At 73.7% G+C, this 50,127-nt stretch carries 40 protein-coding genes, 1 tRNA gene and 1 pseudogene; 21 read left to right on the top strand and 21 right to left on the bottom strand.

Annotation, left to right across the window (positions count from 1 at the left end; genetic code table 11):
- Positions 1 to 172 precede the first annotated feature (172 nt).
- The 3 genes and pseudogenes from def to fmt all read left to right on the top strand — a co-directional run bounded on the left by def (position 173) and on the right by fmt (position 2,336).
- Positions 173 to 697, top strand: a complete 525-nt coding sequence (gene def / locus ACQ5SO_RS14955; protein WP_430942422.1) for a peptide deformylase — start codon at positions 173 to 175, stop codon at positions 695 to 697.
- A 43-nt stretch (positions 698 to 740) separates the two neighbouring features.
- Positions 741 to 1,190: pseudogene (locus ACQ5SO_RS14960) on the top strand (peptide deformylase); the annotation flags it as partial.
- A gap of 219 nt (positions 1,191 to 1,409) precedes the next feature.
- Entirely contained in the window at positions 1,410 to 2,336 is a 927-nt protein-coding gene (fmt, locus tag ACQ5SO_RS14965; RefSeq protein ID WP_430942464.1) for a methionyl-tRNA formyltransferase, read from the top strand.
- 227 nt (positions 2,337 to 2,563) lie between these two features.
- Here fmt and ACQ5SO_RS14970 read toward each other — a convergent pair whose 3' ends face one another.
- From ACQ5SO_RS14970 to ACQ5SO_RS14980, 3 genes are all read right to left on the bottom strand, one after another.
- Positions 2,564 to 3,733 (bottom strand): DNA alkylation repair protein, encoded by a 1,170-nt coding sequence (locus ACQ5SO_RS14970; RefSeq protein WP_430942423.1) that lies wholly within the window; start codon positions 3,731 to 3,733, stop codon positions 2,564 to 2,566.
- Positions 3,730 to 4,206, bottom strand: a complete 477-nt coding sequence (locus tag ACQ5SO_RS14975; protein ID WP_430942424.1) for a hypothetical protein — start codon at positions 4,204 to 4,206, stop codon at positions 3,730 to 3,732. The genes ACQ5SO_RS14970 and ACQ5SO_RS14975 overlap by 4 nt, the downstream gene beginning before the upstream one ends.
- Before the next feature lie 181 nt (positions 4,207 to 4,387).
- Complete coding sequence (locus tag ACQ5SO_RS14980) at positions 4,388 to 5,284, bottom strand: SDR family NAD(P)-dependent oxidoreductase (RefSeq protein WP_430942425.1); 897 nt, start codon at positions 5,282 to 5,284, stop codon at positions 4,388 to 4,390.
- A 119-nt stretch (positions 5,285 to 5,403) separates the two neighbouring features.
- Between ACQ5SO_RS14980 and ACQ5SO_RS14985 the strand changes: the two genes are divergently transcribed.
- The gene (locus ACQ5SO_RS14985) at positions 5,404 to 6,660 is read left to right on the top strand and encodes a TetR/AcrR family transcriptional regulator (RefSeq protein WP_430942426.1); all 1,257 of its coding nucleotides are present in this window, start codon (positions 5,404 to 5,406) and stop codon (positions 6,658 to 6,660) included.
- Positions 6,661 to 6,680: 20 nt separating this feature from the next.
- Here ACQ5SO_RS14985 and ACQ5SO_RS14990 read toward each other — a convergent pair whose 3' ends face one another.
- The 8 genes from ACQ5SO_RS14990 to glmU all read right to left on the bottom strand — a co-directional run bounded on the left by ACQ5SO_RS14990 (position 6,681) and on the right by glmU (position 17,772).
- Positions 6,681 to 8,225 carry a flavin-containing monooxygenase gene (locus tag ACQ5SO_RS14990; RefSeq protein WP_430942427.1) on the bottom strand — a complete coding sequence of 515 codons (1,545 nt, stop codon included), beginning with the start codon at positions 8,223 to 8,225 and terminating at the stop codon, positions 6,681 to 6,683.
- A 182-nt stretch (positions 8,226 to 8,407) separates the two neighbouring features.
- Positions 8,408 to 9,388, bottom strand: coding sequence for an oligopeptide/dipeptide ABC transporter ATP-binding protein (locus tag ACQ5SO_RS14995; protein ID WP_430942428.1), 981 nt, complete (start codon positions 9,386 to 9,388; stop codon positions 8,408 to 8,410).
- Positions 9,385 to 10,401 (bottom strand): ABC transporter ATP-binding protein, encoded by a 1,017-nt coding sequence (locus ACQ5SO_RS15000; RefSeq protein ID WP_430942429.1) that lies wholly within the window; start codon positions 10,399 to 10,401, stop codon positions 9,385 to 9,387. The genes ACQ5SO_RS14995 and ACQ5SO_RS15000 overlap by 4 nt, the downstream gene beginning before the upstream one ends.
- Complete coding sequence (locus ACQ5SO_RS15005) at positions 10,401 to 11,435, bottom strand: ABC transporter permease (RefSeq protein WP_430942430.1); 1,035 nt, start codon at positions 11,433 to 11,435, stop codon at positions 10,401 to 10,403. The genes ACQ5SO_RS15000 and ACQ5SO_RS15005 overlap by 1 nt, the downstream gene beginning before the upstream one ends.
- Positions 11,428 to 12,381 carry an ABC transporter permease gene (locus ACQ5SO_RS15010; protein WP_430942431.1) on the bottom strand — a complete coding sequence of 318 codons (954 nt, stop codon included), beginning with the start codon at positions 12,379 to 12,381 and terminating at the stop codon, positions 11,428 to 11,430. Before ACQ5SO_RS15010 ends, ACQ5SO_RS15005 begins: the two co-directional genes overlap by 8 nt.
- A 55-nt stretch (positions 12,382 to 12,436) precedes the next feature.
- Positions 12,437 to 13,978 (bottom strand): ABC transporter substrate-binding protein, encoded by a 1,542-nt coding sequence (locus tag ACQ5SO_RS15015; protein ID WP_430942432.1) that lies wholly within the window; start codon positions 13,976 to 13,978, stop codon positions 12,437 to 12,439.
- A gap of 409 nt (positions 13,979 to 14,387) precedes the next feature.
- The gene (gene glmS, locus ACQ5SO_RS15020; RefSeq protein ID WP_430942433.1) at positions 14,388 to 16,211 is read right to left on the bottom strand and encodes a glutamine--fructose-6-phosphate transaminase (isomerizing); all 1,824 of its coding nucleotides are present in this window, start codon (positions 16,209 to 16,211) and stop codon (positions 14,388 to 14,390) included.
- Positions 16,212 to 16,404: 193 nt separating this feature from the next.
- Positions 16,405 to 17,772 (bottom strand): bifunctional UDP-N-acetylglucosamine diphosphorylase/glucosamine-1-phosphate N-acetyltransferase GlmU, encoded by a 1,368-nt coding sequence (gene glmU, locus ACQ5SO_RS15025; RefSeq protein ID WP_430942434.1) that lies wholly within the window; start codon positions 17,770 to 17,772, stop codon positions 16,405 to 16,407.
- 230 nt (positions 17,773 to 18,002) lie between these two features.
- On the opposite strand from glmU, the gene ACQ5SO_RS15030 reads away from it, so the two are divergent.
- Positions 18,003 to 18,692 carry an HAD-IA family hydrolase gene (locus ACQ5SO_RS15030; protein WP_430942435.1) on the top strand — a complete coding sequence of 230 codons (690 nt, stop codon included), beginning with the start codon at positions 18,003 to 18,005 and terminating at the stop codon, positions 18,690 to 18,692.
- Between the two features lie 59 nt (positions 18,693 to 18,751).
- Positions 18,752 to 18,827: transfer RNA gene (locus tag ACQ5SO_RS15035), tRNA-Val, on the top strand.
- 267 nt (positions 18,828 to 19,094) lie between these two features.
- On the opposite strand, the gene ACQ5SO_RS15040 is transcribed toward ACQ5SO_RS15035, so the two are convergent.
- Together ACQ5SO_RS15040 and dnaJ are read right to left on the bottom strand one after the other, a co-directional pair.
- Positions 19,095 to 20,258: a cytochrome P450 gene (locus ACQ5SO_RS15040; protein ID WP_430942436.1), complete on the bottom strand. Its 1,164-nt coding sequence runs from the start codon at positions 20,256 to 20,258 to the stop codon at positions 19,095 to 19,097.
- A gap of 159 nt (positions 20,259 to 20,417) precedes the next feature.
- Complete coding sequence (gene dnaJ, locus ACQ5SO_RS15045) at positions 20,418 to 21,572, bottom strand: molecular chaperone DnaJ (protein ID WP_430942437.1); 1,155 nt, start codon at positions 21,570 to 21,572, stop codon at positions 20,418 to 20,420.
- Between the two features lie 222 nt (positions 21,573 to 21,794).
- Between dnaJ and ACQ5SO_RS15050 the strand changes: the two genes are divergently transcribed.
- Complete coding sequence (locus ACQ5SO_RS15050; RefSeq protein WP_430942438.1) at positions 21,795 to 22,580, top strand: glycosyltransferase family 2 protein; 786 nt, start codon at positions 21,795 to 21,797, stop codon at positions 22,578 to 22,580.
- Between the two features lie 17 nt (positions 22,581 to 22,597).
- On the opposite strand, the gene ACQ5SO_RS15055 is transcribed toward ACQ5SO_RS15050, so the two are convergent.
- Both ACQ5SO_RS15055 and dnaK read right to left on the bottom strand, forming a co-directional pair.
- Positions 22,598 to 23,722: a glycosyltransferase family 4 protein gene (locus tag ACQ5SO_RS15055; protein WP_430942439.1), complete on the bottom strand. Its 1,125-nt coding sequence runs from the start codon at positions 23,720 to 23,722 to the stop codon at positions 22,598 to 22,600.
- Positions 23,723 to 23,964: 242 nt separating this feature from the next.
- On the bottom strand, positions 23,965 to 25,893 hold the full coding sequence (gene dnaK / locus ACQ5SO_RS15060; protein ID WP_430942440.1) for a molecular chaperone DnaK: 1,929 nt from the start codon (positions 25,891 to 25,893) through the stop codon (positions 23,965 to 23,967).
- Positions 25,894 to 26,144: 251 nt separating this feature from the next.
- Here dnaK and ACQ5SO_RS15065 point away from each other — a divergent pair, with 251 nt between their 5' ends.
- The 3 genes from ACQ5SO_RS15065 to ACQ5SO_RS15075 all read left to right on the top strand — a co-directional run bounded on the left by ACQ5SO_RS15065 (position 26,145) and on the right by ACQ5SO_RS15075 (position 28,192).
- The gene (locus tag ACQ5SO_RS15065) at positions 26,145 to 26,540 is read left to right on the top strand and encodes an ankyrin repeat domain-containing protein (RefSeq protein WP_430942441.1); all 396 of its coding nucleotides are present in this window, start codon (positions 26,145 to 26,147) and stop codon (positions 26,538 to 26,540) included.
- A complete protein-coding gene (locus ACQ5SO_RS15070) occupies positions 26,537 to 27,151 on the top strand; it encodes an alpha-ketoglutarate-dependent dioxygenase AlkB family protein (protein ID WP_430942442.1) in 615 nt (204 codons plus the stop codon). The genes ACQ5SO_RS15065 and ACQ5SO_RS15070 overlap by 4 nt, the downstream gene beginning before the upstream one ends.
- A gap of 189 nt (positions 27,152 to 27,340) precedes the next feature.
- Entirely contained in the window at positions 27,341 to 28,192 is an 852-nt protein-coding gene (locus ACQ5SO_RS15075) for a hypothetical protein (protein ID WP_430942443.1), read from the top strand.
- Between the two features lie 269 nt (positions 28,193 to 28,461).
- On the opposite strand, the gene ACQ5SO_RS15080 is transcribed toward ACQ5SO_RS15075, so the two are convergent.
- Positions 28,462 to 29,775, bottom strand: coding sequence for an FAD-dependent monooxygenase (locus ACQ5SO_RS15080; RefSeq protein ID WP_430942444.1), 1,314 nt, complete (start codon positions 29,773 to 29,775; stop codon positions 28,462 to 28,464).
- 352 nt (positions 29,776 to 30,127) lie between these two features.
- Positions 30,128 to 30,925: an enoyl-CoA hydratase/isomerase family protein gene (locus ACQ5SO_RS15085; protein WP_430942445.1), complete on the bottom strand. Its 798-nt coding sequence runs from the start codon at positions 30,923 to 30,925 to the stop codon at positions 30,128 to 30,130.
- A 405-nt stretch (positions 30,926 to 31,330) separates the two neighbouring features.
- On the opposite strand from ACQ5SO_RS15085, the gene ACQ5SO_RS15090 reads away from it, so the two are divergent.
- Both ACQ5SO_RS15090 and ACQ5SO_RS15095 read left to right on the top strand, forming a co-directional pair.
- Positions 31,331 to 32,227, top strand: a complete 897-nt coding sequence (locus ACQ5SO_RS15090) for an MBL fold metallo-hydrolase (protein WP_430942446.1) — start codon at positions 31,331 to 31,333, stop codon at positions 32,225 to 32,227.
- 118 nt (positions 32,228 to 32,345) lie between these two features.
- Positions 32,346 to 33,512 carry a M20 aminoacylase family protein gene (locus ACQ5SO_RS15095; RefSeq protein ID WP_430942447.1) on the top strand — a complete coding sequence of 389 codons (1,167 nt, stop codon included), beginning with the start codon at positions 32,346 to 32,348 and terminating at the stop codon, positions 33,510 to 33,512.
- Between the two features lie 115 nt (positions 33,513 to 33,627).
- Here ACQ5SO_RS15095 and ACQ5SO_RS15100 read toward each other — a convergent pair whose 3' ends face one another.
- On the bottom strand, positions 33,628 to 34,203 hold the full coding sequence (locus tag ACQ5SO_RS15100; protein ID WP_430942448.1) for a tetratricopeptide repeat protein: 576 nt from the start codon (positions 34,201 to 34,203) through the stop codon (positions 33,628 to 33,630).
- Between the two features lie 172 nt (positions 34,204 to 34,375).
- On the opposite strand from ACQ5SO_RS15100, the gene ACQ5SO_RS15105 reads away from it, so the two are divergent.
- The 5 genes from ACQ5SO_RS15105 (at position 34,376) to ACQ5SO_RS15125 (ending at position 39,973) form a co-directional block, all read left to right on the top strand.
- Positions 34,376 to 35,548, top strand: coding sequence for a M20 aminoacylase family protein (locus ACQ5SO_RS15105; RefSeq protein ID WP_430942449.1), 1,173 nt, complete (start codon positions 34,376 to 34,378; stop codon positions 35,546 to 35,548).
- Between the two features lie 210 nt (positions 35,549 to 35,758).
- Positions 35,759 to 37,210: a hypothetical protein gene (locus ACQ5SO_RS15110; protein ID WP_430942450.1), complete on the top strand. Its 1,452-nt coding sequence runs from the start codon at positions 35,759 to 35,761 to the stop codon at positions 37,208 to 37,210.
- Between the two features lie 323 nt (positions 37,211 to 37,533).
- Entirely contained in the window at positions 37,534 to 38,646 is a 1,113-nt protein-coding gene (locus tag ACQ5SO_RS15115) for a Ppx/GppA family phosphatase (protein ID WP_430942451.1), read from the top strand.
- Positions 38,643 to 39,434 (top strand): RlmE family RNA methyltransferase, encoded by a 792-nt coding sequence (locus tag ACQ5SO_RS15120; RefSeq protein WP_430942452.1) that lies wholly within the window; start codon positions 38,643 to 38,645, stop codon positions 39,432 to 39,434. The genes ACQ5SO_RS15115 and ACQ5SO_RS15120 overlap by 4 nt, the downstream gene beginning before the upstream one ends.
- Positions 39,435 to 39,643: 209 nt before the next feature.
- The gene (locus tag ACQ5SO_RS15125) at positions 39,644 to 39,973 is read left to right on the top strand and encodes a hypothetical protein (RefSeq protein WP_430942453.1); all 330 of its coding nucleotides are present in this window, start codon (positions 39,644 to 39,646) and stop codon (positions 39,971 to 39,973) included.
- A 222-nt stretch (positions 39,974 to 40,195) separates the two neighbouring features.
- On the opposite strand, the gene ACQ5SO_RS15130 is transcribed toward ACQ5SO_RS15125, so the two are convergent.
- On the bottom strand, positions 40,196 to 42,151 hold the full coding sequence (locus tag ACQ5SO_RS15130) for a BTAD domain-containing putative transcriptional regulator (RefSeq protein ID WP_430942454.1): 1,956 nt from the start codon (positions 42,149 to 42,151) through the stop codon (positions 40,196 to 40,198).
- A 242-nt stretch (positions 42,152 to 42,393) separates the two neighbouring features.
- Here ACQ5SO_RS15130 and ACQ5SO_RS15135 point away from each other — a divergent pair, with 242 nt between their 5' ends.
- Entirely contained in the window at positions 42,394 to 44,469 is a 2,076-nt protein-coding gene (locus tag ACQ5SO_RS15135; protein ID WP_430942455.1) for a M3 family metallopeptidase, read from the top strand.
- Between the two features lie 251 nt (positions 44,470 to 44,720).
- Here ACQ5SO_RS15135 and ACQ5SO_RS15140 read toward each other — a convergent pair whose 3' ends face one another.
- Both ACQ5SO_RS15140 and bmt read right to left on the bottom strand, forming a co-directional pair.
- Positions 44,721 to 45,404: a VPLPA-CTERM sorting domain-containing protein gene (locus ACQ5SO_RS15140; protein ID WP_430942456.1), complete on the bottom strand. Its 684-nt coding sequence runs from the start codon at positions 45,402 to 45,404 to the stop codon at positions 44,721 to 44,723.
- A gap of 261 nt (positions 45,405 to 45,665) precedes the next feature.
- Positions 45,666 to 46,691, bottom strand: a complete 1,026-nt coding sequence (gene bmt / locus ACQ5SO_RS15145; protein WP_430942457.1) for a betaine--homocysteine S-methyltransferase — start codon at positions 46,689 to 46,691, stop codon at positions 45,666 to 45,668.
- Positions 46,692 to 46,977: 286 nt separating this feature from the next.
- Here bmt and ACQ5SO_RS15150 point away from each other — a divergent pair, with 286 nt between their 5' ends.
- The 3 genes from ACQ5SO_RS15150 to ACQ5SO_RS15160 form a co-directional block, all read left to right on the top strand.
- Positions 46,978 to 48,153, top strand: coding sequence for an acetate/propionate family kinase (locus tag ACQ5SO_RS15150; RefSeq protein ID WP_430942458.1), 1,176 nt, complete (start codon positions 46,978 to 46,980; stop codon positions 48,151 to 48,153).
- Between the two features lie 235 nt (positions 48,154 to 48,388).
- A complete protein-coding gene (locus ACQ5SO_RS15155) occupies positions 48,389 to 49,576 on the top strand; it encodes a hypothetical protein (protein ID WP_430942459.1) in 1,188 nt (395 codons plus the stop codon).
- A 238-nt stretch (positions 49,577 to 49,814) separates the two neighbouring features.
- Positions 49,815 to 50,127: hypothetical protein (locus tag ACQ5SO_RS15160; RefSeq protein ID WP_430942460.1), on the top strand; the 313-nt coding region annotated here is incomplete at its 3' end.

Below are 50,127 nucleotides of genomic sequence, written 5' to 3' on the forward strand. Positions count from 1 at the left end.
CTGTCCCTGGCTCCAGTCCTCCTTTTTTCCCTCTTTGTGGTTTGGTTTTGGGGGCGGGGGCGGGGGGGGGGGGGGGGGGGGGGGGGGAGGGGGAAGGAAAACCCCCCCCCCCCCCCCCCCGCGGCCCCGCGCCTTCTTGACCCTCCCCGGCGCATCGCTTAGCTGACCCGCCATGACCCTGCGCCCGATCCTGATCCATCCCGATCCCCGCCTGAAGAAGGTCTGCGACCCGGTCGCGGCCGTGGACGACGATCTGCGCGCGCTGATCGACGACATGCTCGAGACGATGTACGACGCGCCCGGCGTCGGCCTCGCCGCCAGCCAGATCGGCGTGATGCAGCGCCTCTTCGTGATGGATTGCTCGGAGAAGGACGAGGCGCCGGAGCCGATGGCCCTGGTGAACCCCGAGATCGTCTGGACCTCCGAGGAGACCCGGGTGCACGAGGAAGGGTGCCTGTCGATCCCCGACATCTATGCCGACGTCACCCGCCCCGACCGGGTGCGGGTGCGCTGGCTCGACCGCGACGGGACGGAATGCGAGGGCGAGTTCGACGGGCTGCGCGCCACCTGCGCCCAGCACGAGATCGACCACCTCAACGGCAAGCTCTTCATCGACTATCTCGGCTCGATGAAGCGGCAGATGATCACCCAGAAGATGAAGAAGCTGAAGCGCGAGCGGGCCAAGCAGGGCGCCTGAGGCGCCGCCGCCGCAGCCGCGCCCGGGGGGAGGCCCGAGCCCCGTGTCGAACCCTCGCGACGACGATCCCTTCGCGCCCTTCCTGCGCTGGCCCGATCCGCGGCTGGCCACCTCCGGGTCCTTCGTGATCCGGGCGGACGCCGAGACGCGCGCGCAGCTGGCGCGGCTGGACGTCCTGCGCGCCGCCGCGGGGCTCGACGCGCTGGCCGGGCCGCAGGTGGGCCTGATGCGCCGCCTCGCGGTGATGAGCCTCGACGGGACGCCCGAGCCGATGCTGAACCCGCGCCTCGCCTGGGCCTCGCGCGACCGGATGGCGGCGACGGCGGCGTCCCCGAATTTCCCCGGCGTCTCCGGGGTGATCGAGCGGGCGGCGGTGGTGACCCTGTCCTGGACCGCGCCGGGGGGCGAGCTGCGCGAGAAGGTGCTGACCGGCGCCCGCGCCGCCGCCGCGCAAGGGATGATCGACGCGGTCGAGGGGCGGCCGCTGATCGACCTTCTGCCCGCGGCCGAGCGGCGCGCGGCGCTCGCCGCCCTCGCCCGCCGCGCCGCGCCGCGGGGGGCGGAGCGGGCGGCGCCCGCGCCAGGCGCGCCCCGGCCCGAAGCTGCCATGCCCGAAGCGCCCCGGCCCGAAGCGCCCCGGCCCGAAGCGCCGACGCCCGGGGCCCCTGCGCCCGCGCCCGCCGCACAGGAAGAACAAGGAGGCCCCGCCGCCATGCGCATCGTCTTCATGGGAACCCCGGATTTCTCCGTCTCCGCGCTCGACGCGCTGGTCGAGGCCGGGCACGAGATCGCCGCCGTCTATTCCCAGCCCCCGCGCCCGGCGGGCCGCGGCAAGAAACCCCGCCCGAGCCCCGTGCAGGCCCGCGCCGAGGCGCTGGGGCTGGAGGTCCGCCATCCCGTCTCGCTCAAGGGCGAGGAGGCGCAGGCCGCGTTCGCCGCGCTGGGCGCCGACCTCGCCGTCGTCGTGGCCTATGGGCTGATCCTGCCGCAGGCGGTGCTCGACGCGCCGCGGCTGGGCTGCGTGAACATCCATGCCTCGCTGCTGCCGCGCTGGCGCGGGGCGGCGCCGATCCAGCGCGCGATCATGGAAGGCGATGCCGAGACCGGCGTGTGCATCATGCGCATGGAGGCGGGGCTCGACACCGGCCCCGTCCTGCTGCGCGAGGCGACGCCGATCGGGGCCGAGGACACCGCCGCGACGCTGCATGACCGCCTCTCGGCCATGGGCGCGCGGATGGTGGTCGAGGCCGCGGCGGCGCTGGCGGACGGGACCGCGGTGGAAGAGGTCCAGCCCGAGGCGGGCGTCACCTACGCCGCCAAGATCGACAAGGCCGAGGCGAAGATCGACTGGACCCGCACGGCGGCGGAGGTCGACCGGCTGGTGCGCGGCCTCTCGCCCTTCCCGGGCGCCTGGTTCGAGCATGACGGCGCCCGGATCAAGGCGCTGCTGACCGAGGTGGTCGGCGGGGAGGGCGCGGGGACCGGCGCCCCGGGCGAGACCCTGGACGACGCGTTGACCGTGGCCTGCGGGACGGGCGCGGTGCGCATCCTGCGGCTGCAGCGGGCGGGCAAGGGCGCGATGGACGCCGCCGACGCGCTGCGCGGCCTGCCGATCCCCAGGGGCGCGACGCTGGGCTGAGGGCGCCTGGCGGCGCAGCCGCCTCGGGACGCGAACGGGGGCCTGTCCCCCTGAGCGGACCGAAGCCCACCCCACGCGGCATGCGGGCCACGTGCGGCCGGGCGCGGAGAGGGGCTGGCGCCCCCCGCGCGCCCGCCCGGCCGCGCCGCCTCATCCGTTTCGCTTCTGGTTGGGGTCCGCCCCGGCGCGGCGCCTGCAGGGGCCGCCGCCGCGCGCGGGCGCAAGGGTCAGTCCAGCTTGCGCAGCGCCTCTTTCACCGCGAAGGGCTTCATCGCATCGCCATGCGCGTCGATGAAGGCGCGCACCCGCTCCGGGTCATGGGCCGAGAGCGTGCGCAGCCACCAGCCGACCGCCTTCTGGATGAACCATTCCGGGTCCGGGGCCATCGACGCGGCCCAGCCGAGGGCGAGATCGCGCGCCGCAGCCTCGCCCGCGCCCGGATGGCGGGTCTTGGCGAAGGGCAGGGTGAAGACCAGCGCCGCGCGCCGGGACCAGAGGTGATCCGAGCCGACCAGCGGCGCCAGCGCCTCGATCCGCGACGGGTCGGCGGCGAGGCGGCGCTGCGCGGCCCCCGCCACGGCGTCGGCGATGGCCCAGCCGTCGAACTCCGGAACCCAGCCGAGGATCAGCGCCCAGGCGTCGCCGTCATCGCGGATCCGGGCCTGGGTGAGCAGCTTGGCCGCGGCGATGCGCGCCTCGAACACGCCCGTGTCCCACAGGTCGGCGGCGAGGGCGAGCCGGTCCGGCAGCGCGGGACGCCCGGCCGCCTCGGCCTCCGCCTCGATCCGCGCGCGCCAGTCGCGGGCCAGCTCGTCCAGATCGGGATTGGCGACCCCGAGGCAGAGCCGCCCGGTCTTGTGATAGCGCGCCATCTCGGCGCCCTTGCCGGGCAGGGCGCGGGCGCGGATCTGCTCCAGCGCCGCCTCTCCCGCCCTGGTGGCGGCGGGGCGGGGCGGGATCGGCACGGGCAGGAAATCGCCCTGGGGCTGGGCCTGCGGCGCGGCGTCGGTCCCGGCGGCCCGTTCGGCCCCCTGGGCCGCGGCGGCGTCGCGGCGCTGGGCGCGGGCCCTGGCGCGCAGGCGGCCGGGCTTGGCCCAGCCGGGCTTGCGCGCGGGCTTGCGGGGGGCCTCGGCCGCGTCGGGGGCCGTCCCGGGGGAGTCGATCCGGGGGGCGTCGTCATCCGCGAAGGCCGGGTCGATCGGCGCGCCGGCGGGGGCGGCGTCGTCCCAGCCCTTGCCGCGGGCGCCGCGGCGTCCCTTGCCGCGCCCCTTGACCGGATCATTGAAGGGCCCCTTGCCGAGCCCCTTTCCGGGCGCGCGCGCCGGGGCGCCGTCCGCGTTCCCGCCGGCGCCGCCCTTGCGGCCCGCGCGGGGCCTCTCGTCCTTCCCGCGGCTCACGCTTTGGGCGTCAGGATGATCTGGGTGGTGTGGTGGCCCTGCTTGCGCACGCCGTGCAGGCGGCCGTCCTCGATCCAGTATTCCACCTTGGCCGAGCCCTTGCGCACCCGCAGCCGCCCGTCCTCGCCGATCACGCCGCGGCGGGTGAAGGCGGTGGCGTCGGTGGAAAAGCCGGGGCCATGCGCGTCGAACAGGATCGCGTCGCCCGTCGGCTCGACCTTCAGAACGTAGAGGTCATGGCACACCGCGCCGCCCCATGCGCCGCCGCCCCAGGCCCCGAGGAACGCGCTCATGCGCTCCGGCAGGCTCTTGGCCGGCTTGGCGATCCGCAGCTTCTTGTAGGGATCGACGGTGTAGCAGTCGGGCTGGATCAGGCTCGCCTGAACCGGCGCCTTTCTGGCGGAAGGGCCGCAGCTGGCCAGCAGGGCGACGGCCGCAAGGGCCGCGCAGCTGCGCAGGATCGGTCCGGTCATGGGCGTCGTCTCCGAAACTGGGCGCGCGGGGGGCGCGGGACGCCGCGGCCGGGGTCGCCGGGCCGCGGATCCGTACACTGGTTTAATGCGTCGCAACCCGCCGTCCTGTCAACGGTGGAGGCGCGCGGGGGGCGCCCGCGCGCGGCTCTATTGCATTGCGGCGAAAGCGGTTTCGGGGGGCTCAGTCCGCTTCCTGCGCCTGCGCCTGCGCCCCTGCCTCCGCCCCTGCCTCCGCCTCCGCGCCGCGCGCCGCCGCCGCGATGGCCGCCTGCATCTCCTCGGCGCTCGCGCGCGGGCCGTGGGGATGCGACGCGCTCAGCCCCCCGTCCACGGCGATGGCCTGGCCGTTGATGTAGGAGCTCAGCGGCGAGGACAGGAACAGCGCCGTCGCCGCGATCTCCTCGGGCGCGCCGCCCCGGCGCAGGGGGTTGAGCGACCCCAGCCGCCCCTCGGCCCCCACCGCCCGCGCGTAGTCATAGATCGGGCGCGTCATCCCCGTCTCGATCAGCCCCGGGCAGATCGCGTTCACCCGCACGCCGGTCCCCGCCAGCTCCTGCGCGGCGGTCTGGGCCAGGTTGATCACCCCGGCCTTGGAGGCCGAGTAGCAGGCCGGACCCGCATTGGCCCGCAGCCCCGCGACCGAGGCGGTCAGCACGATCGCCCCGCCGCCCCGCGCCTCGATCCGCGGCGCCCCGTGCCGGATGGCCAGGAACGGGCCCACCAGGTTCACCCGCAGCACCTCGGCCCAGGTCTGCGCGGTCTGGTCGAACAGCCCGCGCACCCCGCCGGTGATCCCCGCATTGGCGAAGATGACGTCGAGCCCGCCATGATCCGCGCAGGCCGCGTCGACGGCCCCGATCACGTCGCCCTCGGCCCCCGCATCCATGCGCATCGCCCGCGCCGCGCCGCCCGCCGCGCGGATCTGCGCCGCGACCTCCTCGACCCCCTCGGCCAGGTCGCAGGCCAGCACCTGCGCCCCCGCCGCCGCATAGGCCAGCGCCGCCGCGCGCCCGATCCCCGAGGCCGCGCCGGTCACGATCACCGATTTGCCCGCGAGGGCCCAGTCCGCCGAGTTCATGATGGTTTCCTTTTTTCATGCCGGGCTGTTGCGGGGCTTCCGCAACGATTTGTTGAAAAACAACGACTTCTTCGCAGCCCGCGATTGACGGCGCCGCGCCCCGGGTCTAAGTCCTGATCATGTCCAGGGTTTCCGATCCTCCCGCCACGGCCGCGGAGTCCGGCCGTTTCCAGCGCAAGCGGGCCGAGATCGTGCGCGCCGCCTCGGGGCTGATCGCCGACCGCGGGCTGCAGGGCCTGACCCTGGCCGCCGCGGCCGAGGCGGCGGGGCTCAAGACCACCTCCGTCACCTATTACTTCCGCCGCAAGGACCTGCTGGCCGAGGCCGCGCTCGACGCCGCGCTCGACCGCCAGCATCTCGTGATCGAGGCGGCGGGCGCCGAGGCGACCCCGCGCGCGCGGCTCGGGGCGATGGTGTCGGGCGTGCTCGCCGCCCATGCCGAGGCGCGCCGGGGCGGCGAGGGGCTGGCCCCGATCCTGTCGGACATCCGCTCGATGGAGGAAGACGCGGCCGCGCGGCTGAGCGCGCGCTATCGCGGGCTGGTCAACCGGGTCGCGGATTTCTTCGGCCCGCGCCGGGCGCCGGCCGAGCGGGCTGTGGACCTGGCGCGCGCGCAGGCGTTGATGGAGTGCATGCACTGGCTGCGCGCCTGGCTGCCGCGCTATGCGCTGTCGGATTTCCCGCGGGTCGAGGCGCGGCTGCTGGCGCTGTTCGAGACCGGCTTCGCCCCGGCGGGTGCGGCCTGGGACCCGGCGCCGCTGGACGTGGGCCCCGAGGGGGCGGGCGCGGGGGCCGAGATCGACCGCGACGCCTACCTGCGCGCCGCCGCGCAGCTTCTGAACGAGCGCGGCTATCGCGGCGCCTCGGTGGAGCGGATCGCGGCGCGGCTCAACGTCTCCAAGGGCAGCTTCTACCACCATCTCGACGCCAAGGACGATCTGGTGATGGACTGCTTCGCGCAGAGCTATGAGCGGCTGAGCCGCGCGCAGCGCCTCGCCATCGACGCGCCGGCGCCGGATTTCCAGGCGCGGCTGGCCTCCTGCATCAACGCGCTCTTGCAGGTGCAGTTCTCGGGGGCGCACCCGCTGCTGCGCACCACCGCGATGCAGGCGCTGCCCTCCGAGCTGCGCCCGAAGGTGGTGGCCCGCTCGGACCGCGCGGCGCTGCGCTTCGCGGGGATGATGATCGACGGCATCGCCGAGGGCTCGGTGCGGCCGGTGGACCCGCTGATCGCCTCGCAATGCGTGATGGCGCTGCTGAACGGGGCGGTGGATTTCCGCGTCTGGGCCGACCATCGCGAGAGCCCGGCCGAGGCCGCGCGCCTGTTCGCGGCGCCGCTGCGCACCGGGTTCTTCACCGACCCGCCGGGGGGCTGAGGCCGCCCGCCTCGCCGCCTTCATTGCGCGGCGACCCCCGCCGCGTCCGGCGCGCCCCCGCGCCGCTGCGCGTCCGGCAGCGTCACCGGGTCCGGCCCCCGAGAGAAATCCAGCGTGCCGTCATCGGGCCGCCCCCGGCCGATGGCCTTGCGGTCGTGGAAATAGTCCTGCTCGTGCACCCAGGGGGCGGCGGCGCCCATCTTCGGCATCCGGTCCATCGCCCGCAGGAAGTAACCGGCGAGGAACTTGGGCTTCAGGTCCTTGCCGGCGATGTCCTCGGCCGTCGCGCGCGGCGTGACCTGGGCGTAGCCCTGCGCGTCCATGAACCCCAGCAGGCGGCAGGCGAAGGCGGCCACCAGGTCCAGCTTCAGCGTCCAGGAGGCGTTGGTGTAGCCGGTGAAATACACGAAATTCGGCAGGTTCGCGTACATGAAGCCCTTGTAGATCAGCGTCTCGCCCATCTCGACCGGCTGGCCGTCCACCACGATCTCCATGCCGCCCACGGGCAAGAGCTCCAGCCCCGTGGCGGTGACGATGATGTCGGCCTGGATCTCCGCGCCGTCGGCCATGCGCAGGCCGGTTTCGGTGAAGCGTTCGATCTCGCCGGTCACGATCGAGCATTTCCCGGCCTTCAGGCTCTCGAAGAAATCCCCGTCGGGGACGGCGCAGATGCGCTGCTGGCCGGGCCAGTAGGAGGGGGTGAAATGCCTGCGCCAGTCCACCGCGTCGCCCAGCGCCGCGCCCACCCGCTCCACCATCACCCGCTTGGCGCGGGGCACGTCCTTCATCACCCAGCGGCGGCGCAGCAGCCCCTGCAGGATCACCTTCCAGCGGGTCAGGTGATAGGCCCAGGTCGCGGGCAGGACCCGGCGCAGGGCGTTGCCGACCGCGTCCTCGGACGGGCGGTTCACCACGTAGGTCGGCGAGCGCTGGACCTGCACGACATGCGCCGCCGTCTCGGCCAGCGCGGGCGTCAGCGTCACCGCCGTGGCGCCCGAGCCGATCAGCGCCACGCGCTTGCCGGTCACGTCCAGCCCCTCGGGCCAGAACTGCGGATGCACCTTGATCCCGGCATAGTCGTCATAGCCGGGCCAGTCGGGCAGGTGGCCGCGCTCGTGGTCGTAATACCCGGCGGCGGAGAACAGGAACCGGCAGGTCAGCGCCTCCGCCCCCTCCGGCCCGCGGATCGACAGGGTCCAGCGCAGCGCCTCGGACGACCATTCGGCCCGCAGCACCTTGCGCCCATAGCGGATGCGCGGGCCGAGGCCGCCTTCGCGGGCCGTCTCCTCGATATAGGACAGGATCGCGGGGCCGTCGGCGATGGCCTTGGCGTCGGTCCAGGGTTTGAAGGCGTAGCCCATGGTGTGCATGTCGCTGTCCGAGCGGATGCCGGGATAGCGGAACTGGGTCCAGGTGCCGCCCATGCGCGGCTTCGCCTCGAGGATCACGAAGGACTTGCCGGGATGGGCGGCCTGCAGGTGGCGCGCGGCGCCGATGCCCGACAGGCCCGCGCCGATGATCGCGACGTCATGGTCGGGGGGCGGAAGCTGTTCGGTCATGTGCATACCCAATGTTCGAATCGCTGACCCCAGCCTAGCGGAACCCGTGGGTATCTCAAATTTTGAATCCAATAATTCGGGATTCTCCGCCTGCCCGGGCCGGGGTGGCGCGCGGCGCTGAGCAAACCTAATGTTCTGAAATCAGCGCGCCGCCCGCCCCGGGTCACGGCCGGGGCGGGCGGCGCGCGTCACCCGTCCAGCGGGTGATGACAGGCCAGGGCGCGCCCCGGCCCGACCGCGCGCAGCGGGGGAACCTGCCGCGCGCAGACCTCGCTCGCCCGCGGGCAGCGGGTGCGGAACCGGCAGCCCGAGGGCGGATCCAGCGCCGAGGGCCGCTCCGCCGGCCGCGCCGCGCGCGCCGGCGCCGGCGCGTCGGGGTCCGGCGGCGGCGCGGCCGAGAGCAGCAGCTGGGTGTAGGGATGCAGCGGCGCGCGCCAGATCTCCCCGGCCCCCGCCACCTCGCAGAGCATGCCGAGATGCATCACCGCCACCCGGTCCGAGACATGCTTCACCACCGCGAGGTCATGGCTGATGAACAACATGCTCAGCCCGAATTCCTGCTTCAGCCCTTCGAGCAGGTTGAGGATCTGCGCCTGCACCGAGACGTCGAGCGCCGAGACCGCCTCGTCGCAGACCAGCAGCTCGGGCCCGGTCATCAGCGCCCGGGCGATGGAGATGCGCTGGCACTGCCCGCCCGAAAATTCATACGGGCGGCGGGGCAGGGCGTCGGCGGGGTCGAGGCCGACCTTCTCCAGCATCGCCGCCGCCCGGGCGATGCGCGCGGCCTTGTCCCCCGCCCGCGCGATCTCCAGCGGCGCGCACAGGATCTCCTGCACGCTGCGGCGCGGGTTCAGCGACGCGATCGGGTCCTGGAAGATCATCTGGAACCGGGCGCGGGCGGCGCGCAGCCCGGCGCGGTCGAGCGCGCCCAGCGCCGCGCCCCCCAGCACCACCCGCCCGCGCGTCGGCGGCGGCAGCTGCATCACCGCCCGCGCGGCCGAGGACTTGCCGCAGCCGCTCTCGCCCACCAGGCCCAGCGTCTCGCCCCGGCGCAGATCGAGGCTCAGGTCGGTGACCGCGTGGACGAGGCGGCGTCCGGGCAGGCGATGCTCGACGCTGACCGCTTCGAGCGACAGCAGGATCCCGGGATCGGGGTGGTCGAGGCTCATGCAATGTCCTCCGGCAGGGGCGTGCGGCAGGCGCAGGCCCGGCCGGCCCCGAGGGGCGCGAGCGGCGGAACCCCCTCGGCGCAGGCGGGCGCGGCATGGGCGCAGCGGGGCGCGAAGGCGCAGCCCGGCGGCGGGGCGACGAGGCTCGGCGGGCGGCCCGGGATGGCGTCGAGCCGCCGGTGGGGCGGATCGTCCAGCCGCGGGATCGAGGCGAGCAGCGCCGCCGAATAGGGATGGCGCGGGGCGCGGAACAGGGGGGGCGCCGCCGCCCGCTCGACGATCCGCCCTGCATACATCACCGCCACCTCGTCGGCGCAGCGGGCCACCACGCCCATGTCATGGGTGATGAGGATCATCGCCATGTTCCGCTCCCGCTGCAGGCGGGCGAGCAGGTCGAGGATCTCGGCCTGCACGGTGACGTCGAGCGCGGTGGTCGGCTCATCCGCGATCAGCAGCTTCGGTTCCGCGGCCAGCGCGATGGCGATGGCCGCGCGCTGGCGCATCCCGCCCGAAAGCTGGTGCGGGTGCTGGCGCGCGCGCAGGGCCGGTTGCGGCAGGCCGACCTGGTCCAGCAGCTCCTCGGTCCGCGCCTGCGCCGCCCGCCCGCGCAGCCCGAGATGCCGCGACAGCACCTCGCGCACCTGGGCGCCCACGGTCATGACGGGGTTCAGCGCGGTCATCGGGTCCTGGAACACCATCGACGCGCCGGGCCCGCGCCAGCGGCGCAGGGCGCGCTCGGGCAGGGCGGTCACCTCCGTCCCGTCGAAACCGACGCGCGAGGCGGCGGAGATCAGCGCCGTCGGCGGCAGCAGGCGCATCAGCGCCCGGGCCAGCACGGATTTGCCCGAGCCGCTCTCGCCCACCAGCCCCAGCGTGCGGCCGCGCGCCAGCGACAGGTCCACCCCCTGCACCGCGCGGATCATCCCGTGGGGCGCTGCGAAGGACACCCGCATGTCGCGGACCTCGAGCAGCGCCTCCTGCGCCGCGGGGCGGTCGGTCATCGCGCCGTCCATCAGATCGCTCCCGCCCGGTCGCCCGCCAGCCGCCGCCGCACCGCGTCGCCGACGAGGTTGAAGCTCAGCACCGTCAGGAACATCGCCGCGGTGGGGATCAGCGCGATATGGGGCGCGCTTTCCAGCAGCTCCCGCCCCTCGGCGATCATCCCGCCCCAGCTCGGCGTCGGCGCGCGCACCGAGAGGCCGAGGAAGGACAGCGCCCCCTCGATCACGATGGCGATGGGGATGTCCACCAGCACGAAGGCGGTCATCGGCCAGGTGATGTTGGGCAGGATCTCCCGCGTCATGATCCGCAGGTCCGAGGCGCCCATGGCCCGCGCCGCGGTCACGAACTCCGCCCCCGCCCAGCGGATCGTCGCCGCCCGCGCGATCCGCGCGGCGGTGGGGATGAAGAGCAGCCCCAGCGACAGGCACACCATCCACAAGGACCCGCCGAACAGGGCCGAGAACAGCAGCAGGATCACCAGTCCCGGGATCGCCAGCCAGGCGTCGACCGCGACGCCCACCACCTCGTCGATCCAGCCGCGGAAATACCCCGCCGCGATGCCGAGGATCAGCCCCAGCCCCACCCCGATGGCCGGGGCGGCGAGGCCGACGGTCAGCGACACCCGCGCCCCCCACACGAGGCGCGAGAGCAGGTCGCGCCCGAGATGATCGGTCCCGAGCACGTGGCCCTCGGTCCCCGGCGCCGCCGCGATGGCCATCCAGTCGATCTGGTCGGCGGGCGCAAGGCCCAGCCAGGGCGCCGCCAGCGCCAGCCCGGCGACCAGCGCCAGCCAGCAGAGCGGCGCCCAGAAGGCGGGGCCGAGCCGCGCCGCGCGGAGCTGCGCGGCCACGGCGGCGGCCTCGGCGCGGGCGTCGATGGCTGCCGCCTCGGCCGCGGAAACGGCGGCGAAATCGGCGGGGTCGGCGGCGGGCGTGGCCGGGGCGGCGGGGTCACGGCCCGCCCCCCGGCCCGCGGCGCCCGCCGCTCCCCCCCTCCCGGCTGCGCCGGGTCCAGCGCCCGGACCGGATGCGCTCAGTTCAGCCATGGGCGGCCTCCGTCCGGGTGCGCGGGTCGAGCCAGGCGTAGGCGAGGTCCACGAGGAAATTCGCCGCCACGAAAACCACTGCGAACAGCGTCACGCAGCCCTGGATCATCACGAAATCACGGGTGTTCACGGCATGGATCAGCAGCCGCCCGATGCCGGGAATGCCGAAGATCTGCTCGATGATGATGGCGCCGCCCATCAGCCGCGCCGCCTGCAGGCCCAGCACCGTGATCATCGAGAAGCTCGAGGGCCGCAGCGCGTGGACCAGCAGGATGCGCGCGTCGCTCATCCCCTTGGCGCGGGCGAGGGCGATATAGGTCTCCTGCAACACGCCGATCATCTCGGCCCGCAGGGTGCGCATCAGCACCGTCCACTCCACCAGCGCCAGCGACAGCGCCGGAAGGATCATCGCCCGCAGGTTCGCCCAAGGGTCCTCGGCGAAGGGCGTGTAGCCGGTGGCCGGCAGCCAGCCGAGCGTCAGCGAGAACAGGAAGATCAGCAGGATCCCGGTCATGAAGGAGGGCATCGAGACCGAGGCGAAGGCGGCCCCGCCGATCGCCCGATCCCAGCGCCCGCCGGGGCGGCGCGCGCTGGCCAGCGCCGCCGGAACCGCCATCCCCAGCGCCATCAGCTGCGCCAGGAGCATGAGTTCGAGCGACGCGGGCAGGCGGCCCATCACCGCCTCGAACACGTCCTCGCCATTCAAGGGCGAGACCCCCCAGTCCCCCCGCAGCGCGTCCCAGGCCCAGGCGGCGTAGCGCACGGGCACGGGACGGTCGAGGCCGAGATCCTCGCGGATCGCCTGCACCTCGGCCTCGGAGCTGTTGAGCCCCGCCATCTGGTACGCGACGTCGCCGGGCAGCACGCTCGCCAGCACGAATGTGGCGAAGGTGACGGCCAGCAGCACCACGGCCAGGCGACGGGCGCGCAGGATCAGGCGGCGCATGGGGCGGCTCCGATGGTCGCTCGGGCGGCTGCTCGGGCGGCTGCGGCGGGCAGGGTCATTCCGCCAGCCAGGCGCGGGTCACGTCCACCACGCCCCGGCGCGGCGCGGGGATGCCCCGGACCGGCTTGCGCGAGAAGGCGTAGTAGCTCCCGCCCCCGCGGAACAGCATCTGCCCGTCGGCATTGATCTTCGCCGAGATCTCGCATTGCAGGTCCAGCCGCGCCTCCCGCGTCGGGGCCGTGCGCATCTTCAGCGCCAGCGCGTCGAGCTCAGGGTCGTTGAAGCCGGTCAGGTTGTAGGGCGACTTGGAATGCACCCCGGCGAAGAGCTGCGGGCCCATGTCGAGCCCGTCCGCCAGCCGCCAGCCCGAGATGTCGTAGTCGCGCTTGAACACCCGCGCGACCAGCGTCGACTGGTCCACGGGCTGAAGCTCCAGCGTCATGCCCACCTGCTTGAGCATCTGCTGCATCAGCTCGCCCAGCTCCCGCCCGCGCGGCGTCGCGGTGTGGATCATGCTCAGCGAGACGGGCTTGCCATACTCGGCCAGCAGCGCCTTGGCCTTGCCCGGGTCATAGGCGCGGTAATCGGCGTCGCCGCAGTCCTTCAGCCCCACCAGCGGGTGCCTGACCACCGGCCGCGTGTCCCGCCACGAGATTTTCACCAGCGCGTCCTGGTTCCAGGCATGGGCGATGGCGGCGCGCACGCGCGGGTCCGACAGGTGCGGGTTGCGCGCGTTCAAGAGCAGCGTCTCGCCCCCGGCGCCGAGCGCGTGGTGGGTGTTCAGCGCCGGGTCCTTGGCGGCGTCGAGGATGGTGGCCCCGCGGTCGGTCCAGATCAGGTCCACCTCGCCCGATTTCAGCGAGGCGTAGCGCGTCTGCGTGTCGGGCAGGATGCGGAAGGTGATGCCGTCGAGATGGATCGCGTCCTTGTCCCAGTAGTCCTCGAACCGCTCCACCACGATCCGGTCGCCGCTGTCCCAGCGCACGAACCTGAACGGCCCGGTGCCGACGGGATGGCGGTTCTGGGTGCCGGCCTCGACCGCCTCCTGCGCCGGGATCGGCCCGGACATCGAGGTGGTGGCGAGATACGGGAGCAGCGCCGCCCAGGGATGCTTGAGGTGGAAGCGCACGGTCAGCGCGTCCACCGCCTCCACCCGCTCGATCGAGGTCAGGAAGAAGCGCGAGCGCGACTGCATCGCCGGGTCGAGGATGCGGTTGTAGTGATGCGCGACGTCCGAGGCGTCGAAGCTCGAGCCGTCGTGGTATTTCACGCCCTCCCGCAGGGTGAAGGTCCAGGTCCTGCCGTCCTCGGAGGCCTCCCAGGCGGTGGCGAGGAGGGGGCGGAACTCGCCCGCCTCGTAGTCATAGCGCAGCAGCGGCTCCTCGATGGCGCGGGCGACGATCTCCCCGGTCGGGCCGAACACGCCGCCGGCGACGGTGTCGAAGCCGCGCACGTCGGTCTCCACCGCCACGGTCAGCGCGCCGCCCTTGCGGGGGCTCTCGGCCCAGGCGGGGGCGGCGGCGAGCAGCGCGGCGAGGGCGGCGGCGCCGAGCGCGGCGCGCGGGCGGCGGCGGGGCAGGCGGGCGTCGGTGTGCATGGCGGATCCTCCCGAAGATGTCGCGGCCCGATCTTGCGCCGGGCTCGCGGGCATCATCGCTGCAAGCTTGCATCCTGTGAATACCCGTTTTTCGAAATTTGCATGGCGGAAGTGATTTTCGCAGTGCATTCGCGGCATGGGTTCCCTCATCCCGCTGGCGGAGCGGGGGAAATGCGGTCACTTTTTCCCGCGTTCAGGCTGGTTTAAGGTGGGTTTTGCTGCGATGCGGCAGCGTCGGGAGGGCGCGCAGGCGCGCGACGTGCGGCGGTCTCCTATGGGTTCCAAATGGGAATGCCATACCCGAGATTCGGAAAAGTGCGGCGCGGAGGCGGCGCAACGCGAACGCCCCGCGCCATGGGGCGCGGGGCGTCGGTCTGCTCCGGGCTGGGACGGAAGACGGGGCGGCGGGTTATTCCACCGTCACCGATTTCGCCAGGTTGCGCGGCTGGTCCACGTCCTTCCCGAGCTCCGCCGCCGCGTAATAGGCCAGCAGCTGCGCAGGCACGGCATAGACCACCGGCGCGATCAGCGGATCGCATTCGGGCATCTCGACCGAGGCGGCGATCCCGTCGCCGCCCTCGGCCACCCCCGCGGCATCGGCGATCAGCACCACCTTGCCGCCGCGGGCCATCACCTCCTGCATGTTCGACACGGTCTTCTCGAACAGCGCGTCGCGCGGGGCCATGACGACCACGGGCACGGCGGGGTCGACCAGCGCGATGGGCCCGTGCTTCATCTCTCCGGCGGCGTAACCCTCGGCGTGGATATAGCTGATTTCCTTGAGCTTCAGCGCCCCCTCCAGCGCCATCGGGAACATCGCCCCGCGGCCCAGGTACAGCACGTCGCGGGCGCGGGCGATCTCCCGCGCCGCCTTCTCCATCGCCGGGGCGGCGGCGAGGGCGGCGGAGATCAGCCGCGGCGCCTCGCACAAATGGCCGACGAGCCGCGCCTCTTCCGCCGCGTCGATCACCCCGCGCTTGCGGCCCGCGAGGATGGCGAGCGACGCGAGCGTCAGCAGCTGGCAGGTGAAGGCCTTGGTCGAGGCGACGCCGATCTCCGGCCCCGCCAGGATCGGCAGCACCACGCCGGATTCGCGGGCGATGGAGCTTTCGGGCACGTTGACCACGCCGATCACGTGGCGCACGTGCTGGGCGGCGAAGCGCAGGGCGGCGAGGGTGTCCGCCGTCTCGCCCGACTGGCTGACGAACAGCGCCGCGTCGCGGTCCGAGAGCGGCGGCTCGCGGTAGCGGAACTCGGAGGCCACGTCGATCTCGACCGGGATGCGGGCGAATTTCTCGAACCACCACTTGGCCACGGCGCAGGCGTAATAGGCGGTGCCGCAGGCGACCATGACGATGCGGTCGATCTCGTTGAAATCGATCTCCTCCGCCTCGTTCTCCACCCGCTGGCGGTCGGCCGAGAGGTGGTGCCCGAGCGTGTATCCCGACACGGTCGGCTGCTCGTAGATCTCCTTGGCCATGAAGTGCTTGTGCTCGCCCTTCTCGACCAGCGCGGCGGAGACGTCGACGCGCTTGACGGGGCGGTTCGCGATCACCCCGTCCTCGTTCCAGATGGTGACCCCTTCGCGGGTCAGCACCGCGCGGTCGCCTTCCTCGAGGTAGCTGATGCGGGCGGTGAGCGGCGCCAGCGCGAGGGCGTCGGAGCCGACGAACATCTCCCCCTCGCCATAGCCGATGGCGAGCGGCGAGCCGCGGCGGGCGGCGACCATCAGGTCCGGCTCTCCGTCGAACAGGAAGCACAGCGCGAAGGCGCCGCGCAGCCGGTCGATGGCGGCGAAGGCGGCGTCCTTGGGCGCAAGGCCCTTGTCGAGGAAATCGGCCGTCAGGTGGACGATGGTCTCGGTGTCGGTCTGGGTGGCGAAGCGGTGGCCGCGGGATTCGAGCTCGGCGCGCAGCTCGCGGAAATTCTCGATGATGCCGTTATGCACGACCGCGACGCGGGCGGCGGCATGGGGATGCGCGTTCGCCTCGGTCGGGGCGCCATGCGTGGCCCAGCGGGTGTGGCCGATGCCCGAGGCGCCGTCGATGGGGTTGGCGTCGAGGACGGCGGCGAGGGCGTCGAGCTTGCCCACCGCGCGGCGCCGGTCGAGGCGCCCGTCATGGATCGTGGCGACGCCGGCGCTGTCATAGCCGCGGTATTCCAGCCGGCGCAGCGCGTCCACGAGGAGCGGGGCCGCCGGGCGGGTTCCAAGGATGCCGATGATGCCGCACATGGCGTTCTCTCCTGCAGGCTCGGACGCGCGCGGGGGCGGGTCCGGGATCGGTGCGCCGCGCCCGGCAAAGGGCGGCGGCGGGGGCGGTCTGCGTGCCGGGCGGGCGGCCCGTCGGGGCATCGAGCCCCTCGGCCCGCGCGCGGCCGGGGCCGCGCGGCGCGGCCCCCCGGCGGCGCGCCCCGGTGGGTGCGCCTCAGTGGGTGCGCTGGGCTTTCTTGCGCGCCAGCATCTGCCGCAGGCGCGTGGCGCGGCCGGGCAGGGCGGTCTGGCGGGCGCGGGACAGGGCCAGCGCCTCCGCCTCCACGTCCGCGGTGATGGTCGACCCGGCGGCCACGGTGGCGTCGTCGCCGATCTTCACCGGGGCGACCAGCGCCGAATTCGAGCCGATGAAGGCCCGCGCCCCGATCTCGGTCCGGTGCTTGAGGTAGCCGTCATAATTGCAGGTGATGGTCCCGGCGCCGATGTTCGACCCCGCGCCCACATCCGCATCCCCGAGATAGCTCAGGTGGTTGGCCTTGGCCCCGTCGCCGAGGGTGGTGTTCTTGATCTCGACGAAGTTGCCGACATGGGCCTCGGCGCCGATCTCGGCCCCCGGGCGCAGGCGGGCATAGGGGCCGACGACGGCGCCGCGGGACACGTGGCAGCCCTCGAGGTGGCAGAAGGCGCGCACGGTCGCCTCGGTCTCCACCGTCACGCCGGGACCGAAGACCACGTTCTGCTCGACCAGCGCGTCGCGGCCGATCCAGGTGTCATGGCTGAAGAACACCGTGTCGGGGGCGAGCAGCGTCACCCCGTTCTCCAGCGCCTCCGCCCTGCGGCGGGCCTGGAAGGCGGCCTCGGCGGCGGCGAGATCGGCGCGCGAGTTCACGCCCAGCGTCTCCGCCTCGGGGCAGGTGACGACGGCGCAGGGCAGGCCGTCTTCACGGGCCAGTCCGACGATGTCCGTGAGGTAATACTCGCCATTGGCGTTGTCGTTGCCGACCCGGTCGATCAGCGGCATCAGGCGCGCGGCATCGACCATCATCACGCCGGAATTGCACAGGGTGACGGCGCGCTCGGCGTCGCTGGCGTCCTTCGCCTCGACGATGCGCGCCAGGGCGCCGTCTTCGCCCAGGATCAGCCGCCCGTAGCCGCCGGGAATCGCGGCCTCGAAGCCCAGCACCACCACCGCGGCGCCCTCCGCGCGCGCGGCCTGCATCGCCGCCAGCGTCTCGGGGCGGATCAGCGGCGTATCGGCATAGAGGATCACCGCGTCGCCCTCGGCCCCCGCCAGCGCCTCGCGCGCGGCGGCGACGGCATGGGCGGTGCCGAGGCGCTCGGTCTGCTCGGCGATCGCTGCATCCTCGCGGGCCTCGCGCGCGGCGGCGGCGACCTGCGCGGCGCCGTGGCCGACCACCACGCAGAGCCGGTCGGGCGAGAGGCTCTCGGCCGTCTCCATCACGTGGGCCAGCATCGGGGCGCCGCCGACCTGGTGCAGCGCCTTGGGCAGATCGGACTTCATGCGCGATCCGACGCCCGCCGCAAGGATCACGGCGGCGGCGGGGCGGGTGGGGTTCGTCATCGTGGCGCCCTTGTTCTGGGTCCCGGGAGGCTTCGCCCGGCTGCTCGGCGGTATGGGGCGGGGGGCTGTGTCGCCCGGTTCTCCTCGACCCTCGGTCAACGCTCGGTTAACACCCTCGTGTATAGCGCCGGCATGCGGCGGCTGAAAGGCGCGCCGCGATCAGATTTCATGTCGGAACGTGACAGCACGGACAGACGGCACGGACAGACGGCACGGGCAGGAGGAACGGCATGGGCGAGCTGCGGCGCGGGGCGATCTTCGATCTCGACGGCACGCTGGTGGACAGCAGCGCGGACCTGATCGCGGCGGCCAACGCGGCGCTGGCCCGCGGCGGCTTCGCGGGGCGGCTGGACCCGGGCCCGGACGCCGGCGTCTCGGGCCGCGGCGGGCGGGCGATGCTGCGGCTGGGCCTGGCGCGGTCGGGCCTGGCCGGGGCGGAGGCGCTGGAGGTGGTGGAGGCGCTCTACCCCCCCTTCCTGCTCGACTATGACGGGATGCTGGCCGACCGGACCCGGCTGTTCCCGGGCGTCGAGGCGTGCTTCGACACGCTCGAGGCCTCCGGCTGGGCGCTGGCGATCTGCACCAACAAGCCCGAGGGGCTGGCGCGCAAGCTGCTCTCCGCCCTCGGGGTGCTGGACCGCTTCGCGGCGGTTCTGGGCGCCGACACGCTGCCGGTGCGCAAGCCCGACCCCGAGCATCTGCACGAGACGATCCGGCGCGCGGGGGCGGCCCCCGGCGCCTCGGTGCTGGTCGGGGACACGGTCACGGACCGCGAGACGGCGCGCAGGGCGGGGGCGCCCTCGGTGCTGATGGATTTCGGGCTGTCCGCAGACGATCCGCACGCGCTGAAACCGGCGGCGGTGGTCACGGATTTCGGCGCCCTCGCGGGGGTGCTGGAGGGGCTGGTTCCGCGGAAATGAGGCGGGGTGAAAAAAGCCTCTTGACCCCCCTCGCGCAGCCCCATAAAAGCCCCCTCACCGGGCGGTTAGCTCAGTTGGTAGAGCACAGTGTTCACATCGCTGGGGTCACTGGTTCGAATCCAGTACCGCCCACCACCATCGCCAAGCGGCTGATATTCGAAAGTAATTTCGAACCGCCGCTGGACCGGGCCGCAAGGCCGATGGTCCCCGGGTTGAAGGCCGCACCGCAGGGCGCGGCCTTTTTCCGTTGCGCGCACACGCCCGCCGCAAGCGCCCCGCCGCGGCTGCGCCATGCCCTTCGCGGGCGCTCCGCTTCCCGGCGCGGCGGCGGGCGGTCGAGCGGGGGCTTCACGCCCCCCGAGACCGCCCGCATCGCCCCTCACGCGCCCTCGTAGAGCGCCCTCAGGCGTCCCAGGCCACCGGCATCTCCAGCGGCCCGCGGAACGCCCAGCCGCCGAGCCGCACGGGCCCGTCCAGCCGCAGCCCCTTCAGCCGCTCGAAGATCATCGGCAGCGCCACCTCGGCGATCAGCGTGCGCGAGATCCACGCCCCGGCGCAGAAATGCGGCCCCGCGCCGAAGCCGATGGACGCCGCGTTGTCGCGGCTGATGTCAAACACCTCCGGCCGCTCGAACACGTCCTCGTCCCGGTTGGCCGAGCCGAACATCAGGAACACCCGCTGCTCCGGCGTCAGGGTGATTCCGTGCAGGTCGAATTCCTTCGCGATCCGCCGCGGGGACATGCCGATCGGCGGCTCCCAGCGCACGTATTCCTCGAAGGCGTTCAGCCAGGTCGCCTCCCCGGCCTCGATCTTCGCCAGCTGCTCGGGATGCGTCAGCAGCGCCCAGATCGTGCCCGCGATCACGTCCCGCGGCTCGTTCTGCCCGCCCGAGATCGCCAGCTTCACGTTGGCCTTGATCTGCTCCTCCGGCAGCCCCGCCTCCATCTGCACCGAGATCAGCGAGGCGTCGGGCGCGCCGCGCAATTGCGCCATCCGCTCCTCCACAGCCTTGTCCAGCATCGCGGTGGCGCGGTGACAGCGGGCCTCGACGCCCGCGTCCCCGGCATAATTGGCGCAGCCGTCGATCATCGCCTGGCTGCCTTCGTCCATCTCCTGCCAGGAGATCTGCGTCAGGCCCGTCACCGCCTTCAGCGCCTCGCCCGAGATCCGCTTGGCGATCCCCTGCGCCATGTCCCCGCGGCCCAGCGGCGCCACGTCGTCCAGCGCCGCCGCGGTCTGCGCCTCGAACTGCGCGCGCCAGGTGTCGCGCACCGTGCGCGGCGAGATGGTGGGGAAGATGGCCTTGCGCTCGGCCATGTGCTCCGCGCCGTCCTTGCGCATCAGGTTGCGGCCCATGAGCTTCGTCATCAGCCCGTCGGGCTGGTCCGAGGAGAACACCTCGATGATCTTCTCGCACCGGAACACGTCCGCGCGGCGGGTCAGCAGGATGGCGTCGAGCTCGGGGACATAGGCCACCGGCGCCTCGGCGCGCATCTTCGCAAGATCGGGATAGGGGTCCTCCCAGAACCGTTTCGGGTCGATGGAATAGGTCGGGGCTGCAGTCATCTCATCCTCCCAGATGTCGGGAGGAATGGAGCCACGCGCGTGATGACTTGTCAACACGCATGGGGCGGGGCCGCGCCCGGAACCGCGGCGCCCCGGAACGCAGAACGGCCGCGGCGGGGTCTCCGCCGCGGCCGTCCGCGAAGCGTCGGGGCAGGGCCCTCAGCTGGTCATGTCGTCCCAGAAGCTCTTGACCTTGCTGAAGAAATCCTGGTGACGCGGAGAGTTGTCGCGCGCCTCCGCCTCGAATTCCTTCAACAGCTCCTTCTGCCGCGCGGTCAGGTTCACCGGGGTCTCGACCGCCAGTTCCAGGTAGAGGTCGCCATGGCGCGAGCCCTGGAGCGACGGCATCCCCTTCTCGCGCAGGCGCAGCTGCTTGCCGGCCTGGGCGCCCGCGGGCACCTTCACGCGGGACCGGCCGCCGTCGATCAGCGGCGTCTCGATTTCCCCGCCGAGCGCGGCGGTGGTCATCGGCACCGGGATGCGGCAGTGCAGGTCCGGCCCGTCGCGTTCGAAGATCGGGTGCTCGGCCACCTCGATGAAGATGTAGAGGTCCCCGGGCGCGCCGCCCTGCAGCCCCGCCTCGCCCTCGCCCGCCAGCCGGATCCGGGTGCCGGTGTCGACGCCCGCCGGGATGTTGACCGAGAGGGTCCGGTCCTTCTGCACCCGGCCCGCGCCCGCGCAGGCGCCGCAGGGGTTCTTGATGACCTGGCCGCGGCCGTGACAGGTCGGGCAGGTGCGCTCCACCGTCAGGAAGGCCTGCTGCGCGCGCACTTTCCCGAGGCCCGCGCAGGTGGGGCAGGTGGCGGGCTCGGCGCCGCCCTCGGCGCCGGTGCCGTTGCACACCTCGCAGCGCGCCGAGGTCGGCACGTTGAGCTGCGCGGTCTTGCCCGCATACGCCTCCTCCAGCGTCACGCGCAGGTTGTAGCGCAGGTCCGACCCGCGCCGCCCGCGCCCGCCGCGCTGGCCGCGGCCGCCGCCGCGCCCGCCCATGAAATCGCCGAACAGGTCGTCGAACACGTCCGAGAAGGCCGAGGCGAAATCCGCCCCCTGCGCGCCCTGGCCGGGCCGCGGGCCGCCGCCCATCCCGTTCTCGAACGCGGCATGGCCGAACTGGTCATAGGCCGCCTTCTTCTGCGGGTCCTTGAGCACGTCATACGCCTCGTTCACCGCCTTGAACTTGTCGGCGGCGGTCGGGTCGTCGGGATGCCGGTCGGGGTGAAGCTCCTTGGCCTTCTTGCGGTACGCCTTCTTCAGCGCGTCCGCATCCGCGCCGCGCTCGACCCCGAGAAGCTCGTAGTAGTCCTGTTTGTCCATCTTCTGCCTCTGTCAGTCCGTCGCCCGAGACCGGGCGGAAGCGCCGACGGCGCCGCGTGCGCGGCGCAATGCGTCTGGCGGAATCGCGTGGATGCGGCGACAACCGGGGCGCCTGCGGGGCCCCGCCCCTTCCGCGCCGCCCTCGGGGAAGGACCCCCGGGGACGGAAAAACCTTTCATTCGTCCGCCCGCGCCGCCGGGCGGCGCAGGAGGAGCCCAGCCGATGACCGACGCCGCGCGCCTGCCGATCTCGGCCTATATCCGCACCCTGAACGAGGAACGGATGATCGCCGAGGTCGTCCGCGCCGCATCCGCGGTGGCGGACGAGGTGATCGTGGTCGACAGCGGCTCGACCGACGCCACCCGCGACCTGGCCCGGGCCGAGGGCGCGACCGTGATCGACCAGCCCTGGCTCGGCAACGGCTTCCAGAAGCGCGCCGGCGAGGAGGCCGCGCGCAACGACTGGCTGCTGGACCTCGACGCGGACGAGATCGTCAGCGAAGAGCTCGCCGCCTCGATCCGCGCCCTGTTCGCGAACGGCGCCCCCGAGGGGCCGGTTTACGCGCTCGATCTGTGTCTGCAACCCCCCGGGCGCAAGCTCTGGCGCGACTTCTTCAACGTGCCGCGCGCCAAGCTCTATGACCGCCGCCGGCTGCGGATGCCCGAGCACAAGGCCTGGGACCAGCTCCAGGGCCTGAAACCCTCGGCGCTGACGCTGCTGGACGGGCCGCTGATCCATCACGGCTTCGCCGATTTCAAGCAGGTCGTGACCAAGATGAACTCGGTCAGCTCGGTCCGCGCGCGCGAGGCGAAGATGAAGCCGCTCTGGCAGCTGCGGCTGCGGCTGGTCTTCGGCTTCCCGGCCTATTTCTTCAAGCAGTACATCGGCAAGAAGGGCTGGAAGGGCGGCATGTACGGCTTCGCGCTCTGCGCGATCCTGTCGCTCGCGCGCTGGCTGCGCGACGCCAAGATGTACGAGGCGCAGACCGACCCGCGCAACAGGGGCTGAGGAGCGGGCGGGGGCGGTCATGCCGCGTCCTCCGCCGCACCGCGCGCCCGGGCCAGCAGCGCGTCGATCCGCGCGGGCCAGAGCTGCGCGCGCGCATGCTCCCGCGCCGCATCGCCAAGACGCGCGCGCAGGGCCGGGTCGGTGCACAGCTTGGCCAGCGCCCCCGACACCGCCTCCTGCGAGGTGCCGTCGACCACCAGCCCCGTGCGCCCGTCGAGCACCGCCTCCGGCGCGCCGCCCTCGGCCCCGCAGATCGCGGGCGCGCCCTCGAGCCCGGCCTCGAGATACGAGATCCCGAAGCCCTCGCGCTGGCGCCCGTCGCGGCGGCCGGGCTGCATGAACACCTCGGCGGCGCGCAGCAGCGCCGTCTTGCGGGCGCCGTCGACGCGCCCCAGGAACCGCACCCGCGCCCCGAGGTCGGCGGCCTTGGCCTGCCCCTCCAGCCGCTCGCGGTCCGGGCCGTCCCCGGCGATGACCAGCGTGCCCTCGGGGCCCGCCGCCAGCGCGGCGATGGACATGTCGAGACCCTTGAGCGGGATCAGCCGGCACAGCGCCAGCAGCCGCGGGGCGGGGCCGGTCCACTGCGCCCCGGCCCAGGCCATGTCCTCGGCCGTCGGCTCGGGCAGGGGCCAGACGGGGGGCGGGGCGATGATCACCTCGGGCGCGTCGCCGCCCGTCGGCAGGCAGGGCGCCAGCCGCGCGGCGGTGTCCGAGGAGACGGCGAAGATCACGTCCGCGCGGCGCAGCGCCTCGCGCACCCGCGCGATCTTGCGGCCCGTCTCGGGGTATTCGTTGCCATGGGCGAAGATCGCCCGGCGCGCGCCCGGCGGGCGGCGCAGCGGCAGGTGCTCGATGCTTTTCCAGCTGTCGGCGAAGAGAAGGCCGTCCGCCTCGGGGCCCGCGCCCGGGGCGGCCTCGATCCGCGCGGCGCGGCGGGCCTTGAGGCGGCGGCGCAGCGGGCGCAGGCCGCGGAAGCGCTGCACCTCGAACGGGGCCGCGGCGTCGAAGGCGGCGTCGCCCTTGCGGGCGTCGGCGAGCACGCGCACGGGGATCCCCGCGGCCGCGGCATGGGCCGCGAGGCCGTGCATCAGGTCCTCGATGCCGCCGGAGGCGGGCGGGAAGGCCTGGGCGGAGATCAGCATGGCGGGCGGCGCTCCGGTGGTCAGGGGCGCGCGGCGCGGCGGTCCGGCAGGGGCCGGGCGCAGGGCGGCGGCGCGGGGGGAAAGACGGGCGGAAAGGCGGGCGGTCGGGAAGGCGGGCGGGGCAAGGCGGCGGGCGGGCGGCGGTCCCGGACAGGGCCGGGGCCGCCATGAACGCGCGAAGGGCCCGGCCGCGCAGGCCGGGCCCTCCGGTGTTCGCCAAAGGCCCGAAGGGCCGGTCCCGATCAGGACTTCTTGTCGTCGTCCTTGACCTCGGTGAAGTCCGCGTCGACCACGTCGTCATCGGACTTCTGCGCCCCTTCGGCGGCCGCCTCGGCGCCGGCCTGCTCGGCCTGCGCTTCCTCGGCCTGGGCCTTGTAGATCGCCTCGCCCAGCTTCATCGCGGCCTCGGTCAGCGTCTGCGACTTGGCCTTGATCGCCTCGGCGTCGTCGCCCTCGAGCTCCGACTTCAGGGCCTCCATGGCGGTCTCGATCTCGGTCTTCACCTCGTCCGACACCTTGTCGCCATGGTCCTTCAGCGACTTCTCGGTGGAGTGGACCAGGCTTTCGGCCTGGTTCTTGGCCTCCACCGCCTCGCGGCGCTTCTTGTCCGCGTCGGCGTTCGCCTCGGCTTCCTTCACCATCTTCTCGATGTCGTCATCCGACAGGCCGCCCGAGGCCTGGATGGTGATCTTCTGCTCCTTGCCGGTGCCCTTGTCCTTGGCGCCGACCGACACGATGCCGTTGGCGTCGATGTCGAAGGACACTTCGATCTGCGGCATCCCGCGCGGCGCCGGGGGGATTTCCTCGAGGTTGAACTGGCCGAGCATCTTGTTGTCGGCCGCCATCTCGCGCTCACCCTGGAACACGCGGATCGTCACCGCGGTCTGGTTGTCCTCGGCGGTCGAGAACACCTGGGACTTCTTGGTCGGGATCGTGGTGTTGCGGTCGATCAGCCGGGTGAACACGCCGCCCAGCGTCTCGATGCCGAGGCTCAGCGGGGTCACGTCGAGCAGCACCACGTCCTTCACGTCGCCCTGCAGCACGCCGCCCTGGATCGCGGCGCCCATGGCCACGACCTCGTCGGGGTTCACGCCCTTGTGCGGGGCCTTGCCGAAGAACTCGGTCACGGCCTCCATCACCTTGGGCATGCGGGTCATGCCGCCGACCAGGACCACCTCGTCGATCTCGCCCTTCGAGATGCCGGCGTCCTTCAGGGCCGCCTTGCACGGCTCGATCGAACGCGCGATCAGGTCCTCGACCAGGCTCTCCAGCTTGGAGCGGGTGAGCTTGACCACCAGGTGCAGCGGGGTGCCGGACTTGGGGTCCATCGAGATGAAGGGCTGGTTGATCTCGGTCTGGGACGAGCTCGACAGCTCGATCTTCGCCTTCTCGGCCGCTTCCTTCAGGCGCTGCAGCGCGAGCTTGTCCTTGGTCAGGTCCACGCCGTTCTGCTTGCGGAACTCCTCGGCGAGGAACTCCACGATGCGCATGTCGAAATCTTCGCCGCCGAGGAAGGTGTCGCCGTTGGTCGACTTCACCTCGAACAGGCCGTCGTCGATCTCGAGGATCGAGATGTCGAAGGTGCCGCCGCCGAGGTCATAGACCGCGATGGTCTTCGACTCGGCCTTGTCGAGCCCGTAGGCCAGCGCCGCCGCGGTCGGCTCGTTGATGATGCGCAGCACCTCGAGCCCGGCGATCTTGCCGGCGTCCTTGGTGGCCTGGCGCTGGGCGTCGTTGAAATACGCGGGGACGGTGATGACCGCCTTGTCCACGGTCTCCCCGAGATAGGACTCCGCGGTCTCCTTCATCTTCTGCAGGATGAAGGCGGAGACCTGCGACGGGGAATACTTCTCGCCGCGCGCCTCGACCCAGGCGTCGCCGTTCGACCCCTCGACGATGTTGAAGGGCACCATGCCCTTGTCCTTCTCGACGGTCGGGTCGGAATAGCGGCGCCCGATCAGGCGCTTGACGGCGAACAGGGTGTTCTCCGGGTTGGTCACGGCCTGCCGCTTGGCGGGCTGGCCCACGAGGCGCTCGTCCTCGGTGAAGGCGACCATGGAGGGGGTGGTGCGGGCGCCCTCGGCGTTCTCGACCACCTTGGCGGACGAGCCGTCCATGATGGCGATGCACGAGTTGGTGGTGCCGAGGTCGATACCGATGACTTTCGACATGAGTGTCGTTCCTTTCGTACGGCGATGTCCGGGTCCGGGTCCGATGCGACGGCCCCCGTGGCCCCATCCCTTGCGAGGGGGCCCGGTCCGTCCTCCGATCGTCCTGCGATCCGGCATCTGAAACAGGGGCCTCGCGGCTCGTCAGGCGATATAAGGGCGGGGAAGGGGCGCTGCAACCTCACGAAACGGTGAAATCTGGAGGGGCGATGTCGCGGGCGGAAAAAGGGGCCGATCCGGGTGTGGATCGGGGTGTGGATCCGGGGGCGCCGGCGGCGCTGCTGGCGTCGATGAAATGGTGCGGGCCGTTGCTGGACGCGGCCCCGGCCGATGCGCGGGCGACGGCGGGGCCGTTCGGCGAGACGCCGCTGCATGTCTGCGCGATCCGCGGGGATCTCGACGGCGCGCGGCTGCTGCTCGACGCCGGGGCCAAGCTGGACGCGCCGGGCGAGGACGGCTTCCCCCCGTTGCAGGAGGCGGCGGCGCAGGGCCATGCCGCGCTGGTGCGGCTGCCGCTGGAGCGGGGCGCCGACCCGGACGCGCCCAATGACTGGCCCAATGACTGGCCCAATGACCGGAACGACACGGCGGCGGAGCTGGCCTCCGATCCCGCGACCCGCGCCGTGCTGAAGGACTGGAGCCGCGGATGAGCTTCGGCACGCCCCTCGACCTCAACGGCGTGAAGATCTGGAAGGGCGCGCTGGACCCGGCGGCGCAGGCGGCGCTGGTGGAGGAGCTGCGCGCCTGCCTCGCCCAGGCGCCCCTCGTGGCGCCCGTCACCCCCGGCGGGCGGAAGATGTCGGTGCGGATGTCGGCGGCGGGCCGCCTCGGCTGGGTCACCGACCGGCGCGGGTATCGGTATGAGCCGCGCCACCCCTCGGGCGCCCCGTGGCCCGCCATCCCCGGGGGCGCGCTTTCGGTCTGGGAGGCGGTGTCGGCCTGGCCCGCGCCGCCCGATTGCTGCCTGATCAACTGGTATGGCGAGGGGGCCCGCATGGGCATGCACCAGGACAGGGACGAGGGGGAGTTCGCGGCCCCCGTCGTCTCCATCTCGCTCGGCGATCCGGCGGTGTTCCGGGTGGGGGGCGTGGAGAAACCCGCGCCCTCGAAGTCGCTGAGGCTCGAGAGCGGCGACGTGGCGCTGATCGGCGGGGACGCGCGGCTCGCCTGGCACGGGGTCGACCGGGTGATCTTCGGCGGCTCCGCGCTGCTGCCGAAGGGCGGGCGGATCAACCTGACGATGCGCGTGGTGCGGGACTGACGCATCGCGGGGCGCGGGACCGGCGCCCCGCCGGGCGCGCACGTAAAGGGGTATATGGAGCTCCGAATAATCGGGGCGATCGCCCGGGCTGCGGGCCGATACCCTGGATTGTTGCGGGTGAAACTTTTCAATTTTAGAGAGAATCACGTTAAGTTTACCATCACTGACGCGGGATTTCAGGAGGCGACGATGAGACTGACGCTGGCGCTTTGCGCCGTCTTCGCGCTGTCCGCCCAGACGGCGGCGGCCATCACCTTCGGCACCACCACGGGCGACTATTCCTCGGGCGGGCGCATCACCCTGACCAATGACGGGGCCGAAACCGCCACCGACCTGCACTTCCGCGTGCAGGTCGATGACCGCGGCAACCCGCTGAACGGCATCGACGTGGGCAACGGCGCCTTCGGCAGCACGACGATCACCCGCCAGGACGACCGCACCGTGGACGTCACCCTCGACGCCGGCGCGCTGGCCCCGGGCGAGAGCATCGACATCGACATCCGCTACTGGATCGGGAAGGAGAACGAGGTCTGGTTCCAGTTCCCGGAGTGGAGCTATCCCGACGGGCCCGGCGGCGATCCGACGCCGCGCCGCCCGGCCGGGCCGGGGACCGGCTGGACCTGGGGGCTGCCCTATCTCTGCGCGCTGGAAACCTGGTGCCATGACCTCGAGATCTGGAATGTCGACCTCGCGCCCCAGCTGATCGAGAACCTGCAGATCCTCGCCACCGACACGCCCTTCGCCGATTTCGACTCGGTCGACTGGGCCGGGGCGCAGTTCGGGCTGACCGGCCCGATCGAGATCCTGCCGGGCGAGGCCTGGACCTTCACCCTGGAGACGGACGACCCGCTTTACGGCGGCGCGATCTACACCGGCTACGACGTGACCGGCTCGGCCGCCGCGCCGGGCGGCGGGACCGTGACCACCGCCTCGGTGGTGCTGGGCGAGCACCCGATCCCCGAGCCGGTGCCGCTGCCCGCCGCGGGGGCGCTGATGCTCGGCGCCCTGGGCGGGCTCGCGGCCCTGCGCCGCAGGGGCTGAGAGCCGGCCCGGCTGGCGCGCGAAAAGGCGCGCGAAGATCGGCCCGGACGTGGCGGCGCGGACATGTCGGCCCGCAGGCGCCGGCCCGGGCGCGCCGCAACGCGCAAAGATCTGGCCGCAAGGGACGGGTCCGCGGGGGCGGGCCCGGGACATGGGGGTGACCGGCGGGCCGCGGAGGGGAAGCCTCCGCGGCCCGTTCCCGTTCCCGTTCCGTGGGGCGGGGGGCGTGGCGTTCCGAGGGGACGCGGCGCCGCGGGGCGCCCGCGCCCTCAGACCGGCGCCCGTCCCGGGTCGTGGTCGTAGATCCAGTCGTTGATGTTCGACGCCGAGCCGGGCGAGAGCCGCGTGAACGCCTCCAGCGCCGCCGCCTTCACGAACCCGTCGAGCGCCGAGCGCGCGTGGAACCGCGCCCCGGTCCGCGCCGCCGCCTGCTGCAGGTGTGTGCAGCGCGTGAAGCGCAGCTTGCGATACGCCTGCAACCCGTAGGGCACGCCGTAGACCGGGATCACCCGCGCCAGCGTCACCGCGTCCTCGAACGCCATCGCCGCGCCCTGCGCGAGGAACGGCGTCGTCGGGTGCGCCGCGTCGCCCAGCAGCGCCACCGGCCCGTCCGACCAGCGGTGCAGCGGCGCGTGGCCGAACAGGCCCCATTCCATCGGCGCCTCGCAGGCCCCGAGGATCGCCCGCACCGTCTCGTGCCAGCCCGAGAACTCGCGCCGCAGCGCCTCGGGATCGGCGGGCTGGCTCCAGGTCTCGTCCGCCTTGCGGGTCCGCTCGGCCACCGCGACGAAGTTCACCAGCTCGCCGCCGCGCACGAAGTAATTCACGAAATGCCGCCGCGGGCCCATCCACACGCTCGCCACCGGGCGCACGAGGCCCTTGGGCAGCGCCTCGGCCGGGACCGTGCCGCGGAACGCGACATTGCCCGAGAAATGCACCCCCAGCGTCGCCGGGATCATCTGCTGGCGCAGGGCCGAGCGCACGCCGTCGGCGACGATCACCAGGTCGGCCGCGCCGGTCTTCGCGGGCGGCGCCAGCGTGCCCGTGGGCGCCGCGCCGGGGTTGAGCGAGGGCGGGCGCGGGCGGCTGCGCCGCTCCACCGCCGGCTCCACCGGGGCGGAGAGCGGCGCCGAGGCCGCGCGCCACGAGAGCCGCGCGGCCACCCCGCCGTCGAGGATTTCATAGGCGGACACGTCGCGCCCCAGGTGCACCTGCACCCCGGCGGCCTTCGCCGCCTCCAGCAGCGCGCCGTGGATGTCGGCGCGGTGGACCTGGAGATAGGGCGCCCCCCAGCGCGCCTCCGCCTCGGCCCCCAGCGCCAGCCGGTGCACGAGCCGCCCCGAGCGGTGGCGGCGCAGCTCCACCGCCTCGGGGTGGAACGGGCGCGCGGCGGCAAGGTCGAGCCCCATCCATTGCAGCGCCTTGACCGCGTTGGGGGACATCTGGATCCCGGCGCCGACCTCGGACAGGACCTCGGCCTTCTCGAACACCTCGACCTCGGCGCCGCCGCGCGCGAAGGACAGCGCGGCGGCGAGACCGCCGAGCCCGGCGCCGACGACCTGGACGCGGAACGGGCGGCTCATGCCCGGCCCTCCGCCGGGGCCGCGCGGGACGCCGTGCAGGGAGCCGCGGGGGAAGCCGCGGGGAAAGCCTGGGGCCCCGTGCGGACGGGGCCGGGCAGGCCCGGGCGCAGGCGCGCGAACGGCGACGGCGCGCGTACGGACGGCGCGCGCACGGGCAGGGGGCGCGCGGAGGACGTGCGCGCGGACAACGTGCGTGCAGGCAAGGGGCGTGCAGGCCGGGGGCGCGCGGCCGGGCCCTGCACGCGCGCCTGCGCGCTGCTCCGCCCGCGGGCGGCTCTGGCGATGCGGTCGTCCATGTCTCTCCGGATCCCGGTCTCGGTCCTGGGGGTGGGTCCTGCTCGGCGCCCGGATATCAGGCCCCGGTGAACACGGGCTTGCGCTTGGCGAAGAAGGCGGCGATGGCGTTCTTCGCGTCCTCGCTGCCCACGCAGTCGCCCTGCAGCGACGCCTCGCGCGCGAAGCTCTCGTCGAAGCTCTCGGTCGCGGCGGCGCGCAGCACGGTCTTGGCGTGGCGCATGGTGCGCGGCGCTCCCTGCGCCAGCCGCCCGGCCCAGTTCAGCGCCGCCTGCCGCGCGGTCCCGTCGGGGACCACGGTGTTGACCAGCCCCGCCGCCGCGCAGGCCTCGGCGGGCAGCTTCTCGGCCCCCACGATGGCGGCGTAGGCGCGCTTGTAGCCCAGCGCCCGGACCAGCTGCCAATGCGCGCCCCCGTCGGGGATCAGGCCGATGGCGGCGAAGGCCTCGTACATGTACGCGCTCTCCTCCATCACCGCGAGGTCGCACTGCATGGCGTAAGAGGCGCCGATGCCCGCGCAGGCCCCGTGGATCGCGGCGATCCAGGGCTTGGCCGAAGCGGAGATGGCGTCGAGCGTGGGCTTGTAGCCCTCCATCAGCACCTTCTCGACATCCGCGGCGATGGCGGCGTCGGCGAGATCCGCGCCCGAGCAGAAGCCCTTGCCCTCGCCCGCCAGCACGATCACCCGCACCGCGTCGTCGGCCTCGGCGGCGGCCGAGGCGGCGGCGAGGTCGCGCAGCAGCGCGCTGTTCATGGCGTTGAGGTTGTCGGGGCGGTTCAGCGCGATCACCGCGACGCCGTCCTCCACGGAATAGGCGATGGTGTCGAAGGTCGGCGCGGTTGCGGCGTCGGTCATGAAATCAGCCCCCTGTAACTGCGGCGGCTCCGCTTCTGCGGCGGGTCCGCGGCGCATGGCGTCAGGCGCCGCCGGCCTTGCGCGGCGGCGCGCGATGTCTGCGACGGTTAGAAACCGCGCGGCCGTTGGCGTCAACCTGCGCGGACCGCGCGGGGGGCGGGCTTGCGCCGCGGGCCGCCGGCGCCCGCGCCGCGCCGCGCGGGGCCGCGCCGGGGCCGCGCCGGGGCCTTGCCGCGCCCGGGGGTCGGGCGAACCCCCTCGGGACGCTGCGTTCCGACGCGCGGGCCGGGCTTCCGGCAAGCGGCTCCCGCCGTTGTGAACCCGGCCCCGCCGCGGCCCGCGTAGTCTTTGCGCACGGGGACGGCCCCTCGTCCCCGCGAGCCATGTGCCCGGAGGCGCCGCCAGATGACCGACGTGCCGTTCGCCGACCTCTCCCGCGATTCGACGGCCCCGGCGCCGGTCTCCCGCGCCGCCGCCCCCCGCCTCGCCGCATTCCTCTCGGCCGCCTGCGCGCTCCTCGCCGCCGCGCCCGCCGCCGCCTCGGTCTGCCAGTCGGTGGCGCAGGACATCCCCGGCGCCGCCTTCCTGCGCCTCGCCGCCGCCACCCCCGCGCCGCCGCCGTTCATCCGCGCCAATGCGCCGGATCTCTCGGGCGAGGTCACCATCCGCTTCATCGGCCACGCCACCTATCTTCTGACCACGGGCGAGGGCGTCACCATCGCCACCGATTACAACGGCTGGTCCGGCCCGGTCGACGTGCCCGACATCGTCACCATGAACCACGCGCACGAGACCCACTGGACCGCGCGCCCGGACCCGCGCATCCCCCACGTGTTCCGCGGCTGGAACCCCGGGGGCGGCAAGGCCGAGCATTACCGCGAGGTCGGCGACGTGCTGGTGCGCAACGTGCCCACCGACATCCGCGGCTGGGGCGGCGGGGTCGAGCATGACGGCAACTCGGTCTTCATCTTCGAGATCGGGGACCTCTGCGTCGGCCACCTGGGCCACCTGCACCACGAACTGACCCCCTCGCACCACGCCGCCATCGGGCGGCTCGACATCGTCATGGCCGCGGTCGACGGGGGCGCCACCGTGGCGCTGCCCACCATGCTCAAGATGCTGCGCCGGTTCCGCGCCTCGGTGGTGCTGCCGATGCATTACTGGGGGATCGGCTCGCTCGACCGGTTCCTCGCCGGGATCTCCTCCGACTTCCGCGTCATCCGCTCCGAGGTGCAGGAGGTGACCTTCACCCCGCGCACCCTGCCGCGCACCCCCTCGGTCTACGTTCTCCCCGAGGGCTGACGCGGCGGGCGGGCCGGGGCAGGGCGCCGTTCCGCGGGGCGAGACGCCGGTCCGCGGGCCTTGCCGCGGCGCGGGCGGCGCCGCTAGCGTGGCGCTGCCGCAACCGAGGAGCGCCCCCATGACCGACATGACCCTGATCGACGCCATCGCCGCCCGCGCCGGGGAGCTGACGGAATGGCGGCGCGATTTCCACGCCCATCCCGAGCTCGGCTTCGAGGAGCACCGCACCTCGGGCATCGTCGCCGGGCTGCTGGAGGGCTGGGGGATCGAGACCCATCGCGGCATCGGCGGCACCGGCGTGGTCGGCGTGATCGAGGGACGCGGTCCCGGCCGTTCGGTGGGGCTTCGCGCCGACATGGACGCCCTGCCGATCGAGGAGCGGACCAACAAGCCCTGGAGCTCGAAGACCCCCGGCGTGATGCATGCCTGCGGCCATGACGGGCACACGACCATGCTCCTCGGCGCCGCGCGCTGGCTGGCCGAGACCCGCGATTTCCCCGGCCGCGTCGTGGTGATCTTCCAGCCCGCGGAGGAAGGCCTCGGCGGCGCCCGCGCGATGATCGCCGACGGGCTGTTCGAGCGTTTCCCGGTGGACGAGATCTACGGGCTGCACAACTCCCCCTACACCGATCCGGGCGTGGTCTCGGTCAAGCCCGGCGTGGCGATGGCGGGGGCGGATTTCTTCGACATCACGCTGCGCGGGACCGGATCGCACGCCGCCTCGCCCCAGCACGCCGCCGACCCGGTGGTGGCCATGGCGCAGCTCGTCCAGGCCCTGCAGACGGTGATGAGCCGCAACGCGCCGCCCTCCGAGGCCGCGGTGCTGTCGGTCACCAAGGTCCGCGCCGGCGACGCCTACAACGTGATCCCCGGCGAGGCGGTCATCTCCGGCACCATGCGCTTCTTCGACGACGGCTGGCGCGACCGGATGCGCGCGCGGCTCGAGACGATCTCGAAGGGCGTCGCCGCGGCCAACGACATGGAGGTGGAGGTGGTGATCAAGCCGGTCTTCACCCCGCTCGAGAACGACGAGGCGCTGTCGCTGGGCTTCGCCGAGCTCGCCCGCGGCGTGGTGGGCGACGACCTGGTGCGGGTGACGACGGACAAGGTCACCGGCTCCGAGGATTTCGCCGACATGCTGCGCGCCGTCCCGGGGGCCTATTTCACCGTCGGGCACAAGGGCGACGTGCCGCTGCACAATCCGGGCTTCGATCTCGACGACGACATGCTGCCGCTGGGCGCCAGCCTGCTGGCCAAGGTCGCGGTGGCGCGGCTGGAGGGCTGAGCGGGCAGGGCGCGCGCAGACGCCGGGGCGGCGCGCGCCGCGCCACCGGCGCGGCCGGGCGGGCGAGCGGGGGCGTCACGCCCCCCGAGCCCGGCCGTCTCCCCTCGCGCCGCCCTCAGAACAGCGGCGCGTATTTCCAGTCGTCGGCGTCCGGGGTCACTTCCCCGAGGTCATACCCGGCCCCCTGCAGCCGTTTCGCGATCTCCAGCCCGTCGCGCGCCGCCTGGTCTATGAAACTGCGCCCCAGCGCCTCGTCCTTGCGCGTCCCGTGCCCGCGCATCAGGTTGAGCCCGTGGTTGAACCGCCCCACCGGGTCGCCCGCCTCGGCCGCCCTGCGGTCCCATTCGGCCGAGGCGTCGGGGTCATAGGCGCCGCCCTGGCCGTTGTTCTCCATCTGGCTCATCCAGGTCATCGCCTTGGTGTAGCCCGCCTCGGCGCAGAGCCGCGCGAATTTCCGCGCCAGCGCCGGGGCGTCGTATTTCACCGAATTGAACCCCAGCGAGCAGGTGACGGAATCCACCGCGCCCATCTCCATCTTCCGGCGCAGCATCGCGCGGCCCGTGTCCTCGGGGTTCAGCACGCCGCCCGCATCCTCCTCGGCCGCCGGGCGCGGATCGGCCTGCGCCGAATGGGGCGCGGCGAGGGGCGCCGCCGCCAGCGCCGCGGCGGCTGCAAGGGCGATCAGTCTCATGGCCAGGTCCTTCGCCGCCTTGTTCCGGGGCGCGCAGCATAACACGGCCCGCGTCCCGCCCCGCCCGCGCCTTTGGCGCCGCCCCTGCCGCAACGCCCCCCTTGACCCCGCCGCGGCGCGGGGCAATCTGTCAGGCGGCCTTACATCCTTCCCCCCGCCCGCAGGAGACCCCATGCCCGTCCTCAACTCCCTCGCCCAGATCCACGAAGAGCTGGTCGCCACCCGCCGCGACCTGCACATGCACCCGGAACTGGATTTCGACGTCCACCGCACCGCCTCCATCGCCGCGCGCCAGCTGCGCGAGATGGGCTGCGACGAGGTGGTCGAGGGCGTGGGCCGCACCGGCGTGGTCGCCGTCATCAAGGGCCGCTCCACCGCATCGGGCAAGGTGATCGGCCTGCGCGCCGACATGGACGCCCTGCCGATCGAGGAAGCCACCGGCGCCCCCCATGCCTCGACCATCCCCGGCAAGATGCATGCCTGCGGCCATGACGGGCACACCACCATGCTGCTCGGCGCCGCCCGGGTGCTGGCCGAGACCCGGCGTTTCGACGGCACCGTCGTGGTGCTGTTCCAGCCGGCCGAGGAAGGCGGCGGCGGCGGGCGCGAGATGGTCCATGACGGGGTGATGGACCGCTTCGGCATCCAGAAGGTTTACGGCCTTCACAACATGCCCGGCCTGCCGGAGGGCCATTTCGCCGTGCGCCCCGGCCCGATCATGGCCGCCGCCGACCATTTCGACATCGTGATCGAGGGCAAGGGCGGCCACGCGGCCCAGCCCCATGGCTGCGTCGACCCGACCCCCGCCGCCGCCCAGGCGCTGATGGCCGCGCAGACCCTCATCTCCCGCGCCACCGACCCGATCGACAGCGCCGTGCTCACCATCGGCTCGATCCACACCGATATCGACACCTACAACATCATCCCCAACAAGGTGACGCTGAAGGGCACCGCGCGGACCCTCTCGCCCGCCGTGCAGGACATGATCGAGGAGCGCCTGCCGCGGGTCATGTCCCGCACCGCCGAGGCCTTCGGCTGCCGCGCCAGCGTCACCTATCACCGCAACTACCCCGTCACGATCAACGACGAGGCGGAGACCACGCTGGCGGTCGAGGTCGCCCGCGACGTGGTGGGCGCGGACAAGGTGAACCCCAACGCGGCGCCGCTGATGGGGGCCGAGGACTTCTCCTTCATGCTCAACGCCCGGCCCGGGGCCTATGTCTTCCTCGGGGCCGGGGAAGGGCCGGGGCTGCACCACCCCGAATACGACTTCAACGACGCCATCATCCCCAAGGGCGCGTCCTTCTTCGTGCGGATGGCCGAGATCTCGATGCCGCTGGACTGAGCGGCGGGCCGCGGGAGGGCGCGGCCCGGACGCAGTGGAAGCCGCCGGGCGCCCCGCGCCCGGCGGCTCTTGCGTTGCGCGTCTTTCCGCGCAGGCCGGGACCCCCGGCGCGAAATGCTGCGAAAGCCGCCCATTCGGCGCCGCTTCGTCAACCTTTCGGAAAGCACGGCGCGGGCAGTCTGCGGCGCACACCTGCTGAAAGGACGCGCCATGACCTCCTCGTCGCTCTCCGCCGCCGCCTCCGCGCCGCTCTCCCTTCTGCGCCGGGACCCGGGGGCGGCGCGGCGGCAGGTGCATCTCGGCCTCCAGCAGATCACGGACCAGGGCGCGCGGCGGCTCGAACGGGTCGAAGCCCGCGTCCAGCGCGTGACCGAGGCCGGGCTCGCCGCCATCGGCGCCCGGACCGAACACATGCTCCGCGCGCTGGAACGGCTGAGCGTGGGCCAGATCGGCATCGGCGTGCTGAAACCGGACGAGGATGCGCCGCGCCATGCCTTCCGGCTCGACTATGCCGCGGAGGCGCGGGTGGGGGCGCATGTCGCGCGCGAACGGATCGCCGTCACCAGCTTCGCCGGTGAAGACGGGCGCCGCCGGGTCAGCTACGGGATCGCGCGCTCGGCCGAGAACGAGGAGACGGGGCTGAGCTGGACCTATCGCTACGGGGCGCAGGAGACCGCGCAGGCGACCCATTTCATCCTTGATGAAGAGCTGCGGGGAACCGCGGGCGCGGACAGGGTCGGCGCGGCCGAGGTCGCGGCCCTGACCGGCGGACAGTTCGGCCGCGCGGGGGCCTGGCCGAGCATGGACCTCGGCGCGGGGGCGGACGTCCTGACCGTCTCGGGCGCGTTGTCCGACACCGCCTTCATGCAGGTCGATCTCGGCGCAGGGGACGACGTGATGACCGGCGCGCTGCGCTACGCCCAGAACGTGCGGGGCGGCGGCGGCGACGACGCGATCTCGCTGAGCGTGGAGCTGGAGGCCGCGGTGCGCGGCGGCGACGGGAACGACGCCATCAGCGTGACGGCGCAGAACCTCGCCGAGGTGTATGGCGATGCGGGGGATGACGCGATCTCCCTTACGGCGGTCGAGGCGCGGGCCTCGGGCGGGACCGGCGACGACGCGCTGGCGGTGATCGCGGCGCAGGCCGAGGTGGATGGCGGCGACGGGAACGACGTGCTGACGGTCGCGGCCGGGCGCGCCGACCTGCGCGGCGGCGCGGGGGATGACGTGCTGAACGTGGCGGCCGAGCGCGCGACGGCGGTCCGCGGCGGCGCCGGGCGGGACGTTCTGAACGTGACCGCGGCGACCGGCGGGGTGATCGACGGCGGCGCGGGCGACGACGTGATCTCGGTGCAGGGCGGGGTGTTCGAAGCGGTGACCGGCGGCGCGGGCGACGACCTGGTGGTGGTGGCCGAGGCGGAGGCGAAGGTGGTCTTCGGCGCCGGCGACGGCGCGGACGTGCTGCGGGTCGAGGAAGGCGCGCGCGTGATCCTGATGGCCGAAGACCCGGTCTCGATCGAGGAGAGCGACGATGGCGCGCGGCTGGTGACCCTCGGGTCCGGCGACACGCTGCGGATCGAGGGCGCGGGCGAGGTGATCTTCGGGGTGGCGCAGGACGCGCGGCCGCTGGTTGCTGCGGCCGGGTTCGACCTGCGGGCCTGAGCCGGGCGGCGGGCGCGGCGAGGGCTGCGGCTCGGGTTCTCAAGGCGGCGCAGCCAGGCACGCCGCCCGGCCTGCCGCGTCCGTCCTGGCCCTCGCCCTGCCGCCTCAATACGCCTCGACCCCCTGCGCGTCGAACTTTCCCCTCCCCCCCGCGTCCCGGCGGCGGCCTCCGCCCCCCTCCGTAGCGGAACCCCCGCGAAACACCGGCGAAACCGGCGCGGCGCTTGCCCCTCTCCTCTCCCTCGGATACCTCTGGATGATGCCCGGCATGCGGCCGGGCGTCACGGGACGCGCCCCACTGGACGCACTTGGGAGCCCAAGCGTTGAACGCCTTGTCCGGAGAGCCAGCAGACCCTGCGCGCCAGCCGCGCAAACCGGCCGCGACGCGCGGCCGGCGCTATGCTGCGCTCGACCTCGGCACCAACAACTGCCGCCTGCTGGTCGCCGAACCCGATGGCGGGCATTTCACCGTGCTCGACGCCTTCTCGCGCAATGTGCGCCTCGGGGAAGGGGTGGAGCGCACCGGCGCCCTCTCGCCCGTCGCCATGGACCGCACCATCGAGGCGCTGCGCATCTGCGCCGCCAAGATCCGCCGCCACGGCCCGGTCAGATCCCGCGTCATCGCCACCGAGGCCTGCCGCCGCGCCGCCAATGGCCGGGCCTTCCTGCGCCGGGTGCGGCGCGAAACCGGCCTCGAGATGGAATGCATCACCCCCGAGCAGGAGGCGCGCCTGGCGCTTGCGGGCTGCGCGCCGCTGCTCGATCCCGCGGCCGAGACGCTGATGGTGTTCGACATCGGCGGCGGCTCGACGGAACTCATCTGCATGGACCTCGCGGGGCTCGACCCGGAAGAACGCCAGTCGATGATCATGGCGCTGGCCCCGGGCCGCGCGGGCCGCGCGCGCTCCGAGCTGCGCCGCCGGGCGCGGGCGCGGATCGTGGACTGGATCTCGGCCCCCCTCGGGGTCGCCACCCTCAACGACGCCTTCGCCGACGTGGTCGACGACCGCAAGCGTTACGCGCTGATGTCCTGGCTGTTCGAGGAGCACATCCAGGGCTTCCTGCCTTACGAGGACGAGAGCTGGCAGAAGCGCCTGCCGGGCCTGCAGATCATCGGCGCCTCGGGCACGGTCACGACCCTCGGGGCGCTGCATCTCGGCCTCCAGCGCTATGACCGCTCCAAGGTCGACGGCATCTGGCTGGAGCGGCAGGCGGTGGACTCCATGGTCAGCGAGCTTATAGACCTCGGCCCCGTCGGGCGCCGGGGCCATCCGGGCGTGGGCGCCGACCGCGCGCAGCTGGTGATCGCCGGCTCGGCCATCCTGCAGACCATCCTGCGCCTCTGGCCGGTGGACCGTCTGCGGGTCGCCGACCGCGGCCTGCGCGAGGGGCTTCTCTACTCCCTGATGTGGGGCGAAAGGACGGATCGCGGATGACCGCATCGAAATCGGGCGGCGGCGCCGGCAAGGGCGCCGGCAAGGGCGCCGGGACCAAGAACACCTCGGGGCGCGGGCAGCGCGACCTGAAGACCCGGGTGAAGACCGCCAAGGGACGCAAGATCTCCTCGACCCTCTGGCTGGAACGGCAGCTGAACGACCCCTATGTGCAGGCGGCCAGGCGCGACGGCTATCGCGGTCGGGCGGCCTACAAGCTTCTGCAGATCGACGACAAGTACCGGCTGCTGAAACCCGGGATGCGGGTCGTCGACCTCGGCTGCGCGCCGGGCGGCTGGATGCAGGTCGCCGTGCCGCGGGTCAACGCGCTGGGCGAAGGGCGCGGGCCGCAGGGGTCCGTGCTCGGCGTCGATCTGCAGGAGGTCGAGCAGCTGGCGGGCGCCGCCGCGATCCAGCTCGATTTCCTCGATGAAGGCGCGGACGAGGTGGTGAAGAAGGCGCTGGGCGGCCCGGCGGACATCGTGCTGTCGGACATGGCCGCGGCCTCCTCGGGGCACCGGGCGACGGACCACCTGCGGATCATCGCGCTGTGCGAGGCGGCCGCCTGGTTCGCGCGCGACGTGCTGACCCCGGGCGGGTCCTTCGCCGCCAAGGTGCTGCAGGGCGGGGCGGAAGGCGAGCTTCTGGCCATGCTCAAGAAGGACTTCGCCAAGGTGATGCACTTCAAGCCCGACGCCAGCCGCAAGGACAGCGCCGAGATGTACCTCGTCGCCACCGGCTTCCGGGGCGGGCGCGATGAAGACGCGGCGGAGGAGGACGGCGAGGACTGAGCGCCCGCCCCCGCCCGGCCCGGGTCTTCGCCCGGGTATTTTGCGCCGCATCAGAAAAATCATGCAATGCAGCATTGCGATCACGCGCCGGTCACGTCATGACTGACACAGTGATTGCACGCGAGGGACGAGTCGTTTCGCCGATCCGTCCGCGCCCCCGCGTCCTTGGATCACGTGTTGGCTTCCGACCCGGAAGCAGGAGCCATTTTATGTTGAAACCTGCCGTATTCGCCGCATCGGCCGCGCTGGCGGTCATTCTCGCCGCCGGGGCCCAGGCCGCGCCGCTCTCCGCCGGGCTCGCGGTCTTCGACGCCGCGCCGCGGGGGACGCTGATCGACGCGCAGGCGGTCGCCGCCGCCTATGCGCAGGATCTTGACCGCGCCGCCTTCAAGGCGCTGTCCGAACCGACGGGCGAGGCCGCGCCGGTCGCGCCCCGCGCGGCGATGATCGCCCCGGGCGTCGTCGCCCCGGCGCTGGCCTGCGCGCTGGGCGTGATGGGGGTGGTGCAGCTGCGCCGCCGCCGGACGCACCCGGCCTGAGGACGGCCCGGCCGCGCCGCCGGGAACGTAGTCGCCGCTGCCGGGCAGTCGTCGCCGCCGCCATCCGGGCCGCGAAGGCCCGCGCCTGCTAAAAGGGCGCCGCCGGGAAACCGGCGGCGCCCTTTTCGGTTCCCGCCGCGCCCGCGGAGCGTGCCCCTGGGGCGCGCCCCCGGGGCGGGGCGTCCGCGGACCTCGCCGCCCGCCGGGCGGGCGGGCCGGGTCTCAGCCCCGCGGCAGCTCGGCGATCAGCGCGTCGGTCAGGGCGCGGTCGGCGAAGGGGTGCAGCGCCTCGAGCGCGGCGGCCGAGAACGGGCGCGGCGCCGAGGCGGCCCGCGACGCGGCCCGGTCCGCCCCCGCGCCGTCCCCGCCCGCGCGCAGCGCCGCCGCCAGCAGCGCCTGCGCCGGAACCCAGCCCGGGCGCGCGGCCTCGGCCTCGGCCGCCGCCGCCGCGGCCCCGGCATGGTCCCCGCCCGCGAAGCGCGCCGCGGCGCGGGCGTGCAGCCAGTCGGCGGTGCAGGGATCGGACGGCCCGCTCTCCAGCGCCCGCGCGGCCCAGAGCTCGGCCTCGGCCCGGTCCCCGGCCAGCGCCAGCCCGCGCGCCACCTCGCCCATCGCCGGGGCGAAGCCGGGCGCCAGGCGCAGCGCGTGCAGGTGCTGCGACTGCGCCGCCAGCGGATCCTCGGCCAGCGAGGTCGCCAGCCCCAGCGCGTAATGCGGCCAGGCGGCGTCGGGGCGGCGCTTGACCGCCCGCAGCGCCAGCTCGCGCGCGCGGAACATCGACTCGCGCGGGGCGTCGGACAGGCCCAGCCGGATCTCGGCCATGTGCGCGACCGAGGCGAGGCACAGCGCCTCGGTGAAGTCCGGCTCGGCCCGCACCAGCGATTCCAGCAGCGCGTGCGCCTCAGTCAGCGCCGCCGGGTCGCTTTCGCGCATCAGCCGGTTGGCGCGCATCAGCGCCGACCAGCCGTCGGCGCCCGCCGCGTTGCCTTCAAGCTCGGCCTCCGCCTCGGCCGCGTCCATGAACGCGGCCCCGAGCGCGGCGGCCGCGCGCCGGGCCAGCGCCACGGCGGGGGCGAGCTCGTCATCCTGCGCGGCCTCGATCGTCTCGGCCCGGCGCACCGCCCCGTCGGGACGCCCGAGCACCGAAAGGTCGGCGCGCAGCCGGTCCCCGGCGCGGCTCAGCGCCACGTCCGCGACGCAGGTGGCGCGGTCCAGCAGCCCGCCGGTGTCCTCGCCTGCCGCGCGCAGCGCGTCGGGCAGCGCGACGCCCAGCCAGCAGCCCGGCCCGAGCTGGTTCATGATCGACGCGGCGACCTGGGCGGCCAGGGCCGACATCTCCGGGTCGCCCTTGTCCGCCGCGCGCACCGACAGGGCGGCGAGCGCCCGGCGCGGGCCGGCATGGACCGGGGTCGGGCGGCCGGGCAGGGGGGCGGTGGGGCGCACGGGGGTCTTGGCCCCGGACTGCGCCGCCGCGCGCCGCCCGCGCGCGTCCGGGATCAGGGCGGCGAGCTGCGGGCCCGGGTCCTCGTCCAGCTCCTCCATGAACAGCTTGCGGCAGCGCTCCAGCTGCTGGCGCGCGGCGCCGATGCGCCCCGCCGCGGCATGGATGCGGATCAGCGAGGCGTGGACATCCTCCTGGAACGGGTCGATCCCCAGCAGCGTGCGCGCGGCGGTGGCCGCGCGGTCGAGCCGCCCGGCCGCCTCGTCCAGCAGCATCAGGCGCAGCAGCGCCTCGACGGTCACCTCTTCAAGCCGCGAATTGGTCTCGGCCTGCCAGTCCTGGAACGGCGTCTCGGCCACCGCGAGGGGGGCGAGGAACGGCCCGCCATAAAGCGTCGGCACGGCGGCCAGCCCGGCGCTGTCGCGCGATTCCGCCGCCTCTTCCAGCGCGGCCGCGTCGATGAACACCCGCCCGGGGCGCAGCGCCACCTGCCCCGAGGGGGTGTCGAGCGCGGCCTCGAAGACCGGGCCCATCGCCTTCTTCATCCGCCGCAATTCCTGGCGCAGCGACGCGCGGCCCTGCTCGGCGTCCGAGCGCGGCCAGAGGAGTTCCACCAGCGCGTCGCGCGACGCCGCCTGGCCCGGCTGCAACGCGACGAAGGCCAGCATGGCGACGGATTTCGCGCCAAGCGTGGAAATGGAAATGCCGTCGGGGCCGCGCACAAGCGCGGCGCCCATCGCCGTTATGGTCATCGTCGGGGCTGAATGCGCCCCCGATGCGACGTCCGCTTCAATATTCATCTCTAACCAAACCCGCGGGTCGGCGTGGGGCGTTCTCCCTCCCGGCACGCCCGCCCTGCGGTCCCCTGTTGCAGCCAGTGCATTGCCGCGTCAGCATCAAGGCCATATGTCCCGGGTCAAGACAATCCCCCGCGCGCCCCTGACCGGCGCGCTTACTTTCGCAAAAGGTCCCCCCTCGGATGATCGACACTGACGACGCCGCGATTTCCGCCGATGTCTTCGCGCAGGACTGGACCGCGCTGCCCTTTGGTCTTCCGCCGTGGGACGCGGTTCGGGCCGCCGATTTCCGCGCCGCCTTCGCCGCCGCGATCGAGGACCACGCCGCCGAGGTGGAGCGCATCGCCTCGGACGCCGCCGCGCCCGATTTCGCCAACGTGATCGGCGCGCTGGAACGCTCGGGGCGGCGGCTGGGGCGGCTGGCCTCGGCGTTCTGGACCCTGGCGGGGACCTGCTCGGATGAAGACATCCGCGCGGTGGAGCGGGAGATCGCGCCGAAGCTGGCCCGCCATTCCGCGTCCGTCTGGATGGATTCGCGCCTCGCCGGCCGCGCCGCGAAGATCGACGAGGGCGGGCTGGACGAGGAAGAGGCGCGCGTCCTGAAGCTCTATCGCGACGGGTTCCTGCGCTCTGGCGCCATGCTCTCGGGCGCCCCGCGCGCGCGGATGGCCGAGATCGCGGCGGAGCTTGCGGAACTCGGCGCCGCCTTCGGGCAGAACGTGCTGGCCGACGAGGCCGCCTGGGGGCTGGAGATCACCGACGAGGCCGAGCTCGAGGGTTGTCCCGGCTTCCTGCGCCAGGCCGCGGCGCGGGCGGCGAAGGACCGGGGCAAGGCGGGCTGGGTCATCACCCTCTCGCGCTCGCTGGTCGATCCGTTCCTGACTTTCAGCGCCAGGCGCGATCTGCGCGAGAAGGCCTGGCGCGCCTGGACCGCCCGCGGGACCGGCGCGCCGGTCTTCACCGAGGCGACCGACAACCGCCCGCTGATCGCCCGGATCCTGAAGCTGCGGAGCGAGAAGGCGCGGCTGCTGGGCTTCAGGACCTTCGCGGACTTCAAGCTCAAGCCGCAGATGGCCGGGTCGCCCGAAAACGTGCGCGACCTGCTGGACCGCGTGCGCGGCCCGGCGCTGGCCCGCGCGGCGGAGGAAGAGGCCGAGCTGCGCGCGCTGGCCGCGGAACTCGACGGGCTGGACGACTTCCAGCCCTGGGACTGGCGCTATTACGCCGAGATCCTGCGCAAGCGCCGCCATGACCTCGACGAGGCGGAGATCAAGCCGTACCTGCCGCTGGGCCGGATCCGCGAGGCCGCCTTCGACACCGCGACGCGGCTGTTCGGCCTCTCGTTCGAGGCGGTCGAGGGCGCGGCCATGCACCATCCCTCGGCCGAGGCCTTCGCCGTCAGGCGCGGGGACAAGGCGGTCGGGACCTTCATCATGGACCCGTTCGCGCGGTCCTCGAAGCGCTCGGGCGCCTGGATGTCGGCGCTGACCAGCCAGGAGGCGCTGGGGAACGAGGACATCCGCCCCGTCGTCATCAACGTGATGAACTTCGCCGAGGCGCCGGAGGGGGAGGAGACGCTGCTGACGCTCGATGATGCGCGGACCCTGTTCCACGAATTCGGGCACGCGCTGCATGGGCTGATGTCGGATGTGAAGCATCCCTTCGTGTCCGGGACCAGCGTGGCGCGGGACTTCGTGGAGCTGCCGAGCCAGATCTTCGAGCGCTGGCTGCTGACGCCGCAGATCCTCTCGGCCCATGCGCGGCACGTGGAGACCGGCGAGCCGATCCCGGCCGAGCTGGCCGAGCGCGTGCGCGGGGCGGAGAATTTCGGGCAGGGCTTCGCGACCTGCGAATACCTCGCTTCGGCCTATGTGGACCTCGAGGCGCACCTGCTGGAGGCGGGCGCGCTGGAGGGGTTCGACGCGCAGGTCTTCGAGGCGGAGGTGCTGGACCGGATCGGGATGCCCGCCGCGATCCGCTCCCGGCATGCCGCGCCGCATTTCCTGCATGTCTTCTCGGGCGACGGGTATTCGGCGGGGTATTACTCGTATCTCTGGGCCGAGGTGATGGATGCGGACGCGTTCCGGGCCTTCGAGGAGGCGGGGGACGTGTTCGACGCCGATGTCGCCGGGCGCTTCGCCGGGGCGGTGCTGACCGCGGGCGGGCGGCAGGACCCGGCGGAGGCGTATCGCGCCTTCCGCGGGCGGGATCCCGAGCCGAAGGCGCTGCTGGAGGCGCGCGGGTTGGTTCCCGCGTGATATGCGAGGGGGAGGGAAGGGGGCTCGCCCCCTTCCCTCCCCCTCGCGCTCCCCCTCCCATCCCCGGGCTGGGGGCGCGCCTGGAATGGCTGGCGGGGGGAGCGTGCGGCCCTCGCGGCCCCTTCGGGACCGCATCGGCCCGCCCGCCCGGGCGCACCGCGCCCTTCCCCCGGCCCGCGGCGCCCCGCGCGCGCAAACCAAAAGGCCCCGCCGGTTTCCCGGCGGGGCCTTCGCATTTCGGCGCGGGCGCCTCAGCCCCGGCGGCGCAGGGCGGCGAGCCCGCCGAGCCCGAGCAGCAGCAGCGGGGCCGCCGCGGGCAGGGGCACGTCCTGCGGTCCGCCGACCTCGTTGATGTCCACCGTCAGGTTGTCCACCGCCCAGTACTCGTCCGACCCGGCCTGGTAGCCCGACCCGTCCGCGAACAGCGACAGCGCCGCGGTCGCGCCGCTATGGGCCACGGTGATCGACACGGCGAAGGCGTTGTCCGCCCAGCTCGTGGAGCCGTAGGCCTCGGTGTCCTCGAGCGTGTAGGTCGCCTCGGCCGGGATCGTCTCGTTCGCCGTGCCGGTGAAATCGACCGAGACCTCCAGCAGCTCGACCCCGTCGAGCACGAGGTTGAACCAGTCGGGCCCGTTGGCGCGTCCGCCGTTCCCGTCCCAGCTGTCGATCAGCGCGAGGTCGAAGCCGATGGTCATGGTGGTATGGGCCGCGAGGCCCGAGAGCGAGACGGTGGTGGCGACGCCTGCCGTCTGGTTGTTGAGCAGGAAGTTCCCCGCGAAGCCGCCGATCCCGGCATAGCCCAGAACGGGCGTCACGGTCCCGGCGCCGCCGATGGACGGGTCGACGGTCCCGTCGAAATCCTCGGTCAGAACGTTGACCGCGAAAGCCGGTCCGGCAAGCAATGCCGCGATCCCCGCGGCTGCAAGTGTGCGCATGAACAGTCCCCTTCAGTCCGCGAGAGGGGCGAAATGGCCCTCCACGGGGTGGGATGGTATCACAATTTTCGGGAAACGGTGCAGGTATCGCCGCCAGCGGCGCGGGGCGGCGCGCGGGCCGCCCCGCGGGACGTGGCGGGGCCGCCCCGCGGGGCCGGGACGCGGGCATGAAAAAGGCCCCTCGCGGGGCCTTTCTGCAGTCCTCGTGCCATCCTCGTGCAGCCCTCGTGCGGGCCGGTCGCGGCCCCCGGGGCGGGGCGATCAGCCCCGGCGGCGACGGCCGCGCCCGCCCCGGCCTTCCGGCGCCGCGGCGGCCGACAGCAGGTCCATGGTCGAGCCGGTGACGTCGCCGATCGTCTCGATGATCTGCTCGGGCGTCGGCGTCGCGCCGCGCGGGCGCGTCTCCAGCGCCTCTTTCATCGCCTTGATATGCTCGGGCTTGGTGCCGCAGCAGCCGCCGATCACCTGGGCCCCGAGATCGCGCGCGAGGCACGCGTAATCGGCCATCAGCGCCTCGGTGCCCGAGTAGCGGATCGCGCCGTCGACATATTCCGGGATGCCGCAATTGGCCTTGCAGATGATCAGGTCGCCATCGGTGATCTCGGCCGAGGCCGAGAGCAGCCCGATCAGCAGGTCCGGCGCGCCGGTGCCGCAGTTCCCGCCCCAGGCGACGGGGTGGTGCGCGCAGGTATGCGCGAGCTTCCCGAGATCGGTCGGCGTGACCCCCATCATCGAGCGGCCGTTGGTGTCGAAGGACATGGTGGTGACGGCGGCGATGCCGACCTTGTCGGCGGCCTCGAGCGCGGCCTCGATCTCGTCCGTCGCGGACATGGTCTCGATCCACACCAGGTCCGCGCCGCCATCCTTCAGGCCCTGCATCTGCGCGGTGAAGGCGGCCACGCCGTCCTCGTAGGACAGGTCCCCGACCGGCTGGAACAGGTCGCCCGTCGGGCCGACCGACCCGGCGCAGACGATCTCGCGGCCCGCGGCCTCGATCTCGGCGCGCAGCAGGCGGGCGCCGGCCTCGTTGATCTCCTGCACCTTGCCGTCGAGCTGGTGCAGCTTGAGCCGGTTGGCGGTGCCGCCGAAGGTGTTGGTCAGCACGATGTCCGAGCCGGCCTCGATGAAGTCCCGGTAATGCGAGCGGATCGCGTCGGGATTCTCCAGGTTCCAGGCGTCGGGCGCGTCGCCATGGGGCAGGCCCTTGGTGAACAGGTTCGTGCCCGTGGCGCCGTCGGCGAGCAGCCAGTCGCGGTCCTGAAGCATGCGGCGGAGGATGTCGGTCATCGCTGGGGGCTCCCGGGGGTCAAGCGGCGATGGGGATGCGAATTCACGCGCCTGAATGCCCCAAACGGCGTCCCGGCGCAACCAATCGCCCGGGGGGAGCGACCTTTCCGCCCGGTGGCGGGGGCGGCGGCGCCCGACGCCCCGCCGCCCGCCCCGCCGCCCGCCCCGCCGCCCGCCCCGCCGCCGCGCTTCGCCGCAGCGGCGCCGCTTGGATGCTGCGCCGCGTCATGACACGCTGGCGCCCGCCCCTTCCTTCCCCCATGGCCGAACCGCCGGAGCCGTCCCCATGTCCGACCGCCGCATCCTGACCCTCAACGCCGGGTCCTCCTCGCTCAAGTTCGGGCTCTATGACCCGGACGCCCCCGACGCGCCGCTGGAAACCGGCGCGGTGGAAGGCGTGGGCGGACCCTCCCCTCGGATGCGCCTCAAGACCCCCGGCCGCACGCGGGAAGAGGCGCTGGACCCCGCCGCCGCCGCCGACCAGGGCGCGGCGCTGGCCGTCGCGCTCTCGGCGGTGCGAGAGGAGCTGCACGGCGCGACCATGGAAGCCGTCGGCCACCGCGTGGTGCACGGGGGCGAGCGGTTCTCCGCCCCCGCGCTGCTCGACGCGGACGCGCTCGACTACCTCGCGGGCTACGAGAAATTCGCGCCGCTGCACCAGCCCTTCAACCTCGCGGGCGTGCGCGCGGCGCAGGCGGCCTTCCCGGGCGCGGCGCAGGTGGCGTGCTTCGACACCGCCTTCCACCGCACCATGGCCCCCGAGGTCGAAGCCTACGGCCTTCCTTACGAGATGTACGGCCAGGGCATCCGCCGCTACGGCTTCCACGGGCTGAGCTACGAGGCGATCGCGCGCAAGCTTGCGGCGCAGGCGCCGGAGCTGCTGGCCGGGCGGGTGATCGTGGCGCATCTCGGCTCCGGCGCCTCGATGTGCGCGATGAAGGGCGGGCGGTCGGTGGCGACGACCATGGGGTTCTCGCCGCTCGACGGGCTGGTGATGTCGACCCGCTGCGGGCACATGGACCCGGGCGTGGTGTTCCACCTGATGGAGAACGAGGGCTGGTCCGAGGAGGCGGTCTCGAACCTTCTCTACCGCAAGTCCGGGCTGCTGGGCCTGTCGGGCGAGAGCGGCGACATGCGCGCGCTGCTGGAGAGCGGCAGCGCGGGGGCCGCGCGGGCGATCGACATCTGGGTGCACCGCGCGACGCGGGAGATCGGCAGCCTCGCCGCGGCGCTGCAGGGGGTGGACGGGATCGTGTTCACCGCCGGGATCGGCGAGCGGTCGGCGGCGATCCGGGCGCGGATCTGCGCCGCGCTGGGCTGGCTCGGGCTGGACCTGGACGCGGGCGCGAATGATGCGGGGGCGGGCGAGATCTCGGCCCCCGGCTCGGCCTGCCGGGCGCTGGTGATCGAGACGGACGAGGAAGGCGTGATCGCCCGGGCCGCGGCGGCGCTGGCGGGCTGAGGGGCTCAGGCGGGGGGGCGCGGCGTCCGGGCTTGGGGGGCGCAGGGCCCCCGCGCCGCCCGGCCGCGCCGCGCCTTTCGGGCCGGGGGCGCGGATGGAGAGCGTGCGGCAGGCGCGGCGGTCCCGGCGGCGGGCGCCGCGCCTGTCTCGTCTCCGGGGGCTGGGGCGGCCGGTGGAGACGTGCTAGAACAAAAATAGAACATATGGGAATCGCAGCGGCACGGAGGTGCGGGGCATGGCACGTCAGGACCTGGTCAAACTGACCCGCGGGCGGGTTGCGGCGCGGCCGGCGCTGGCCTGGTTCGGGACGGGGGAGGCGGGGCAGGCGGGGGAGGACGCCGCCCCCCCGCCCCTGGCGCTCGGCCGCGCGCACGAGATCTGCGGCCCCGCGCGCCTGGCGCTGGCGGCGATGGTCGCGGGCCGGATGGGGGCGCTGTCCGGGGCCGGGGCGGGGGCCGGGGCGGGGGCCGGGATGGGGCAGATCGATCTCGTGGACGGCGGCGCGGCCTTGCGCGCGCTGGGCGGCCCGGTGCTGTGGATCCGCCCCGCCCATGCCGAGGGGCGGCTGAACCCCGACGGGCTGGCGCCCTTCTTCGACCCGGCGCGCCTTGCGCTCGCCGTCCCGACCCGCGCGGCCGAGACGCTGTGGATCGCGGAGGAGGCGCTGCGCTCGGGCGCCGTGCCGCTGGTGGTGGCGGAGCTGGAGACCCTGCCGGGCCTGACCCCGGTGCGGCGGCTGCACCTGGCGGCCGAGGCGGGGGCCGAGGCGCTGCGCGCGGCCGGGCGCGGCGGCGCGGCGCCGCTGGTCCTGCTGCTGACCCCCGGCGCGGGCGGCGCGCAGGGGGTGGAGACCCGCTGGTCGCTGGCCCCCGCGGCGCGGGAGGGCGCGGGGCGGCGCGGGCCGCGGCCCGGGCTGGCCGCCGCGCCGGACCCGGGGCCGCAAGGCGGGGCGGGGGCGGCCGGGATGGAGGCGGCCGGAATCGAGATGGCCGGGACCGAGATGGCCGGGGCGGAGGCCGCACGCGCGGCCGCGCGCCGGGCCGGGCCTGGGGACGGCGCGGCCGGGGCAGGGGGACGCGCAGGAGGGGGCGCAGGCGCGCGCGCCGGGGGGGCGACCGGCGCGGCGGCCCGGGGGGACGGGCCGCCCGCCCGCCCGCCCGCCTGGACGCTGGAGCTTCTGCGCGCCCGGCTCGCCCCGCCGCGCCGCTGGCAGGCGCGCTGGACGGCGCAGGGGCTGGAGACGGCGGCGCCGGGGCGTCCCGCGCGCCCCGCGGAACGCGAGGACGCGGGGCGGCAGGGACCGGCGCGGGCGGCGCCGGGCGCGGGCCTGCGCCCGGTGCTGGGGCCGGTCGGGGGCCGCGGCGATCCGCGGCCCGGACCCGGCGGGCCGCCGGTCGCCGCCGGGCCCCGGGGCTGGGGCTGAGCGGCGGCCCCCGTCAGCGCGGCGCCCGTCGGCGCGGCGCCGGGAGAGCGCTGCGCCGGGAGAGCGCGGCCGGGCCGCCCGGCGCCGCTCGCCGCCCGCCCATGATCCGCCGCCGGTGGGCCCCCGGGCGCCGGCGCGCCGGGGCGATGGGGGCGACGCCCGGAAACCCGGCGACGAGGACGGACCTCCGGCGACGCGCGCGGGGCGCCGGGGCGCGCGTCGGCGCCGGGCGGCGCCCATGGGCGCCCGCGCGTCCTCGGCCGGCCCCGCCACCCTGTCCGCCGCCACCCGTCCGCCGGAGCTTGATCGCCGCCGGCTGACCGTCGCCACCTGTCCGCCGGAGCCTGACCGCCGTCGGCTGATCGTCGCCACCTGTCCGCCGGAGCTTGGCCGCCGCCGGCCGACCGTCGCCATCCGTCCGCCGGAGCTTGGCCGCCGCCGGCTGACCGTCGCCATCCGTCCGCCGGAGCTTGACCGCCGCCGGCCGACCGTCGCCATCCGTCCGCCGGAGCTTGGCCGCCGCCGGCTGACCGTCGCCATCCGTCCGCCGG

Source organism: Rhodovulum sp. DZ06 (assembly GCF_050586345.1).
Taxonomy (GTDB): domain Bacteria; phylum Pseudomonadota; class Alphaproteobacteria; order Rhodobacterales; family Rhodobacteraceae; genus JBOCEF01.

Excerpts from the sequence above, each read along its gene's own strand:
- def (WP_430942422.1), top strand. The coding sequence starts at position 173 with ATGACCCTGCGCCCGATCCTGATCCATCCCGATCCCCGCCTGAAGAAG.
- fmt (WP_430942464.1), top strand. The coding sequence starts at position 1,410 with ATGCGCATCGTCTTCATGGGAACCCCGGATTTCTCCGTCTCCGCGCTC.
- ACQ5SO_RS14975 (WP_430942424.1), bottom strand. The coding sequence starts at position 4,206 with ATGACCGGACCGATCCTGCGCAGCTGCGCGGCCCTTGCGGCCGTCGCC.
- ACQ5SO_RS14980 (WP_430942425.1), bottom strand. The coding sequence starts at position 5,284 with ATGAACTCGGCGGACTGGGCCCTCGCGGGCAAATCGGTGATCGTGACC.
- ACQ5SO_RS14985 (WP_430942426.1), top strand. The coding sequence starts at position 5,404 with ATGTCCAGGGTTTCCGATCCTCCCGCCACGGCCGCGGAGTCCGGCCGT.
- ACQ5SO_RS14990 (WP_430942427.1), bottom strand. The coding sequence starts at position 8,225 with ATGCACATGACCGAACAGCTTCCGCCCCCCGACCATGACGTCGCGATC.
- ACQ5SO_RS14995 (WP_430942428.1), bottom strand. The coding sequence starts at position 9,388 with ATGAGCCTCGACCACCCCGATCCCGGGATCCTGCTGTCGCTCGAAGCG.
- ACQ5SO_RS15000 (WP_430942429.1), bottom strand. The coding sequence starts at position 10,401 with ATGGACGGCGCGATGACCGACCGCCCCGCGGCGCAGGAGGCGCTGCTC.
- ACQ5SO_RS15005 (WP_430942430.1), bottom strand. The coding sequence starts at position 11,435 with ATGGCTGAACTGAGCGCATCCGGTCCGGGCGCTGGACCCGGCGCAGCC.
- ACQ5SO_RS15010 (WP_430942431.1), bottom strand. The coding sequence starts at position 12,381 with ATGCGCCGCCTGATCCTGCGCGCCCGTCGCCTGGCCGTGGTGCTGCTG.
- ACQ5SO_RS15015 (WP_430942432.1), bottom strand. The coding sequence starts at position 13,978 with ATGCACACCGACGCCCGCCTGCCCCGCCGCCGCCCGCGCGCCGCGCTC.
- glmS (WP_430942433.1), bottom strand. The coding sequence starts at position 16,211 with ATGTGCGGCATCATCGGCATCCTTGGAACCCGCCCGGCGGCCCCGCTC.
- glmU (WP_430942434.1), bottom strand. The coding sequence starts at position 17,772 with ATGACGAACCCCACCCGCCCCGCCGCCGCCGTGATCCTTGCGGCGGGC.
- ACQ5SO_RS15030 (WP_430942435.1), top strand. The coding sequence starts at position 18,003 with ATGGGCGAGCTGCGGCGCGGGGCGATCTTCGATCTCGACGGCACGCTG.
- ACQ5SO_RS15040 (WP_430942436.1), bottom strand. The coding sequence starts at position 20,258 with ATGACTGCAGCCCCGACCTATTCCATCGACCCGAAACGGTTCTGGGAG.
- dnaJ (WP_430942437.1), bottom strand. The coding sequence starts at position 21,572 with ATGGACAAACAGGACTACTACGAGCTTCTCGGGGTCGAGCGCGGCGCG.
- ACQ5SO_RS15050 (WP_430942438.1), top strand. The coding sequence starts at position 21,795 with ATGACCGACGCCGCGCGCCTGCCGATCTCGGCCTATATCCGCACCCTG.
- ACQ5SO_RS15055 (WP_430942439.1), bottom strand. The coding sequence starts at position 23,722 with ATGCTGATCTCCGCCCAGGCCTTCCCGCCCGCCTCCGGCGGCATCGAG.
- dnaK (WP_430942440.1), bottom strand. The coding sequence starts at position 25,893 with ATGTCGAAAGTCATCGGTATCGACCTCGGCACCACCAACTCGTGCATC.
- ACQ5SO_RS15070 (WP_430942442.1), top strand. The coding sequence starts at position 26,537 with ATGAGCTTCGGCACGCCCCTCGACCTCAACGGCGTGAAGATCTGGAAG.
- ACQ5SO_RS15075 (WP_430942443.1), top strand. The coding sequence starts at position 27,341 with ATGAGACTGACGCTGGCGCTTTGCGCCGTCTTCGCGCTGTCCGCCCAG.
- ACQ5SO_RS15080 (WP_430942444.1), bottom strand. The coding sequence starts at position 29,775 with ATGAGCCGCCCGTTCCGCGTCCAGGTCGTCGGCGCCGGGCTCGGCGGT.
- ACQ5SO_RS15085 (WP_430942445.1), bottom strand. The coding sequence starts at position 30,925 with ATGACCGACGCCGCAACCGCGCCGACCTTCGACACCATCGCCTATTCC.
- ACQ5SO_RS15090 (WP_430942446.1), top strand. The coding sequence starts at position 31,331 with ATGACCGACGTGCCGTTCGCCGACCTCTCCCGCGATTCGACGGCCCCG.
- ACQ5SO_RS15095 (WP_430942447.1), top strand. The coding sequence starts at position 32,346 with ATGACCGACATGACCCTGATCGACGCCATCGCCGCCCGCGCCGGGGAG.
- ACQ5SO_RS15100 (WP_430942448.1), bottom strand. The coding sequence starts at position 34,203 with ATGAGACTGATCGCCCTTGCAGCCGCCGCGGCGCTGGCGGCGGCGCCC.
- ACQ5SO_RS15105 (WP_430942449.1), top strand. The coding sequence starts at position 34,376 with ATGCCCGTCCTCAACTCCCTCGCCCAGATCCACGAAGAGCTGGTCGCC.
- ACQ5SO_RS15110 (WP_430942450.1), top strand. The coding sequence starts at position 35,759 with ATGACCTCCTCGTCGCTCTCCGCCGCCGCCTCCGCGCCGCTCTCCCTT.
- ACQ5SO_RS15120 (WP_430942452.1), top strand. The coding sequence starts at position 38,643 with ATGACCGCATCGAAATCGGGCGGCGGCGCCGGCAAGGGCGCCGGCAAG.
- ACQ5SO_RS15125 (WP_430942453.1), top strand. The coding sequence starts at position 39,644 with ATGTTGAAACCTGCCGTATTCGCCGCATCGGCCGCGCTGGCGGTCATT.
- ACQ5SO_RS15130 (WP_430942454.1), bottom strand. The coding sequence starts at position 42,151 with ATGGGCGCCGCGCTTGTGCGCGGCCCCGACGGCATTTCCATTTCCACG.
- ACQ5SO_RS15135 (WP_430942455.1), top strand. The coding sequence starts at position 42,394 with ATGATCGACACTGACGACGCCGCGATTTCCGCCGATGTCTTCGCGCAG.
- ACQ5SO_RS15140 (WP_430942456.1), bottom strand. The coding sequence starts at position 45,404 with ATGCGCACACTTGCAGCCGCGGGGATCGCGGCATTGCTTGCCGGACCG.
- bmt (WP_430942457.1), bottom strand. The coding sequence starts at position 46,691 with ATGACCGACATCCTCCGCCGCATGCTTCAGGACCGCGACTGGCTGCTC.
- ACQ5SO_RS15150 (WP_430942458.1), top strand. The coding sequence starts at position 46,978 with ATGTCCGACCGCCGCATCCTGACCCTCAACGCCGGGTCCTCCTCGCTC.
- ACQ5SO_RS15155 (WP_430942459.1), top strand. The coding sequence starts at position 48,389 with ATGGCACGTCAGGACCTGGTCAAACTGACCCGCGGGCGGGTTGCGGCG.